We start from the raw sequence: 57,671 nt of genomic DNA, 5'->3' as shown, positions 1-57,671 counted from the left end.
CAGAATGTTTGGATGCGTCCCAATTGATCGAATTGCATCAAGCGGCGGTCGCACTGGGGATGCAAACCCTGATCGAGTTGTTCGAGCCGGAAAACCTGGGTGCCGTGCTGGCAACGGGCACCAAGTTGATTGGGATCAACAATCGGAACCTGCGGACGTTTGTCACCACGCTGCAGCACACGCTTGACCTGTGTCCCAAGATTCCGGCTGACCGTTTGATCGTCGGTGAAAGTGGCATTCGGACCCACGATGATTTGTTGCACCTTGCGACCGGTGGCGTGAAAGCCGTTTTGGTCGGTGAATCGCTGATGCGTCAGCCCGATGTAACCCTCGCGGTGAAGCAGTTGCTCGGACGCGATCGCCAACAGTCTGAAAGTACGCAAGTTTCGTCCGGTTCGGACGCGTCCTAAATGCGTTGGGTCACGCATCACAAGCCGCTTGCCGTTCTGGCTGTGATCGCCTTCCTGGGGTTAGTGGCTGTGACCGCCCTCCGCGTTGTCAGGCAATACCAACTTCCCGGTCCTTTTGATTCATCGCATCAAGGGATGTGTGACTTTCACAACGGGATCTATTTTCCGGCGCGAGCTTTGATCGCCGGGGTCAGCCCGTACGGACAAGGCTACGCCGACAGCTATCCCGTTGCTCGTCAAATCCCGTTCTTCTCGCCGGGGATATTGCTACTGCACACACCGCTGGCGATGTTGCCCCTTCATGTCGCCGAAGTCATTTACTTTGTCTTTAGCGTCGCTTTAGTGATCGTGATCGCCATGGTCTCGGCGGCCGCAGCCGGCAAAGGCGGCCGAGTCGAATGGGTGGCTTCGATCGCCGCATTGCTCGTCGCCTCACGTGGCGGTCACATCACATTGTTCGACGGCTATTTCACGTTTGAGTTGGTTCTCGCGACGCTACTGGCAATCCATTGGGCGGATGAAAAACCGGGCCGAGCGGCACTCGCCTTGGTGATCGTGTCCGCAAAGCCGACGTACATCATTCCACTCGGATTCTTGTTGCTCGCCCGAGGAAACTTGAAAGCACTGATATTAGGCGCCGCAACCAGTGTGGCGATCGCGCTGGCGCCGTTTATGTATCTGGCCTATCACGAAGGCGTGCGAGAAACCGGCCAGGTGGATTTGGGGGCCGGTGTGGCAAAGTTGCTCAATGACATCGCGACGACCCAGCAAGTGCACATGACGATGCCGGACGAGTCTCCGGTGCACTCTTGGACGCGGCTAGATTTGTTGGCGTCGGTGTGCAAGTGGACGCGGTCGGAACCGAGCCAGTGGACTCACTTGTTCGTGATGTTTGCGCTGTTGTTTTGGCCGATGGTTGCTTTCGTTATGCGGCGTCGCCAGCAGATCGACGATGGACTTGGCGGTGCGACGGGGGCGATGATTCTGTTGGCCGTGCTCACCAGTCTTTATCATCAGTCCTATGACGCGATGTTGTTGGTCGTTCCGATCACCGCCGCGATCGCCACGCCACCAGGATACTGGGCTGCGACCGGGATGCATTTGCGTTGGGGGATAGCAGCATTGATGTTGTTGCCACAATTCAATTTGCTATCCACGCAAAGCTTGCTCACAAAGCTAGATCTAGGACCAGCGGCCTACGCTTTCGCCACCGGCTTGAACGGTTTGGCGATTGCCTTCGCGTTATTACTTGTTTGCTACAGGGAACGTTCTTTCGCAAAATCGCTGCGCGGCAAGAGGTTTGGCGAACCAAAGTCGCCTTTCGCTCCGCGAAAGTAGCGTGTCTAGAATATGATTCGCAACTTTTGCGAAGCAAAAGGCGACTATGAATTTGGAGGCAAAAGTGAATCTTGGCGAGTTGTTCGACCCCAGGGCGTCACTTTCGATTAGCGAACATTATCGACCACACTGGTCGCAAGCAGGGGCAATTGTTTTCCTCACCTTTCGAGCGAAAGATTCAATTCCACGTGATGTTTTGCAACGATGGGAACGAGAAAAAAACGAATGGATCGTGCGTCACGCCCATGCTGATCCGCCGTGGCGGAATGCACTGCCCACATTGTCTCCCGACCTTCGAAATCGGTTCAAAAAGGAATTCAATCGATGTCGAGAAGATTTTCTCGATACTTGCCATGGAGCATGTGTGCTTCGCCGTCCGGTTCTTGCCAAAATCGTAGCGGACTCGTTGCTCTATTTTGACGGAGTCCGGTATCGCATGGGGGACTTTGTTGTGATGCCCAACCATGTTCACCTAATGGCAAGCTTTGCATCGGAAGATTCGATGGGTGCCCAGTGTGACTCCTGGTTGCACTTCACCGCGATGAAAATTAATTCGCATCTTGGTCAGAAAGGGAAGTTTTGGCAACAAGAGCCTTTTGATCATTTGGTCCGTAGTCCGGAGCAGTATCAATACTTGAGACGATACATCCGCGACAACGGGGCGAAAGCGAAGTTACAGAAAGACGAGTTCCTCTATCGGCGTTACGAGCCATAGTCGCCTTTCGCTCCTGTGCTGTGAACCTACCAAAGTCGCCTTTCGCTCCGCGAAAGTAGCGCCCGGCGCGCAACTTTTGTGGAGCAAAAGGCGACTCTAGGCGACTGCGAAGCAATAATCCGAAAGCCAGCCGTGGGGCCTTCAGGCCGCCCTTTGCGGGTGTGGTGGTCGTTAGATTTGAAACGATCCTTTCTATTGGCCTGTCTCTTTCGACCGTGTTAACTCTCGCAGCTTGCCTGTCGCGGAGGTCGGGCTACACTGCGAGCCACTTTGATCACGATTGACACCATGTTTTAGCGAAGGGATCCATGGCCGATCCAGTTCTTTCTTCAACCGAAAAGCACACGCCCACACTTGCGTCGAGTGTCGCCGCGGCGACCGAAGTTCGCAGCGAAAGATTTCGTCCGGCGAAAGCAATTCTTGCGCTACCCGCTTACAACGAAGAAGAAGCGTTACCGGAATTGCTCGAACGCGTCGGTGAAGCGTTTGCCGACAGTCACATCCCCTACGAAGTCGTTGTCGTCGATGATGGAAGCAGCGACAGCACGGCGCAGATCGTGTCGCAAATGTCGTTTCAAATGCCGATCCATTTGATCCAGCATTCGGAGAACCAGGGACTTGGGCCAACCATCCGTGACGCCTTGAAAGAGGCGGTCGATCGTGCCGGCGAGCGCGACATCATCGTGACCATGGATGCCGACAACACGCACCCACCCGGGCTGATCGATCGCATGGTGCAAATGATTCACGAAGGTTGCGATGTGGTCATTGCGTCACGTTTCGAGTCGGGTGGCATTGCGGTAGGCGTACCGATCGAACGACATTTTCTTTCCGTCGCGGCGCGGGTGTTGTTTACCTGTTTGTTTCCGACTCGCGGGGTCCGTGATTATACATCGGGATACCGGGCGTATCGCGCATCGGTCATTCGCCAGGGGTTCTCCGATCATGGCGACGACTTTGTCAGCGAACGGGGATTCTCTTGCATGGCCGACATCCTGCTGAAACTTCGCAAGCAAGGCGTGCTGTTCGGCGAAGCCCCGTTGCGGTTGCGGTATGACCACAAAGGGGGCGCCAGCAAGATGCAGGTCTTTAAAACGATCGGGCTCACCTTGAAGCTATTGATGCGTCACCGTTTGGGAGGCCGCTAAGGGTGGTCGACGAAGCCAATTCATCGCCGCCGAAACGACGTTGGCTGGTGATCGGTGCGGGCGTCATGGGCTTGAAAGTCGCCGACGAGTTGATCGCGAAGGGACAGGACGTGACGATTGCCGAAGCGGCGCCGACCGTCGGCGGATTGACCAGCGCGTGGAAGCTGGGCGATGTCACTTGGGATCGCTTTTATCACGTCACACTACTAAGCGATTCGGTGCTACGCGAAAAGCTACGCGACCTCGATCTTGAAGATGAGATCCGCTGGGTCGAGACGAAGACTGGCTTCTATGCCGGCGGCGAGCTGTTATCGATGAGCAACACGCTTGAGTTCCTGCGTTTCAAGCCACTCTCACTCTTTCAACGCTTGCGCCTTGGCGGGACCATCTTCTTGGCGTCCAAAATCCGTGACTTTCGATCGATGGAACGGCAATCCGTGGAAGCTTGGTTACGGCGATGGTCGGGACGAGGGGCGTTTGAAAAGGTCTGGCTGCCATTGCTGAAGGCAAAACTTGGCGATGCCTATCAAAAGACATCGGCCGCGTTCATTTGGGCGCACACCCAGCGGATGTACAAGGCACGTCGTAGCGGCGCAAAAAAAGAGATGTTTGGTTACGTTCCCGGTGGTTACGCTCGCATCCTCGAAACCTGGACCGAGCAACTGGCATCCAAAGGGATGCGTTTGTTGCTCGGTCATTCCGTTCGCGAAATTCGAAAGCTGGACAATGACACGGATGGATCGCGTCAGATTGAAGTCGACTTTCATGACGCATCATCGCAGATCTACGACTGCGTCATTTCGACGATCGCGTCTCCGTTGATCGCCAGACAATGCGTCGATTTGACGGAGCAAGAAAAGCAGCAACACCGATCGATCACCTACCTCGGCGTTGTCTGTGCTTCGCTACTGCTGAAAAAACCAATCAGTGAGTACTACGTCACGAACATCACCGATACCTGGGTGCCGCTAACGGGGATCATCGAGATGTCGACGATCGTTGATCCGGAACGCGAGCTGGGCGGCCATCATCTCGTTTATCTGCCAAAGTACATGACCGACGATCATCCGGATTTGGCAGAACCCGACGACGACTATCGCGAGCGGTGTTTGCAGACACTCGAGAAAATGTACGATCATTTTTCCCGTGACGATGTCCTGGAGTTCAAGGTCGCACGGGCAAAGTATGTCGCCGCGCTTTCGACCGTTGACTACAGCACTCGTCTGCCACCGGTCGTCACGAGTGTGCCAGGGTTATACGCGCTAAATTCGGCGCATATCTTGGAAGGCAACTTGAATGTGAATGAGACGTTGCACCTAGGAGCGACCAAGTTTCATGGCGAGGTCTGGCCGGACTTCGTGGCGACGAAGCATTAAATTCAGAGAAAATTCTGTCAGCCGGCGTTAGATTGTCGCCTTCGACCAGACTTACACTGGTTGAGATGACAAATCCAGAAACACGACCGAGTTTGATCGTTCGCTTGCCGGACCACTCTGACCAGGCTGCTTGGTGGTCATTTGTTGAACTGTATGAGCCGTTTTTGCGGCATTTTGCCCGTCGCCGCGGGGTTCCAGAATCACATTTGAACGACGCGATTCAGCAGATTTTGCTTGCCATCGCCAAGTCGGTCGAAAAATTTGTTGACGATGGTAAGGCGGCTTCCTTTCGTCGCTGGATGGCAACGGTGGCTCGGCATGAAGTCATGAAGTACATGACCAAGATTCGCCGGCATGTCGCCCCGACCGGTGGAAGCGAATCACTGCGCGGCTTGGAATCGGTTGCCGATGATTCTGAGTTATCCGACCAATACGAACATGAATTGATCGTTTGGGCGGCCACAAAAATTCGTGATGAGTTTTCTGAATCATCGTGGCAAGCGTTTTGGCAGACGGTGATTTGTCAGCGTCCGGTCGATGACGTTGCCCGCGAGTTGAAACTCAGCCGCGGCGCGATCTACATGGCTCGGGCAAGAATCTTGAAGCGAATCCGAGGCCAGGTCGAAGAGGTGATGCAATGAAATCGCCCGCTTCCGATCAACGTCGACATCCCTCCGAAGCAGAGCTACTGTCCTGCATGGATGGCAGCAGCGACGCACGTTCCCAGCGAGCCGTGATCGAACATCTCGATCATTGCGAAAGTTGCCAAAGGCGAATCGAATCGTTGTCCAGTCAGGACCAATCTTCGCTAAGGATCGTTTCGGCGCTTCAGGCGGAAACCCGCGCGGTGACTTCGTCAAAGTCGGATGCCGGAACGTTCAATCATGAAACGTCGCTGAATGATTTCGCAGTGAATTTTTTGCAGCCGTCTTGCCGCGGGGATGCACTCGGAGCCATCGGCGACTTTGATGTCCTGTCGGTGATCGGTGTCGGCGGAATGGGGGTGGTACTCAAAGGTTTTGACGCGGAATTGAATCGTCCCGTCGCGATCAAGGTCATGTCGCCGCACTTAGCGGCAATGGGTGTTGCCCGGCAGCGTTTTTTGCGTGAAGCCCAGGCGACCGCGGCGATCGTTCATCCAAACGTGATGCCGGTGTTGTCAGTTTCAGAATCAACGTCGTCGCTACCGTTTTTGGTGATGCCGTACGTCGTTTGTCATTCGCTACAGCAGCGAATTGACGCCGAGGGGGCGTTGCCAACGATCGATGTCTTGCGGATCGGAACACAAGTCGCCGCGGCGCTCGCCGCGGCACATGCCCAGGGACTGGTGCATCGCGATGTCAAACCGGCCAATATCTTGCTGGAACGCGGGGTCGATCGCGCGATGTTGACCGACTTTGGTTTGGCCCGAGCGGCCGACGATGTTTCGGTCACCCGATCAGGATTCATCGCCGGGACTCCCCAGTTCATGTCGCCCGAGCAAGCACGCGGCGAAGCGATCGATCAACGCAGCGATCTTTTCAGCCTCGGTTCGGTGATTTACACGATGGCCGTAGGGCAACCGCCATTCCGTTCGGAAACTAGCTACGGCGTGCTGCGAAAGATTATCGAGTCGGAACCGAAGTCACTTCGCGAAGCCAACCCCGACGTTCCCGAGTGGCTTGAAACGCTGACGTTCAAGTTGCTTTCCAAGGAATCAATGCAGCGATTCAGGTCAGCCGCCGAAGTCCAGTCGATGCTCGAGTCTTGCTTGGCTCACGTCCAACAACCGACCGTTGGCAAACTACCGGAGTCACTAAGGATGAAGAAACGAACCCGATCACGTTTGTTGTTTGTCTTCGGTAGCGCGTTACTGCTGTTTTGGGGAATCACGATGGGGGCATTCTTGCTGTACGCGATGGCTCACGAGGACCCTCAGCAAAACGCGGTAAAGGTGACACGCGAAGACGTTGGCTTGGAGGCGGAAATCTCCGATCCTCTCGGCGACTCGATCGATCAACTGGAAATCGAAGTCAACGCGTTCCGCCGTGAACTCGAACAAGAGGGGACGGATCAATGGTGGTTTTCGGAGACGCAGCCGGACAACCAATTGTGAACACGTTTCATCTTGTGAGCCGACGGCGCTAGCGGTGGGCCATGCTGACTAACAACGATTGACTCTTTCTCACCTTCTGTCAAAGGAGCCTTCTCGATGAGCTTTTCATTCTCGTTGACGCGCCCGATCCGCGCCGCCGTGGGACTCGCGGTGATCACTTGGGCAATGTCGATCGAAGCGGTGCATGCACAAAACCAAAGCAATCGCATCCCCGAAATCGTCATCATGCTTGGTCCCGATGCCAAGGAGAACCGCTTCATCAATGCCTGGGACATTCAGAAAGTTCTGGAGGTTATCTATGGTCCGACGTTAAATGGGACGAACATTCGTGTCGATACCAAAACCAAATTGCCAACCAGTATCGAGTCGGTCTTTGTCGCCACTTATCCGGCGCAGTGGGGCGATGAAAAAATCGCGAGTTTTAAAGAAGAGTGCCGCAATAAGGCTCTGCTGTTCGGAGTTGGGGTGGGGGACATCACAGCCGTCGAAAAGAATTCAACTACTGGAGACAACCCCTTTCATTCCAATGCGTCGGGGGACCCGTTTGCGGATGGACCGTCGGGACACATGTGGTTGCGCGTCGGGGTCGGGAACATGGGCGATTTGCAAAATGAAATGCAGCAGTGCATCGCGATCGCGAATGCCTTCGACCGAAGGCAACCACGGATCGACCTGTTTCATCTCGATCGCGTTCCCGGTTTTGATCCGTTCGGTGCTTCGCCCAATGCCGGAATCACGAAACCGCTTCGTCAAGCACCATCAGAGAATCAGACACAAGCGAATCGCCCCCTGAACAACAGGCGTCCGCCGGTCAATAAACGACCTGCCTCTAATGATCCGTTCATGGGACCGATGGGAAGCAGTGATCCATTCGGAGGGCCAAGTGGCAATGATGATCCGTTTGGCGGAAATCCATTTGGTCGTGACGCGCACGGTGGGAACGCCTCGGGAAATTTGTCTTCGGCACGGCAGGCTTCCATCGCCGAGAGGCAACTCGAAGCGGTCAAGAAAAAGCTGAGCGCCCTACGTACGCAGTTCAATTCTGTGTCGACCGATGAAGAACGCGACCAAGTTCGTCAGCGAGGGAAGGACGCGATCGGAGAATGTGTTCGATTGCTTCAGAAGCGACATCAAGCTCAGATCAATGCACTCAACGAACAGCTGCTGGAACTCAAAAAACGCGTCGAGGTCAGTAGCAACACAGAGCAGCAGCAAGCCGATTTACTGGAAAAACTGTTTCCAAAAGAAGACTGATGAGGGAGATCTGATTGAAGTCACTTCTCCAATCGATCAGGTGAAGATGATATAGCTCGCTTCTCGGGGCATTGGCGTCACTCTATAACAGTGTCGGGCGGCTGATGATGGCCGCGATCAGCGTTCCTTGAGCTTTTCCTATAGATGTCCGTTAAAAACCTTCGCGCCGAAGTGATCTCGATCGGCGATGAAATGACCAGCGGCGCCCGGCTGGACACCAACGCGCAGTGGCTCAGCCGCCGCCTCGGTGAACTGGGCATCGAAGTTGAATTTCACACCACCGTCGGCGACACGCTACAGCACAATATCGATGTGTTTCGCATCGCCGCCCGACGCGCAGATGTTGTCGTTGCCACGGGGGGACTCGGGCCGACACGTGATGATTTGACACGACAAGCGATCGCCGCGGCGGCCGAAGTGCCCTTGGAATTCCGAGCTTCGGCGCTTGAACACATCGAGAAGCTGTTTTCCAAACGCAATCGCGAGATGCCTGAACGGAACAAAATTCAGGCGATGTTCCCGGTCGGTAGCGAGCAGGTGTTCAACCCGCAGGGAACGGCCCCCGGGATCGATCTCGAGATCATCTCTCCAGACCATCGCTGCCGGGTATTTGCCCTACCCGGCGTTCCTGCGGAAATGGTGCGGATGTTTGATGACACCGTCGCGCCACGCTTGCTTTCGATGACCGGTGGTCAAGCCAACCACATTGAACACCACGTCATGAAGTTCTTTGGGATCGGCGAAAGCGATATGGAGCAGCGTTTGGGCGAAATGATCGCACGAGATCGGACGCCGCGTGTCGGAATCACCGTTAGCGCCGCAACGATCTCGCTGCGGATCACCGCGATCGATTCGTCGCGTCAAGCGTGCCTTGATCAAATCGAATCGACTCGCCATGAGATCCTTTCGCGGGTCGGTGAGTTGCACTTCGGTGACGGTGAAGAATTCGAACAATTTCATGCCGTCGATCGACAACTACGAGAACGCGGCGAAAGTTTGGTCACGGCGGAATTTGGTCGTGCGGCATTGTTGGGGGACTGGTTCGCATCCCTTGGCGAGACGCCGGGGTATCGAGGCGGGGTGAGCTTTGCCGACATCGATGCGTTGACTGAATTGTTGTTGGCCGGTCAGGATCAGCCCTTGGAGACTTTGCGAGAGCGTTTCAAGGCGTCGTGGTTGCTTGCCGTCGACGGATATCCATCGCTCGAGGGGACCAGTGATGCGCCCCTACCGGCGGCCGAAGTTGACTTGATTGTGATCGACCCATCGGGGAAGCGATCGGTGACGACCAGCCGGATCGGAGGGCATCCGTCGATCATCCAAGCTCGTATCGCCAAGGCCGCGCTTGCTTGGCTGAGGCATGTTCTGAACGAGCAAACCGACTCGGCGATATCATGAATGTTCTCTTCGAAGACAATCATTTATTGGTCGTCGACAAGCCGGCGGGCATGGCGACGATGGGCGCCGAGGATGATCAGGAGACGGTTCATCGTTGGGGATGCCAATACATCAAACGCAAGTACAACAAACCCGGCAACGTGTTCTTGGGAATCGTCAGTCGGCTCGACCGATTGACCACCGGTGTGTTGGTGCTCGCGCGAACCAGCAAAGCCGCCTCTCGGTTAACGATTCAGTTCGGTGGACCTGGGAAAAGTAAGAAGGTCACTGGCAAGGCCGAGAAGACGTATTTTGCCGTGCTGTCCGGAAAGCTTTCGCATGACACATCGTTTGGACATCAGGGTGCGTTACGTGACAGCGTTTACAAGGACGACGCGGCACATCGGATGCGTGTCGATCGCCATCAAAGGCAAGATGCCCAAGCGGCTGAACTGCGTTATGTGGTTTTAGCCGAATCGCAACAGCACACGCTGGTCGCCGTTCGGCTGGTGACCGGACGCAAGCATCAAATTCGATTGCAATTCGCCGACCGTGGACACCCCGTTGTCGGCGACAAAAAGTATGGAAGTGCTGAAAGCTTTGGAGGCGGGATTGCGCTTCACAGTTGGTGTTTGCAGATCGATCACCCGACGAAGGGAGATCGCTTAGAATTTACCGCTAGACCTCCGGCAAGCTGGGGCGAACACTTTCCTTGGTTGCCCCCACTGTCTACGATCGATGCAGCGGTCAGCGAAGGGCTTGCAGGTCAAAAGGAGTAGTCGGCAGTGCGAAGTGAATCGGTTCGGCACATGGCCCATGGCGATCGCCCACAGCCGACAAGACCGTCCGTTTTCAACATCTCAGCCACAGCCTCTCTGTTCCCAGTTTTTGACATCGCATCTTGAACGAATTGCCGCCGTCACCATCGTTTATCCCCGATAGGTTTGTGTCCGGCGGGCAAACTGGAGTGGATCGAGCCGGGTTGGAAGTCGCGATCGCATTGGGAATCGAACATGGTGGCTGGTGTCCCCGTGGCCGATTGAGCGAAGACGGATCCATTCCGAGCCGGTATCAGTTGGTCGAGATGGACTCGCCGGAATATCCGCCACGGACGGAGCAGAACATTATCGACAGTGATGCGACCTTGATTCTTTATGAGGGGCGTCTCGGTGGCGGGACGCTGCTCACTCGGCGGTTGGCCAAACGACATGACCGTCCGACGTTGTGCTTAAAACTCGAAACGGCAACGACCAAAGAGTTGCAGCAATGGTTGACGCAGACGCGTCCGCGGTCTCTCAATGTCGCGGGGCCTCGCGAGAGCAACTGTCCGGGGATCGAGAAACGGGCATTCGTTTTTCTTTTGCAAGCTTTTGTTTAAGACCCTCGCAGCGACGAACCAACGCTGAAAAGCCTTTGATCGCCGGTTCGTAGCGGGGGGCGTCGCATGAGGAGTCGCGAAAACGTGAGGGCTTGGGCAGTACGGCGCGATCGTGGTACGATTAGCGGCCCGGAGCGCGCCGCTTTCGCCGTCAAGCGACTACCGCTTCGTCAAAATCTGAACTTGGGATTAGCTGCGGTTCTTCAGCGATAGCCGGGCTGGTGCCCGTCGGCTGACGGGACGACCCCAACGTTCGGGTCTAGACGAAGCACCACCGAACTTGTGGCCCAATCACAGGCCCGCCGTTCCGGCAAGAAACCACCCATGGAAACGCTCTTGATCACCCCCAACGGTGAGCGTCGAATTCCAACGGCGAGCCGAGATTGCTCGCCTTCCCTCACACTGGCAACCAGTATCCATGTCTGTCGATTCCTATGCGATCTGCCCCTGTGGCAACGGAAAGAAAATCAAATTCTGCAAGTGCAAAGATTCTGTCAGCCAGATGGAAAAAGTGCTGCGAATGGTCGAAGGTGGCCAAGTGGTACCGGCGCTCGACCGATTGAAATCAATTTTGGAAGAGCATCCCGATGCGGCATGGGCGCTCGCGATCCGTGGTCGATTGCTGTTGGGATTGCAGGAGTTTGATTCGTTAGCCGAAAATGCGGAGCGATTCATTCGTCTGCAGCCATCGAACCCTCTGGCATTGACACAGCGAGCGGCTGTTTCGGTTGCCAAGGGCGAGATGCAAACGGCAACCGATTCGCTTTTGGAAGCTCTGAACGAGAGCGGCCAAAGCGTCGACGCATTTGTGATGGACGTCGCGCTGCTCGTCGCGATGGGCTTGGCTCAAAGTGGTTCGGTGCTGTCGGCACGACAGTTTGCGTTCTTGCCACTCGGAGCGAGCGGATTCGAAAGCGACGAAGCATCTGGCTTCATGGAATCGCTCGATCAATCGCAGGCGATCAATCTTCTGCTCAAGCATATCCCGGAATTGATTGATTGCCCCGACGGCGTCGAATGGCAAGAACGCTATGACGAAGCGATGTCATTGTTGAGCAGCAATAAGATTTTGTTGGCTCAAGACAAGTTCGAATCGTTGCGCCGTACCGCACCGGGACAAGCAGCGGTGTTGTCCGGATTGTTTTGCTGTGCGATCTGGCGTGGCGATATCGATCGTCAGTCCGACATCGCCCGTCAGCTATCGGAAGTCGAAGACCTCGATTTGCTGGAACGTCAACGCTACGGGGCGATCGCTGCCTTGTTGAAAGAACGCGACGTGCTGGCGGTTCAGGCGGCCAACATTCGCGTCGAATTCAAAGACGTCGAGCAGGCCGAAATGGCGTTGGCGGCCAGCAATCGATGTAAGCAGATGGAAGCCGCTCAACTATCGCGATTGCGTATCGACGAAGAATCGGTCCCGCCACGGAGCGCCTTCTTCATCGCCGATCGCGAAATTCCTGCCGATGATGCTGACGTCTCCGGTGCGGACCTACCGGCGACAGTCTCGATCGCTTGTGTTTACGGTCGTCAAACCGATCAAGAACCTCATGTGATCGCGTATGACGTTGCCGCGGATCGGATCGACGACATCAAGACTGTCTTGTCCGACGCCTTACCAGAAGGGCAATTGGAAGTCGGTGAGCAATTGCCCACTCCGTTGATGAGTAACCTTGACCCACGCCCGGTTCGACTCCGTGATCCACAGTCACTTGCGGAACTGACAACTCTCAATCGCGAATTCACTGTCGCGGCAATGCCGCAGCGTGCGTTGGCGGTGCAGATCAATCTGTTCGGAGGGCGTTCACTGAGCGACGTCGTCGACGATGAATCGATGGCACTGCAGCGAGCGATTTATGTTCGCATTCTCGAAGGTTATGAACGACTGCAAACCATCGAAGGCGGACTTGACCGTATTCGTGAAGTCGCCAAGGTCGACGCGTTACCACCGTTGAAAGTCACTGCCGAACAAGCCGGGCGGTTGTGTCCGGCGGATTATTTCCGAGTCGACACCTCGGAACTGGACACGATGGGGATCTACTACCTTGCCGCCGCGACGCGTCAAATCGGGGCGCGATTGGAATCGTATCGCTTTGCCACCGAGTTGGTCGAGAAAGTCGCACCGACTGCGTCGACCGACGACGAGAAACAAATGGCGTTGCAAGGTTACTTGATGGCGATTTCGTCGGCGCCGGAGCCCGCGATCGGGATCTCGACGGCCAATCAAGCCGTCGCATTCGCGAAGCTGCATCAGTTGAATTATTCGCCTGTCCTGATGATGCAGATGGAACTGTGTTTGATGACGGCCGACCAAGAAGGCTTCCGCAGCACCATCATGGAAATCGAGCAAAACTACGGCAACGATCCGGCGGTGATGGCTCGCGTGCAACAGATTCTTGTTCAGTTGGGCGTGATTCGGCCCGACGGCTCGATGCGCGGCGCACCCGGTGGCGCACCTGCTGGTCCGGTCGCACCGGGCAACGATTTCGTTCCCGCACCAGCACCGCAGCAAGCGGCTAACCCAGCTTCGGAAGGATTGTGGACGCCGGACTCACCCGGCGGCGGTGACTCCTCCGAAGGCGGTGGCGGGAAACTTTGGGTTCCCGGCATGGATTGAGCCTGACGCGATGCCTGCGAACACCGTCGTCGACGCCAATCGTGATCGACATTGGATGCAACGGGCGCTGCAACTAGCGGCGTCCGGTGAAGGCTACGCCGAACCGAATCCGATGGTCGGCTGTGTTTTGGTCAAGGACGGTCATCGTATCGGGGAAGGCTATCACAAGCGATTCGGCGGCCCCCATGCCGAAGTCGAAGCGTTACGAAGTCTGCCATCAATCGCCGATGCGGAATCCGCGACGGCTTACGTTACGTTGGAACCCTGTTGCCACTTTGGGAAAACGCCCCCGTGTAGCCAAGCGTTGATAGATGCCAAAGTCAGTCGCGTTGTGATCGCGATGCAGGATCCATTTCCGAAGGTCGACGGCGGCGGACTGAAAGCACTTCGTGACCACGGGATCGAAATTACCGTCGGTGTCTTGCGCGATGAAGCAGAACAGCTCAACGCGCCGTACCTAAAACGAGTGCAGAAGGGCTTGCCGTGGACGATCGCAAAGTGGGCCATGACGATCGATGGACGTGTCGCGACCGTCGACGGCGAAAGCCAATGGATCAGCGGCCCGCAATCGCGCGTCCATGTGCATCGCTTGCGTGCCCGTGTCGATGCAATTCTTGCCGGAATGGGAACGGTGCTCGCCGATGATCCCATGCTCAACGCAAGGTTGGTTGACGACGATGGCAAACCGCTTACGCCGCCACGGGTCGCGAATCGATTGATTTTCTCGCGCGGACGACTGCCACCACGAGACTCCAAACTCGTTTGCACCGCAAAGGAGATCCCCACATTTTTGTTTACCAGTCCATTCGTCGATCCCGATGAACGGGCGTGGCTGGAACAAGCGGGCTTGGTTTGCGATGCGGAAAACGACAGCATCGAAGGCGTCTTGCGAAAGTGTGCCGACGGCCTACACGGTCACCGACCGGCGACGAACGTGATGGTCGAAGGTGGCCCAAATTTGATGGCTAGCTTGATCGGGAGTCAGCCCGAGGACTGCTTGATTGACGAGATCCATGCGTACCTGGGCCCCAAAATCTTTGGCGGGGCAACCGCACCGGGGCCGATTCTTGGTAGCGGAATCGAATCGCTGGCCGTCGCCCCACAATTTAGACTGATCATGATCGACAAGTTCGATGACGATGCCAGGCTGATTTATCGACGTCAGTCGGAATAGCCTATTGCGTTTGGCTCCGCCTTACGAGTCAGATTTGGAATCAGATGCCATGGGCCGAAGCTTCACACGCATTCGAAGATGGGGCCCACCACGGCGGATGATGGGGCTGACGACGGGGTGGTAGCCTTCGGCGATGATCTTGAAACGCATGACCGAGAAGCCGCTCGTACGCGGCCACTGTAGATGTCCTGCCTTCATCTCACGCTTGAGATTCTCTCGCCATCGTATCGTCGCTCGGCCGTTATCATCGGTGGAAATCGAACCGGGAATCACGGTGAATGCTTCCACCGAACTGCCCGTCTTGGCGTCAATCACCGGGCCTTCGATCAACCACCGCGCGCGCGAAGCCGCTTCGATCGATTCAAGCGGCGGCAGCGGTGGTGCGGCGACAAGGTTAGCGGCCCAAACTAGGTTGGTCAGGCAAAGCGTCACCAGAAAGTTTCTGTGGGTTCGTTTCATTCGTATGTCGTCGGCATCGATGATCAGGACCCACCAGTCTAATCGCCTCCGATCGTAGCGGAAGCCGCCAAGGCTTTCGGCACTCCGCCGCCGGGTGTTCTGCCCGCTGACTGCCAAACAACCGTGGCCAACACCATTCGGCTGATGCTGCATGTCGATTAGCCGCGGGCCCCGGTTTAGCCTTGTTTTCATATCCAAGGCCCTTACCCCAACATCTGACGCGAGTCCATTCGATCAAACCTTCGCGGTGACAAACCTTTCACGGCTCGCCGAATCGGCGGGCTTCTATTGGAGAACGACCAGCAAGTCCCCGGCTTCGACCTGGGTACCGGCGGGAGTCTGGATCGACTTGATCGTCCCGGCCTTCGGTGCGTTGATGGTGGTTTCCATTTTCATCGCTTCGAGCACCATCAGCTTTTGCCCCTCTTTGACTTTATCGCCTTCGGCACCGGCCACCGTGATGACCATCCCCGGCATGCTGGCGGCGACTTGGTTGTCGTCGCTAGGGTCGGCTTTGACCGCTTTTTTGGTTTCTGGTTCGAGTGACTTGTCGGTCACGGTCACTTCACGCGGTTGGCCGTTGAGTTCAAAGAAAACCGTACGCGTCCCATCGGGATGTGGCTGTCCGACGGTCAGGAACTTCACGATCAGGCGTTTGCCTTTTTCGATATCGACCGCGATCTCTTCGCCGTGCTCTTGGCCATAGAAAAAGTTCGGGGTCGGTAGCTTTGACACGTCACCGTACTTGCGGTAGTGCTCGGCAAAATCTTTAAAGACTTTGGTGTAGAGCAACTGAGTCACGGCCAATTGATCCGACGCGGCTTCACCGAACTGTTCGGCGGCCGTCGCGCGGGCGGCATCGACGTCCGCATCCGGCATCGATTCACCGGGTCGGGTGGTCAACGGAGGTTGTTCGCCCATCACTTTCTTGATCACCGGTTCGGGGAAACCGCCCGGTGGCTGGCCCATACGTCCGCCGATCAAGTCGATGACGCTGGCCGGGTATGCCAATGCTTTTTCGCTTGTCAGCACATCGTCGGCAGACATCTCGTTGGCGACAAGGAACAGCGCCATGTCACCGACTGCCTTGCTGGTCGGCGTGACCTTGACGATGTCGCCAAACAATCGGTTGACCTCCGCATAGGCGCGGCAGACTTCGGCCCAGCGGTCTGATAGCCCTAGTGCACGCGCCTGTTGAAATAAGTTTGTGTACTGACCACCGGGCATCTCATGTTCATAGAGGTCACCGGTCGCTGGCAGCACGTAACTTTCGAACGGTAGGTAGAATTCGCGGGCGGCCTGCCAGTAGGTAGCGATCTTGGTCAACGCCTCGGTTTCCAAATCGCTCGCCCGAGGTGTATCACGGAGTGCTTCGACGATCGAATTCAAGTTGACTTGGCTGGTTCCGCCCGACATCGGTGCGAACGCGGCGTCGGCGATCTGCAGTCCTTCGTCGGCGGCGGTCAAGATCGTTGACGCTTGAATGCCGGCGGTGTCGTGTGTGTGAAGATGAATCGGAATGCCAATCTCTTCGCGTAAGGCGCGGACCAGCGTGGTCGCTGCTTTCGGTTTCAGCAAGCCCGCCATGTCTTTGATGGCCAGCAAGTGGGCGCCCATCTTTTCAAGCTGCTTGGCCAGGTCGACGTAATACTTCAGGTCGTACTTGGTGCGTTTGGGATTTTGCAGGTCACCGGTGTAGCAAATCGATGCTTCGCAGATCCCACCCTCTTCGATGACCGCTTCCATGGCAACTTTCATATTCTGTTGCCAATTGAGCGCATCGAAAACACGGAACACATCCATCCCGGCTTGGACCGCTTCGCGGACAAACAATCGTACGACGTTGTCGGGGTAGTTGGTGTAGCCGACCGCGTTGCTTGCCCGTAGCAGCATCTGGGTCAGGATGTTCGGCACCGCATCGCGAAGGTCGGACAGGCGTTGCCAAGGCGACTCCTTCAGAAATCGCATGCTGGTGTCGAACGTCGCACCGCCCCACATTTCCAGCGAGAATAATTGAGATGCCAATTGCGAGTATGCCGGGGCGATTTGCAGCATGTCATACGTTCGAACACGCGTCGCCAGTAGCGATTGGTGCGCGTCGCGCATGGTTGTATCAGTGAGCAGCAGACCTTGTTGTTTGTTGATCCATTCGACTAGGCCCTTCACACCCGATTCGCGGAAGATGTCCTTGGTCCCCTTGGGGGGCGCTTCCTTGCGATCGATTTCGGGAACCGGTGCGGGGTGTCGACGGGACGCTTGCGGCCGACCGACGACAAGCTCGTTTCCGTTGACGATCGTTTCGCCGAGGAACGTCAGTAAACGAGTTGCGCGGTCGCGACGACGCGGCAGCTCGAACAGTTCCGGCGTGGTGTCGATCAATCGCGTCGTCGACTCTCCGGCCAAGAACGTCGGGTGATTGATCAGCTTTAACAAAAACGGGATGTTCGTTTTCACACCCCGAATCCGAAACTCTTGCAAGCAGCGATCCATCCGTGAAGCGGCGTGTGCCAACGATGATGCTCGTGCGGTCACCTTCACCAGCATCGAGTCGTAAAACGGATTGACCACCGCGCCACTGAACGCGGTGCCGGCATCCAGGCGAATCCCCAGGCCGGCGGCTGATCGGTAGTGGCTGATACGGCCGTAGTCGGGGCGGAATTGGTTTTCCGGGTCCTCGGTCGTCACCCGACATTGCATCGCGAAGCCCGTCGTTCGGATGTCTTCTTGGGCGGGGATGCCAAGGATGTCATCGGAAAGCTGGTGGCCTTGGGCGATCAAAATTTGCGACCGAACGATGTCGATCCCGGTCACCTCTTCGGTCACCGTGTGTTCGACTTGAATCCGTGGATTGACTTCGATGAAGAAGAATTGGTTCGAATCGGTGTCGAGCAAGAACTCGACCGTACCGGCGTTCTCGTAGCATGACCCGTCGGTGCCGACGGCACGCCCGATTTGCAGTGCGGCGTCGCACAGTCCTTGGCGGACTTTGGGATCCAGGTTGGGTGCGGGCGCGAGTTCAACGACCTTTTGGTGACGGCGTTGGACACTGCAATCACGTTCGAAGAGGTGCAGCAGGTTGTTGCCGTCACCGATGATCTGCACTTCGATGTGGCGTGCGCGTTGGACGAAGCGTTCCAGAAAGACTTCGTCGCTGCCGAACGCGGTCGCCGATTCTCGCATCGCCGCTTCGAGTTGTCCGGGCAATTCGTCAGGGGTTTTCACCACACGCATCCCGCGTCCGCCGCCTCCGTGCGCGGCTTTGAGCATCACGGGGTAGCCCATCGATTCGGCCAATTGCAATGCTTCTTCGGCTGACTTGAGCGGTTTATTTTTTCCGCCAAGAACCGGCACCCCTGCTTTTTCGGCAAGTTCTCGGGCGGACATTTTGTCACCGAGCTGCTTGAGCGAATTGACGCTGGGGCCGACAAAGACGATCCCGGCTTTTTCGAGTGCTTCGGCGAACCCGGGACGTTCGGACAGAAATCCGTAGCCGGGGTGAACCGCGTCAACGCCATGTTTCTTACAGAGAGCAACGATCGCGTCGATGTTCAGGTACGACCGAATCGGTTCGCCGGGCTCTCCGATTTGATATGCCTCGTCAGCCTTGAAACGGTGCAACGCATACCGGTCTTCATGCGAGTAGATCGCGACGGTGCGGATGCCAAGCTCGGAAGCGCTACGGAAAACTCGGGTTGCGATCTCGCTTCGGTTGGCGACGAGCAGTTTCTTGAAAGGCCGAATCGTCATGGGCGACTGGTTCTGTTGGAAAGCAGGCTTGGGGAACAGACAAATCACGGCGGGAGGCTTTCCCCCCGGCGAGTCCGCAATGTAGCTGATGGGCTGCCGATCGACAGCACGTCATGCGGGTATTCGACTGGTTCATCGACGAATCGGACTCGTAAACTTGATCCGGACCGGACAATGTCGCCACCACAATGTCACCGCTGCGAAGTCACCCTCACGTGAGGACGGTGACATTGGCAACGGTGTGATCGTCGACCGATTCACCAACTGCTCTTAAGACGCTGCCTCAGAATTCGGTGTGACTATTCGGAATCGTCACTGTCGTCATTCGTTCGCTGTGCGTCTTCGGCCATCATCTGTTCATACTCGGCGAGCGCTTCCGCGTCGACGTTTTCCATGGTGTTCTGCGTTTGTTCTTCACCGCACCCCACCACGAACAGAAGCAACGGGCATAGAAAAGCAAAGATTGATCGCTTCATTTGAAAGACTCCTTCGGGTTGTCCTTTATTGGTTGAATTGTTCTTCAATGACTTCGCTCGAGGCCCGGGTTCCCATGGCCCCCCACAGCCCGTAGGGACTGGGACTGCCCGGTGACGCGGCGCCGGTTCCATTCCACCACACCATTTCGGCGCGTGAATCGCCGGCTTCGATCGAGTCCGAAATGAATACGACTGCCCCGTCGCCCATTAGCACATGAACGCCACCCTGGTGTCGACTTGATGGCGGAGACAAGGTGCGGCCACCAGGATTTCGCTGAGCCGCCAGCGGTTTGTTCGGTGGCAGGATCGTGTGCACACAAGTCATCTCGTTACGATGGTCCGCCCACCTGAAACCGCGACCATGTACCCGCCCCCAAACGTTCGGGACGACGGTCGGATCCCAAAATTTTGGACGCTCCGGGTCAAGGTAGCCTTGGTCGATCAAGAAGTTGGGATTCAGGCGGATCTCATTGATGTATTGTGTGGTTTCGTTGTCGCCGATTGTTCGCGCATCGCGATCCCCGAGATCTGTCGCGATCTCTGCCATCGCGACGGTATTGGAGAGCCCGTCGAGGACGTCACGAAACTTTGACCGTTTGTGCTGCACGAACATGCCGCGATCAGATGCGTTGGAATTCCGCGCATAGTTGTTCGTCGGACGCATTTCCGCGTCGATCAAATCGGCGGGGCCCTGAATCGACCACATGTAAGAATCGCCCATGCACATCGCGTAGTTGGTACGGCCAAGTGCAGGCAATCCGACGCCGGGATCGCTAGGGCAACGAAACGTGGGGATCTCTGAGACCCAGGGGATATACCGTGCTTGGGTCGGGACGGGGCCCATCGGTGGCCAAGGCGGATCGTACGTGATCGAGTTATCCGTCGCATCGTAGATGTTGGGATTGGATATCAAGTCCCACATCCCTTGCTGTTCGAGGAACGCCGTCATCCCGACGAGAGCGCTTAAACGCCACGAGTTGGAGTGCGAATGGTTGGTCCACCAGTTTTGATTGGGGCCATTGTTCGGGCTCGTGACCTGCGGAGAGCCCGCTCCGCTGCCGGTCGTCCCCGAACCTTGCATCGGTAGCTGTTTGTAGGCGCTGTGATAGTTGTGCATCGACAGCCCGATCTGACGAAAGTTGTTACTACAACTCATTCGCCGCGCCGCTTCGCGGGCCGCTTGAACGGCCGGCAAGAGAAGCCCGACCAAGATACCAATGATTGCGATGACGACCAAAAGCTCTACCAGCGTGAACCCTTTGCCGTGTCCGGTATATTTCCTGGACATACAAACCTCCCCAAAAATGCCATTATGAAAAGTGGTCCCGGTGCCCCCTTTTTAGCGGATTGTGGTGGCCAGGTCGCCAAAAAAGCTAGGCAACGGCGGATTGTCGCCCGTCTTGCTAGCTTGGGCTGATTGAGATGACTTGGAGAGAAGTGCTACGCGAGTGCTTCGTCAACCTTTGAAATTAGGATGAGCCGCATGGCGTTAGCCACGGTTTCGGCGCAATAACCGGGGTTAACGCCCGTCGGCTGATGACTCTAACACGTATTTTCAAGTGTTAACGAAGCATCAGGCGGCTGAGCTTTAGGCTAAATCGAAACAAAGCCCCGCCAGTTGCTACCAACCCAGGACATAGGCGAAGACAAGCGGTGCGACGATCGAGGCATCGCTTTGGATCATGAACTTGGGTGTCTCGCGAGAGAGCTTTTCCCAGGTAATTTTTTCGTTGGGGACCGCACCGCTGTAACCGCCATAGCTTGGCTGGGCGTCGCTGATTTGGCAAAAGTACGACCACAGTGGAATGTCCAACCGCAGGTCTTGCCGCATCATCGGAACGACGCAAATGGGAAAGTCACCGGCGATCCCACCACCGATTTGAAAGAACCCAATCGGATGATTTGCGGACGTTTCTTGGTACCACATCGAGAGGCGTTGCAGTTGTTCGGTACCGGGGTGCATGGCCGCATGACTTGGCAAACTGCCGTCGATCACTCGCGCGGTAAAGATATTACCCATCGTGCTGTCTTCGACGCCGGGGACATAGACCGGGATGCCCGCGTCTTTTGCCGCAGCCAGCCAGCTGTTCTCACGAGGGACTTGGAAGTGCTCGGGGAGTTGCGGGTCGTCGAGAAGTTCAAACATGAACTCCGCCGGTGTTCTTGGCTTGCCCTCTTCGGCGGCGTTTTTCCAAAGGTTCAGCAGTCGCGACTCGATGTGCCGCATCACCGTTTCGGGAATGCAGGTGTCGGTCACTCGGTTGAACCCTTCGTCAAGCAATTTGACTTCATCGTCGGCCGACAGCGCCCGCCAATCTTCGATCACGCGGTATTCGTCGTGGGCGACCAGGTTGAAGATATCTTCTTCGAGATTGGCCGCCGTGCAGGTCACCGCGTGGACTTTGCCTTGGCGAATCATTTCGGCAAGCGACAAACCGAGTTCGCCGGTACTCATTGCCCCGGCGAGCGTGACCATCATGCGGCCGTTTTGGTTGTCGATGAATTCTCGGTAAGCCTTGGCCGCGGCCAGTGTTTCGCGCGCGTTAAAGTGACGGAAATGTTGTTCCAAAAAATCGCTTACGTTCAACGGTCACTCCGTCAGGTAGTTAAGAAAGGTGCAGGATGATCGGGGTCACGATGCCAGGCTGGCTTTCAGTTTCGCGATCAAGTCATACTTTTCACGGTCCGACGAATGCTCAAGCGCTTGCGTCAAACCGATCATGAATTCGGCGTAGTCGTTGTGCCAATCGTGAGCGACGTGGTCAAGGTCCAATCGAGGACCCGCGACGCCTTTGGAGAGCGGCCGAGTGCCCGGGTGAAGTTCAAAGGTCTCGTCAAACGTCGGCATGTAGATTCGTTCGATGTCCAAGCCTCGTTCGCCCAGCAGATCGCGAAGGCCCTGCCGGGCGTCGTCTTCACCGTGGTTGAGAAACAGTCCGCCGGTGATCGGGCAACGCGACAAAATCCAAGCGAGTAACTCCTGCTGGTCGGCGTGGGCCGAGTAGTTACCGAGACTGCGGATGTCGGCCCGGACCTTGTACGTGTTGCCATGAATCCGAACTTCTTTGGCGCCACTGGAAATGATGTGTCCCAGGGTTCCCGGCGATTGATACCCGACGAATAAAACCGTGCATTCGGGGCGATGGATGTTGTATCGCAGGTGATGTTTGATTCGTCCGGCATTGCACATCCCGCTTGCCGAAATGATGATCGCACCACTTTTGATCGCGTTGATCGCCTTACTCTCGTCGAGTGATTGAACCAGGTGGAATCGGTCGTGACGAAACAGTTTTTTCTCGTCAACTTCGACGTCTTCCAGTTCGCCGGCATACTTGATGAACACTTCGGTTGCCCGTCGAGCCAGGGGCGAATCCAAGTAAACGTTCGCCTGGGGGATCTCGCCTTCGGCCAGCAAGTAGCCGATGTCATGAAGCAGTTCTTGACTGCGTTCGACCGCAAACGAAGGGATCACGACGTTCCCGCCACGGCTCAGCCCCTTGACCAGTTCGTCACGAATTGCCGCTCGGCGTTTTTCGAGTGTGTAGTCATCACGGTCGCGATTGCCGTACGTCGATTCACAGACGATGTAGTCGTAGCCGACCGGTGCGTCGGGGCCGGGGTGAAATACTTTTTCTTCGGGGCCGATATCACCGGAGAAAAGCAACGATAGCGGTTCCGCATTGCCTTCATCGATCTTCAGTTCCACCGACGCGGATCCGAGCAGATGTCCCGCGTTCCAAAACCTTGCTTGAATGTTTTCTTGTGGTGAAAACCATTCTTCATAGGAATGATGTGCGAACAGCTTTAGGGTGGCTTCGGCGTCTTCGTTGGTGTAGATCGGTTTGACCGGCGGCATCCCCCGTCGACGCCGCTTATTGTTATGCCGTTTGGCGCCGGATTCTTGGATATGGGCCGAGTCGGGCAGCATGAAGTTCAACAAGTCACGCGTCGGTTCGGTGGCATAGATCACTCCCCGAAAACCTTGCTTGACTAGTTTTGGCAACAGACCCGAGTGATCGATGTGGGCGTGCGTGAGCAATAAGAAATCAATCGATTTGGGGTCGAACGGGAACGAAGCATAGTTCAGCTCCTGAGTCGTTTTGCTACCTTGAAACAAGCCGCAGTCGACTAAAAAACGGTGCTTGCCGGTGTCGATCAACGAGCATGAACCGGTCACCGTTCCCGCCGCACCACAAAATGTCAATTTCGTCATCAAGCTCAGTTCCAACGAGAGAAGCAGGTCCAACGAGAGAGATCAGTCTCTAAAAGATATCGCGTCCGCGTTGCCTAACATACCACTGCCAAACCATCCGCGTGGCGATGCTGCGAAGGGGCCGCCATCGTTCGGCACGTTCGACTAAAGCATCGGAGTCGGCGTAGTCGTTTTGATCGATTTCACAAAGGCCTTTGACTAGTGCCAGGTCACCGACCGGCAATACATCGGGTCGCAATAACCCCATCATTAGAAAGACATCGGCCGACCACTGCCCCAGTCCCTTTCGGGCAATGATTCGTCGGCGGACCTCGTCGTCGGGTAGACGGGAGAGTGTATTGATTCGAAACGATCCGTCCAAACAATCGTGTGCCAAACGGACCGCATAGTGTGCTTTCTGGCGGCTGAATCCCAACGACCGCAATCCGGATTCGTCAAGATTGGCGACACCTTCAGCCGTAACGTCACCGGCGGTGATGTCCTTCAAGCGTTCAAAAGTTGACTTCGCAGACTCGACGGAAACCTGTTGTTCTAAAATGATGTGAACCAGAGTTGCAAATGTCGCCGGTCGGCGCAGCAGCGGTGGCGGGCCGAACTGTTGCAAAACTGATCGCAGCTTCGCGTCCCGATTGGCCAACTCTGCCGCCCCTTCGGCGATCGCTTGTTTGGTCAATCGCTGCGGTCGGTGTTTGTCTTGTGGCTGCATTAGCCCATGTTCCGTTACGACCATTGATTGGGGTGTGCATCGCCGAAGGGCATTAGATCCTGTGATTGCGTCACAACCTGAATGGTGCTTCGTCAACCTCTGAGCTAAGGATTAGCCGAATGACGCTGGCCACGGTTTCGGTGCAATAGCGGCGACTAAAGCACAGTAACCGGGAGCATAATAACCGGAAGCACAGTAACCGGGGCTAAGCAGGTCAACACGAGTCTTTGGGTTTAAACATCTGGATAGCACCTCCCGCTTGCGGGAGGGTCGGACGAGCAAACGGCCGGGGAGGGTGCCCTCTCCGGGCCTGAAGGCCCGGCTCTCCCACTGGGAGAGTGGAACGACTTAAGCCGAATCATTCGTGTTCAACTGCTTAACACCCATCGGCTGATAAATTAACCCCGAACATTGGGGTTAGGCCGAGCACGAGTGCTTATCAGCAAATCAGCCGGTCCAAACATTTCGATCGAAACGGACCGTGAGATCCAGGATGCCGTTGCCGAAACAACGGGGCACTAAAGGAGCGAATCGAGTTCTTTGGTCAGTTGCTTGAAGCGGTCGAGTGTGGTTTTCACCGGTTCGGGCTTTTCCATGTCGACGCCCGCGTCACGCAACAGGTCCAACGGATCTTTGCTGCATCCGCCGGAGAGGAACTTTAGGTAGTCGTCTAGTTCGCCCTGACCGCCTTCGAGGACACGGCGCGACAACGCGACCGCGGCGCTCAGGCCGGTCGCGTACTTGTAGACGTAAAACGCACGATAGAAGTGTGGAATTCGAAAGCACTCCAGTTCCAGTTCTTTGTCGACGACAAACTCGGGACCGAAGTACGCATCGAGCAATTCGCGATAGACCGCACGCATCGAAGCGACTGTCAGCGGATCGCCATTTTCGGCCATCTCGTGTGTCCGCTTTTCGAACTCGGCGAACATCGTCTGGCGGACGACTGTCGCACGAATGCCATCGAGTTCGTTGTTGATCAAGAATGCTCGTTCGGCGTCGCTATCTGCATTCTTAAGTAGATGTTCGGTCAGCAACTGCTCATTGAACGTACTGGCAACTTCGGCGACGAAGATCGTGTAATTGTAGTACTGGAACGGTTGGTTCGATGCCGAGTAATAACTGTGCATCGAGTGTCCCGCTTCGTGGGTCAGCGTGTACACATCATTGAGTACGTCGGTTTTGAAATTCATCAAGATGTAGGGGGCGCCGTCGAACGACCCACAGCTAAACGCGCCGCTTTGTTTTCCGCGGTTGGGATAACGATCGGCCCAGCGACCGCGTAAGCCTTTTTCCAACGCGTTGGTGTAATCGCTGCCCAGTGGCGACAAGGATTCGATCACGACGTCGACCGCTTGGTCCCACGTGTGTTCCTTTTTCATGTCGCTAAGGATCGGCACATAGGTATCGAAGTGATGGATATCAGGTAAATCCATCTTGCGACGCCGAACGTCAAAGTATTCGTGGACGCTGGGCAGCGATTCACGGACCGCGGAAATCAAGTTGTCGTAGACACTGACCGGGACGTTGTCGGGGAACAACGCCGCGTGTAGCGCCGAGTCGTGGTTGCGGGCCCGTGCATAATACACGTCGCTATGGATGCTTCCGGCCAGGGTCGCGGCGAGCGTGTTCTCGTGTTCGGAAATTTCTTGATAGTACTGTTGGAACGCGGCGCGTCGGACTTTGCGGGTCGGCTTGTGAAGCAGTTGAATGAATGTCGCGTGCGAAAGTTCGTGCTCGTTCCCGTCTTCGTCTTCGACCGTTCCGAATCGCAAATCCACATCGTTGAGTTGACGGAATGCGTTTCCCGCCGCCGACGCCATCTCGCCTTGCATCGCCAGCAAACGTTCTTCGCGATCGGTCAGGGTGTGGGGACGGCGGCGTAGCAGGCGTTCAAGATCGAGGCGGTAGGGCTGGAGTGCGGGGTCGGCAACGAGTTCATCCATTTTCTTTGGATCAATGCCCAGCAATTCGGGTGACCAATAGCTCGCGACCTGGCTGGCGCGGACGGCCAAATTTTGGAACCGCGACTTCATCGCTTGATAGTCGCTGTTGCCTTGATCCTCGGTCGTTTTTAGGAACGCATAGATCGCAACCCGTTCGCTATCACGCGAAAATTGACTGTCAAAGTCCATTGCTTCGCGCAGCGTTTCGGGCGATTCGCCCAAGCGGCCTTTGTAGGTTTCGTAGGTTGCGATTTTTTCGTCGAGAGCCTTGAATGCGGCTTCCCATTGCTCGTCGTTTTCGAACAGGGTCGACAGGTCCCAGCAATCTTCTGGCGACACATCCGATCGTGAAGGCAGCTTGTTGGCCGAAGGCGAAGCGGTGGACATAGCGTTTACGTTGTTGGGAAAGTGACGAGAAAATTAGCGAAAGGATTCATCCGGACTGGGGAAACTGCCGTCTTCGACCGACGTGCGAAACGATTCCGCAGCCTGGCGGATCGTTTCGCCGACCGAAGCATACGTGCGGACGAATTTAGGAGTGTACCCGGCGGTCATCCCGATCATGTCATGAGTCACGAGGACTTGCCCGGTCGTCGCCCGGCCGGCTCCGATTCCAATGGTGGGCACCGAAATCGCATCATTGATTGCGGCCGCCACCGATTCGGGAACACATTCGATCAAGACCGTGAACGCTCCTGCATCTTCGGCAGCTTTGGCGTCGACGATCAGCTTTTCTTGTTCGCGTTGGACGCGGTAACCGCCCTCAACATGGACATTTTGTGGACGCAGGCCGACGTGTGCCATGACCGGGATCCCCGCCGATACCATCGCTTCGATCCGCGGCGCCTGTTCGGCACCGCCCTCAAGTTTGACCGCGTGGCACTTGGTTTCCTTCAAGACCCGGGCCCCGGCGGCGATGCTGCGAGCAATTTCCAACTGCCCCTCGGGGAACGGTAGGTCGACCACGACCATCGCTCGCTCTGCTGCCCGCCCGACCATTTCCGAGTGATAAATCATTTGGTCCATCGTCGCCGGAAGTGTGGTGTCGTGCCCACCGACAACCATCGCCAAGGTGTCGCCGACGAGTAGGATATCGATGCCGGCTTCATCCAGGAATTTTGCCGTCGGAAAGTCGTACGCGGTCAGCATCGAGATTTTTTCACCCCGCTCACGACGCTTCTGCAGCGTACGGGTGGTGATTCGCTTCGGCGTCTCGCTTTGATTCATGATGTGGTTTCCTGGCATCTCAACGGAATTCGGCACCGCAAAAACTCGCCTCATGCCCTCGTCGGTTGACCTGTTTTCTGGTCATTCAGCCTAGCGAATTGGCGCGAGGGCGCAAATCGCACGCCCACCGGTCGCCGTGGGGCTACCCCAGAGGTTGGGGCGTGGGAGTATGCGAACGGCCTCGGAGCGTTCACAATAGGACGCGCAGTAGTCGCCCGTCGCCCCGGGATAAGTTTTTTTGACGCCTTGCGTTGGCGACAACCTCCCCGGTCATTTTGCCGACTCAAGCTGCAACCGGAGATGGCTGGTCGAAATGGTCAGTCGCGGCTCATTCCCCAGGAAACGCCATTCATCGAGGAATTTCAATGATCACAATCTTATCGAAGCTGACAACGTTCCTCTTCGGCATCGCTTCCGTTTGTTGCGCATCCCGTGCGGATGCATTGACGTACCGTCTTCGGGGCCACCGCCGATCAGTCGCATGTGCCGGTGTCGTACTGGCGCTCCTTGGTTCGAACGCCAACGCGGATCCCCCCGCCTTCGGTGCCGCGAGTGCTGGCCCGGCAAATGAAATCACCAAGTTCAACGGGACACTGAAAGGATTCCAACGCGGGATGGTGCTGGTCGACAAAGACGGCGGTGACCAAGCTACGGTCGCCTTGCCGGACAACTTGGCATCGTTTCAGTTCATCGCCAAGGCCAAGCCGGCGTTCTTAAAACGCGGCATGCTGGTCCGCTTTTACGGAACCTTTGGCCCCAACGGTGTTCCCGTGGCCCCGATCACCAAAGTGACTTTGTTCCAACCGGTCGACCAACGAGCCGTCACCGGTCACGCCCGCGAACAGTTTAAGCCCGGGGTCTATTCCGAGGGAAAAGATCGCGGCAAGCAGCAAGCGATGGTAACGGGGAAGTACCTGATCGTCGGCCAACTGATGAATCTTGCCCCCAACGGTATGATGGCAGTGCAAACGGGGAAAGTTCCCGTGCAAGTTCAAGTCAACCCAGAGACGGAATTCGAAATTCGCTACAACAATTTGAATCTGGCTCAAGAAGGAGACGCCGTGAGCGTCTCAGGTTTCTACCAGCCCCCCAACGAAAACCAAGTCAAGGCGGAACGGATCACGATCACGACCGATCGCGTCTACGGCGAACCACAACCGAATGATAAGTCTGTCCGGGGACGCGGAAAACGTAGCCAGGATCAGGCGGATGATGACAAGCCGGGGCAGGAGGGTGCCGATAAAAAAGAATCCGCCCAGACGGAAGTGAAAGACGAAGATTCGATCGAAAAGGATGGCGACGAAGCGGAATGAAAACGTTGATCCGCGGTGGGCGTGTCATTGACCCGGCACATCACACCGACGAAGTAAAGGACTTGTGGATCGAGGACGATCGCGTCATCGATGGATCCGAGTGCAGCGAACCTGACGCGGGTGTCGTTGTCGACGCATCGGAGATGGTCGTCATGGCCGGCGGTGTCGACATCCACACACATATCGGCGGAGGCAAGCTGTCGATCGCACGGATGCTGATGCAAGACAGTATCGATCAAACGGCGGCCGAACTTGGACGCCAAGCGATGGAGTGTGATTACCTGCCAACGGCGGCCGTCACCGGGCAACGTTACCTGGAAATGGGATACACCGTTGCGTTCGAGCCGGCGATGATTCCGTGCAATGCTCGGGCAGCACATTCCGAGATGGCTGATATTCCCGGACTGGCTACCGGCGGGTTTTGTTTACTCGGCAACGACGAAGTCTTGCTACGACTGATCGCGACCGGCACGGACCAAGCACAAATCAACAATTACGTCGCCTGGATGGTCCGTGCGACCCAAAGCATTGCGATTAAGGTCGTCAACGCAGGCGGGATTTCGGCGTTTAAGTTTGGCGAACGTAATCTGAACGTCGACGAGAAACACCCTCATTACGGGATCACACCGGGTGACGTGATCCGCGTGTTGGCGCGGGCGGCGAAGGAAATCGGCCTCACGCATCCAATGCATATCCACTGTAGCAACCTTGGTGTTCCCGGAAACATCGCGTCGACGTTGGCGACGATCCGTGCTGCCGACGGATATCCGATTCATTTGACGCATGCCCAATTTCACAGCTACGGTCAAGCCGAGCAGGGGATGTCGTCGGCCGCCGGGATGTTGGTCGACGCGCTGTATAAAAATCCCAACGTCACCATCGATGTCGGCCAGATCATGTTTGGACAAACGGTGACGATCAGTGCCGACGCACCCCACCAGTTTGACAATCGTCACCACGCGTCACCCAAGAAATCGGTGATCGCCGATATCGAATGTGAAGCCGGTTGTGGCGTTGTGCCCTTTCGCTATCGCAAGCGGCAATTCGTCCATGCCTTGCAATGGGCGATCGGACTGGAACTGTTTTTGATGGTCGATGATCCCAGTCGCGTGTTCTTGACAACCGATCATCCCAACGGGGCTCCCTTCACGGCGTATCCGCATCTGATTCGTTTGCTGTGCGATCGCACATTTCGTGAAACCGCCTTGTCGGAGATCGATGCCGATGCGGCTGCGTCGAGTTCGTTGGCGGGACTCGATCGTCAATACAGCTTTAATGACATTGCCACGATGACCCGCTCCGCACCGGCACGCATCATGGGCCTACGCGACCGCGGTCATTTGGCACCCGGTGCGATTGCCGATGTGGTGATTTATCAAAACAATCCGGATGTCGAAGCGATGTTTCGTTCGCCACAACATGTGTTTGTGCGAGGTAAACATCTAATCGACCGGCAGCGACAAACCGACCGCATGGACTTGGAACTCGCAAAGACGCTACCCAAAGAAACGTTGATCGCCGATGTCGAATTCGACTCACGGCAAGTCGACCAGTTTCGTTCACTCTACAACGAGTCATCGACCTTTGATTTTCTGCGATTGCAAATTAGCGATGACGAACTTCAATCGGTGATCGGCTCCGTACCGGTCCGGCAACAAACGCGGGGTCGGTCTTTATGAGTGAATCCAATCAGCCTGCGTCACTATCGATCAACGGTGTCGAAATCGAAGATACCTTTGCGGAAGCCTTCGACATGAAGGCGACGCGTCTGATCGTGACGGCGATCGATCATCAATGGGCCCGGCAAGCGGTCTCGGCGATGAGTGGGTTCGGGACTAGCGTGATCGATTGCAAAATCGAGATCGATATTGAGCGTGAGCTTTCCGGCGAAGAAACTCCGGACGGACGGCCCGGCTATGCAGTCCTTGCGTTTGCAATGTCGGGCGGCGATTTGGAAAAGCAGATCATCAAACGCTCCGGACAATGTGTGCTGACCTGTCCGACGACGGCCCTTTTTTCAGGACTGGAAGCGGAACGTGATTCGACAAACAAACGAATGGCACTCGGAAAGACCTTGCGTTTCTTTGGGGACGGTCACCAGATTAGCAAATGGATCGACGGTCAACGCTATTGGCGAATCCCGGTGATGGACGGCGAATTTCTTTGTCAACACGATGTACCACGTATTGATGGGATCGGTGGCGGAAACTTTTTGCTGGTCGCCAGTTCGCTACCCGTGGCCCTCAATGCCGCCAAGGTCGCCGTCGATGCGATCGCCGAATCGCCCGGTGTTATCGCGCCGTTTCCCGGCGGCGTGGTCCGGAGCGGATCCAAGGTCGGTTCAAAATATAAATCGATGATCGCTTCGACCAACGACGCCTACTGCCCGACGCTGCGTGGTGTCGTCGACTCAAAGTTGTCGTCTCGGCAAAATGCGGTGCTAGAAGTCGTCCTCGATGGAGTTGGTTTCGAATCGATCGCGGGCGCGATTGCGACCGGCGTCAAAGCTGCCTGTCAAGCTTTCGGCGGGCAAGGGTTGCTTGCGGTGACCGCCGGAAACTATGGAGGCAAGCTCGGACGCCATCACTTCAAACTGCACGAGATATTGCGATGACGCGTTGGACACTGACGGTCAAGGATCATCGATTCCAACGCATCGATGCTTCGATGATTCGTAGACGTTGGCTTGCCGAGCACGGCAAACACGAGATCGAGCAGGCTCGACTGATCGCCGATGGACTTGCGGTCCCGTTGGGCGACCTGTTTCAGATTTCGGTCGCCGAGTCAGCACAAGACGAGGTCGTCATCGAAGGCACCGATGCCGCATTCGACCGACTTGGCGCCGGGCATGATCGAGGTCTCTTTCGTGCGGTCGGCGATGTCGGCGACGCCGCCGGATGCGGTTTGCAAGGCGGGCGGCTTTTGATCAGTGGCAGCGCCGGTGACAACGTCGGGGCGCCGTGGGGAAGCCGTAAAAGCGGGCAAACACGGGGCGAGATCGAGGTCATCGGTGACGTCGGCGACTATGCGGGCCACCGCATGCGACGAGGTACGCTGACGATCGGTGGGGCCGCCGGGGCATTCCTGGCCGCTTCGATGGTGGCGGGAACCATCGTGGTGGGCGGAGCGATCGGCCGCCAAGCGTGTGCCGGAATGCGACGAGGAAGCTTGTTGTTGGCGTCGCCACAGAACGAAGCGGCCTTCAGCGGTAGCCGTCGATTTTCAGAAGTCTTTGAGTTTTCGGCCGGTTTCTTGCCGCTCTTTTCGAGCTCGTTGACGCGTGAACTGCTCGGTCGCCTTGCGGATCAGACGATCGGCAGGGTACGAGCCGATCGACAACTCGCCGGATTAGGCGAAGTGCTGTTCCCGCGATCAGCTTAAATCAGAGCGTCGGGGCGCTTTGATTGACAACCATGCGTCTCGGTTTTGGTCGGCGGGTTGTTTTCGGGCGTGCGGCCAGAGGATCGTTTGGGTTAAACTAAGCTTTCAGTTTTCCTTCCTAAGATCCTTTTCCCGTCCGGGAGTCCCACCGAAATGACTCGTCTGAATCGTCGCCAGTTTACTTCTGCCTCGGCTGCTACGCTCGCCGGTATTTCGTTTGGTGTTCATTCAAGTCTTGCCGCTAAAGCGTCTGACAATCCGAACGAAAAACTTGGCGTCGTTGTCGCCGGTTTAAATAGCCGTGGACGTTCGCACGTGGCTGGTTTCGGAGCCGATTCGCGGTGTGAGATTCGCGCGATTGTTGACATCGATACCAAGGTCGCCGAGCGTGCCGCCGAAGACATCAAGAAAAAGTACGGCAAGGCTCCGAAGATTTTCAGTGATTTTCGCGAAATGCTGCAATCGGATGACTTGCAGATCGTGACCGCCGCGACGCCCAACCACTGGCATGCATTGATGGGCGTTTGGGCGATGCAAGCCGGCAAAGACGTCTACATCGAAAAGCCAATCAGCCATAACGTGATGGAAGGCCGCTCGCTGGTCGAAGCGGCCAAACGGCACCAACGCATGTTCCAAACCGGAACCCAATGCCGAAGTAGCAAAGGCGTGATCGATCTGGTTGACTTTATTCAAGGCGGCGGGATCGGCGAAGTCAAACTCGCCCGCGGGTTGTGTTACAAGCGTCGGAAGTCCATCGGCGCGCTCGGCGATTATCCGGTTCCCGAGAACGTTGACTTCAATCTTTGGAGCGGCCCGGCAACGTACACCGATCCGAAGGTGACCCGCCAACGATTCCATTATGACTGGCACTGGCAACGACACTACGGCAACGGTGACTCCGGAAATCAAGGTCCACACCAAACCGACGTGGCTCGCTGGGGATTGGGACTGGAGCGGCATCCGGAATCGGTTCTGACCTACGCCGGACGGTTGGGCTACAAAGCCGAACGAAAGGATCCCGATTACGTCGACGCGGGAGATACGGCCAACACGCAGGTGTCAATTTACAACTATGGCGACAAGACGATCGTGTTTGAAACTCGTGGTTTGAGCGTCGACAACAGTGCGGACGAAGAGATCAACAAGTTGTTCGGTAGCAATCGCGGTAATCGAATCGGCGTGATCTTCTATGGCAGCGAAGGCTACGCGATTCAAGGACCGCGATACGAAAACGGTGCCGTCTTCGACAAAGACATGAAGCTCGTTCGTGAGTTCAAGCACAGCACCGAAAAGGACGGTGACTTGAACAGCGTTCACATGAGCAACTTCGTCGACTCGGTCGTCTCACGTGATGCCTCGTCGTTACACGCCGATGCGATGTGTGGTCACTTGTCCGCTTCGATCGCACACCTCGGAAACATCGCGTACTACGTCGGCCAAGACGACCACGCGACGCCCGACGAGATCAAGCAAGCGGTCGAGGCGTTCGATTCCAATGACAACGATGCGGAAACACTCGACCGCACCTTGCGCCATCTTCGCGACAACGGCGTGAAACCAGAATCAGAACCATTGTCGCTGGGGCCCGTATTGAACTTTGATCCCAAAGCCGAACGGTTTTCTGATAACGATGCGGCAAATGCGATGCTCACGCGTCAGTACCGCGACGGTTTCGAAGTTCCCAAACCCTCGGACGTCTAAGCCCCGATGGGGCGACGTGAACGGTTCAACGAACTAGCTCGTTTATGCGACGGTTGTCGCACAGGCAACCGCACGAACGTTAGAATGTTTGTCTAGGATCCGCTTGTTTGAGGTCGCCTGTCTGAGGTCTAAAGTCTGGCGTTGTTTTAGACGCCGATCGTTGTACTTCGGGCAGGCGAGCAAGCACGTTCTTTGAACCACTCTACGTCCGTCGGGAAAGCCAGCGGTGACTCTTTCTATTCGTGCATCGGTTGGCCGCCGAGGTGTCAATCAGTTTGCCGATACGGTCGTAATTCAGAACGCAATGAACCTCGTTCCCTTGGACGACGGAGGTTCACCGGTGCCGCTCAAGTCGGACGGGATCTGCGGCCGAAAAACAGTCGACGCGATCGAGCGATTCCAAATTCATCACTTCGGCTGGCACGCCGCAGATGGGTTGGTCGAGCCAGCAAAGTGGACTTTCAAACGACTGGTTCTGTATTCTTTCCCTAACCTGGAATTACCCCCCCAGCCGACGCGCCGAGCCGAACCACGGTCGACCAAGTTCATCATCATGCGAGAAAATTCGCGTGAGTCATTTGGTGCCAGCAATCACGATTACTATTTCGAAATCCGCTCGGTACCGCACAACTTTGCCAGCGTCTACTACCTTGAACGTCGCCCGATCGCGAAACCACGTCCGATTCCGACGAAGTTCAACGGGCACTTTTCAATCTTTCATACCAAGAAGCCGGTTACGACCAAAGAGTTTCAGTGCCAAGCGGTCTTTTTCTCCCGCGAACAAGTTGACCGACAAGTCGACAGTCACCTGTCGTTGTTCCTCGACAGCGGAGTAGTACAGGTCCCCATGCAGTCGCATCTAATTGGCCCAAACGGGATGGTTCGCTTCAGCCAAGGAGGCGCGAGCACATTTCAGTCGGGCACCTTTGCGTTTGTCTCTCTCGCCGATCAAGTGTTTTAACGATCTTCGATTGAGAATCGAAGAGACAAAAGGGGCGTCGGCTCGGAGCTTAGCCGTACGTCCCGATCAACTCTGATTCGGCAAGGATATGGCCATCCATGGCCGCATCCAGCGTGTCACGATCCGCACCTGCTTTGAGGTCAAGCTTTTTACTTAACGCATAAAGCTTGAATCGATAGTGGTGCGTCTCGCGTTCGGGAGGCGACATCGGCCCTCGGTAACCCAGCTTTGGGCCCGATGGCCATGAATGGCGTCCTTGTAATACATGAACCGGAGATCCTGGGCTTGATTCCGACGGCAAATGTTCTGGTAACTCAGTCACTTCCGGTGGAATTTTATAGACCAGCCAACGAACGCTCACTTCCCGCGATGATGCATCGGGGTCTTCGCAAACGATCGCCAGTTCTTGGGTTCCTTCGGGCAAGCCTCTCCAACGCAGGGGAGGCGAAACGTTCTCGCCGTTGCCCGTGTACTTTTCCGGCATCGTTGCCCCGTTAAAAAACGCAGGGCTTGAAATGGTCAGGCACATGGTACTCACCTTTTTGCTAGTTCACAGCGAACACGAAGCTGGCTACCAGCATAGAGCTCCAGCCGGTTCTCCATACGTGGCAATCGCCAACAACCGCTTCGCAAAAACAAGTCCACGACGACTGATTATAGCCGACAGCGAACCGTCATCGATTGATAAAGGCTTCGGTTCTCACCAAGAAGCCATCCGAAAACCGTTGGTCCGACCGCATGAATGTCACCCCTGATTTCGCAAACCTCGGCGAACCGCGGGCTCACAGCTAATGCCATGTTTGCAGTAGCTCTTGTGGACTAGCCGCGTGCTTTTAGCTACGGTTGATTTGTACTTGCCGGGGTTATGCCCATTGGCGGATCTGTCACATTCGTCTGCGAAATTGAACGCATCAATTTTCGGATAGATTCCAAAGATTCGAGCTTGTGATAGCAAAGTTACACCCGTGCGACTTGGCAACCTTGCCACCGCGCAACACAACGACGGTGTTGCACGCACGGTGCCAAACGTGTTGTTTAGCAGTCCTAAAGCGAGGAGAATCGGGGCGTACGCGGGGCAGTTTCCGGCTAGCCTTCCCCCAGTGCCGATAGAAACTCAATTGCGACGGTGATTTCAGGGGAAACGTGAATGATGTCGCCGGCTGTTCGGTGATTCACTCGGAAGCAAATTTGTCATGGCATTCCGTAAGCCAAAAACTTCGGGGGCTGAAGTGTGCTAGCGACGCACGGCCGAATGGCACAGACGTGCGGTTTCCGAACTGAATCAATGAACCTTCAATGAGTTGCCAGACGCAGGTGGATGTTCGGTAACGATTTGAAATGATGCTACGTAGGTTTGCCGATCGCATCATAAAAGTCATTTAGCATCCGGGTGGCATTTTCGATCTGTTCTGCTGTTGGTCGAAGCTTTAAGCGGGCGATTAGCATTTCGATCGTCTTCGTCAGATTTGTTTCCTGCCGGAGGTCACAGTGAATGATCCGATCGGCGGATCGATCAGCGAATTGCTTCAGACCGTTCGCCATCATTAACTGTTGTCGACGAATGGAACCGTCATCAGAGTCTTGGTTGGGCATTAAAGGATCTGCGATCACGATCAACTCAGGGTTCCACGCTTCGTCGATCTCCTTGGCTAGAATCGCGAGTAACGGATGGGTCGCACCGATCATCGAAATGTTTTGCTTCGCCGACCGACCTCGCTTTGCTGCCCAAAACCGAAGGGAGCCGATGCGATGGTGACCGTTTGTTTTTTCGATCCACCAGGGCTGCGAGTAAAGATGGTCAAAAAGTTGATCGAGCGCCGGTGCGGCAATCGCCGATTCGTGCTCCCAGGGGCGAGAGCCGAGCTTGGCGTTACCCATCGAAACTCCGAGGTGGTGCAAGATCGCGGCAACTGTATTCCGCGTTCGCGAGTCAGACCCAACGACGGGGACGACCGGATGGAGACGTTGTGGCTCCAATAAGTCGGCGGCGCTGACGAACTGTGTCGCTTCGACTTCCTTCATGCGGATGTTGCTAAAACCAGCGGCCTGTCCTATCAGCCAGTGTTCGGGGACATACAAGCCACCTTCAAATGGTGAATGCAGTTCACCGAGTCGATGATCCACGTGGTGATGTTCGCCCCAATGGTCGCGTTCAAGCAGATGCCGATAAATCATTTCCATCACACGTCGTCCGCGCAGCCCATACGCATGTGTGCGATGAACGTTATGTGGACGGTAGACGTGAGGGCAAACTCGAACCGGGAAGGCTTCGTGGTAGTGTAGGTGTTGTCCGCCTAAGTAGATCCATTCCCAGTCCCCGGGGACGTGATCTGCGAATGGCCGAAGTGATTCACTAAAGTCGAGGCAAAATTCGGCATCATCTTCGAGGATCAAGATCGAGTCCACTCGATCATTTAAAGCCGATTCAATCACTCGCAAATGCGATTGGAAGCAGCCCCAAGCTGATAGGCCGACTTGCCACCAATTGGGAATCGTCAGGTTGGTTCCGTCGAGTGCTTCGAATGGGACCGGGGCTTCAAAGGGCCAGTCGTCCGGGAGTCGGTCATAGAAACGGGCGAGTCGTTCAGGCTCACGGCGAAGGTTGATCACCACGACGCGTTCAAATGCGAGCCCGGAAAACGATTTCATGATTTGATGTAACGTTGCTCGTCGGTATTGATTTCAGCGGGATTTGAATCAGCTGGTAAGCAAGTATCGGCCGATGGACATGAGTGATTCGTCCAGATGAGTTGCGTCGGGCAATCATCAACTGACGGGCATTAGCGCAGTTGTTGCGACACAACCGGGCCATCGCCATTTGCCTAATTCTTGAATTCGGGGATTAACGAAGCTAGCTCGTTTGTTCTACCGAATCACCGAAAGGCTTGGCGGCTCCCGCCGCCGCCCCCCCCAACCTTCATTGGGGCTCAGGTGATCCAGGCGAAGTTCACGCCTCTTCGATGCAAGTATGGCATCATAATCACCTTGTCAGACTTCGCGAGAGCATCGATGGGATCGCCCTGTCTCCATTGAACGCAGGTCGTTGAATCGAAACAGAGTTCTTATGCGTTTCGTTCGATGTCAGCGGAGTCGTGCCCCATTTGTTCGCGTCGAAATTCACCGGGGGTTTGACCCGTTTCTCGTTTGAAAACGGCGCTTAAGCTTTCTTTGTGCCGGTAGCCTGCCAGCGGAGCGATTTGCTCGAGGGTCATGTTGGTCTCATAGAGCAAGCGTCGCACCCTGGCGACCTGGATGTTGGTGATTTCTTGATGTGGCGTACGCGATAACTCGGATTGAAAGCGACGCTCCAATTGACGTCTGGAGAGCGTGGTGAATTCGGCGACATCGTGAACGTCGATCCCGTCACAAGCGTGTTCACGAATAAAGCGACAGACGCGCGCGATTTCACGATCCTCCACCGCGATGACTTGGGTGGACAATCGCTGGACCACTTCTTTAGGAGCGACGAACTCTGTTTTATGAGGTGCCGTGTGCCCGTTCATCATCGCATCAAGAATCTCGGCTGCCCGATAACCGATTTGTTCCGAAGCCGGACGGATGCTCGAAAGCGGTGGATCGCTCAGCGGACAAATCGCGTCATCGTCATCAACGCCGATCACACCGATATCGTCGGGAACGGCAATACCAAGGTCGCGGCAGGCGTTCAGAACCTGCTGGCCGCGGATGTCATTGCAGACAAACAAGCCCGTCGGAGGGGCGAGCGATCGAAGCCAGCGGGAGATCCGTTTCATTTCCGCCGCATCGGTTTGCTCTAAAATGGTTGTCGGGGCGCCCGGAATATTCGCAGTCTGGTAAGCATCCAGAGGTAGGCCGGCCGCATGTGCGAGTTGCCGCAATCGATCGAGCCGTGCGAGGGAGTAATGTGCGTGTTGGAACCCACAAAATGCAAAGCGGCGGAAACCTCGTTCTCTCAAATGCTCAAACGCAAGCTCGGCGACCTTCGCGTCGTCGGTCTCGACTTGTGGGATCCCTTCAAAGCGGTGGCTACAGCGGACATCGACGCAAGGAACATTTAGTTTCCGTAGTGAGTCGACGTTGCGAGGGCTGATCCGTCCGATGACCCCGCTGATGGCGGTTTCCTTCATCCAGTCGGGCAGCGAAACGTCAATGGTCATTTCTTGGTGCAGTAGCGACCAATGGCTTCGCGTCCGGGCAAACCGGGCAATTCCCCGCAATACGCCTCTCCCGTAGGACCGAGAGGTTTCGATCAAAAGTGCAACCTTTCGGCGGGTTTTGACTTTTCGGGGCATGGGGGAAGCGGTGGGGTGGGACGACGAGGACTTGCGTGGTGTCGCAAATCGTTATCCCAGTGTCGCAGATTATCCTCGACAGTAAACGCGTCTGGACGATAATCGCTTTATAATCTTTATCGTCGCTTCAGCTTCGAAGATGTCGCAGTTCATTCTACGCGGAAGTCTATGTTTGATTACCAACGCCTACTAGATCGTGGTTCGTTGCTTCTCACGCTCGCTTGGCTTTCGATCGGCACCATGGCTCCGCTGCTGGTCGCCGATGATGAGACGGCTGAGACAAGCAACGTTGATTTTCGGGCCACACCCGAACAGCTTGAGTTCTTCGAAAAGGAGGTGCGGCCGCTATTGATTAAGCACTGCTATGAGTGTCACAGCGTTGATGCCGATCGCCTTGAAGCCGGACTAACGCTCGATAGCCGTGCGGCGATGATTCACGGAGGTGACTCGGGGGCGGCAGTGATCCCTGGCGATGCTGACCAGAGTCTACTGATCGAAGCGGTTCGATTTGAATCCTACGAGATGCCGCCCAAAGGGCAACTTCCCGATCACGAAATCGAAGTGCTGACGCGTTGGGTCAACCTCGGTGCCCCATGGCCCGACGAAGCAGGTCCGACAGCCAAGGTGCAGCGCGAGGCATTTGATCTTGAAGAACGTCGATCGGACTTCTGGGTCTGGCAACCGATCGAAGTAACCGATCCTCCCATGGTTAACGATTCGGATTGGCCGATCACCGATGCCGATCACTACATCCTATCTAAGCTCGAAGCGGCTGGACTGAAGCCGGCCGCCGACGCCGATCGATCCGCGCTGCTGCGGCGACTCGCATTTGATTTGACCGGGTTGCCTCCCACACCCGATCAAGTCAAAGCGTTTCTCGCCGACCAATCGCCAGGTGCTTATGAACGAGTGGTTGATCAGATGCTGGCATCGGATCACTTTGGCGAACGCTGGGCACGCCACTGGATGGATTCGGTTCGCTATGCCGAATCTCGTGGTCACGAATTTGACAACGACATCCCGAACGCATTTCAGTACCGGGACTATTTGATCCGGGCATTCAACGCGGACGTTCCCTACGACCAGCTGGTGCGAGAACATCTTGCCGGTGACCTATTGCCCGACCCACGTTTGCATCCGGAAACCGGCGCAAACGAATCGGTTTTAGGAACCGGGTTTTGGTACCTCGGTGAATGGGTGCATTCTCCGGTCGATGTTCGCAAAGACGAAGCGGATCGTTTTGACAATATGATCGATGTTATGTCCAAGACATTTCTTGGCGTAACTGTCGCGTGCGCTCGGTGTCATGATCACAAGTTTGATGCGATCTCGACGGCTGACTACTACTCGCTTTCCGGGTTTTTGCAGAGTAGCGATTACCGTCAAGTCCGATTCGAATCGATGGAGCAGAACGGCGAGGTGGCAGAGCGTTTGGCCAAAGTCGATGAACGCTACCGCCGTCAGTTGATGGATGTCTTGGCCGAGCACGATCTTCGTCCCCCGTCGACTGCCGATGTGTTCGAGCATCCGGCGATTCTGGTGGACTATGCCGACATTCAACGATGGGAATTTCTGCAAGACGGCTATCTGTATGGCGATCAGCCGCGACGAGCGGGCACTCCGTCGATCAAGCAAATGGAAGGGAAAGCCAAGGGAACATCGGTCGCAGAGCCCGAAATTGAAGTCTCGATCTTTTCCGCAGCCGTCAACGATTCCATTTGGTCGGGATTGGAATCGGTTTCCGAGGGAGGCGTGAAGAATATGAGCGCCGTCGCAAAGCTCCCCAAGAGCGGGAGAACGCTTCGGACGCCGACGTTTGAACTAGAACACGGCAAGGTCCATTGCCGAGTCGATGGAGCCGGTTGGGTGGTCGCCTGTGTTGATTCACATCGGCTGGTTGCCGGTCCACTTCATGGTGAAACGATCCGGCCGATCAAACCCGGACAGCGTTGGGTCAAGCTGGATCTGGATCGCTACGTCGGACATCGACTGCACTTGGAATTTGTGCCGGAGCAAGACGCGTCGTTGTCTGTTCGGTTGGTCACCCAGGGACTAGATAAAGCCGGAATCGACGAACTGGATCGAAAGTTATCCGAATATGACGCACCAATGAAAGCGTTCGCCGATGCCGCCGAAGCGATCTTGAATCAGCGTGTCAAATTTGAATCGCGAGTGTTCTCCGATTTTGAATCGGGAACCTATGAGGGATGGACGGTCGAAGGTGACGCGTTTGGCACGACTCCTCAGACTCTGGAGACGATCGCCAAGTACCAAGGCCGAATCAATGGCAAGGGCGTCTACTTTGTGAACTCGCATGACATTCGACCGGGAGGTGACATCCGTCGTGGCGACGAATTGACTGGGACGCTGACTTCCGAAGATTTTACGATCGATTTCGACGAGATCGAATTCTTAATCGGGGGTGGAGCTTATCCCGGCGAAACGTGCGTCAATCTTTTGATCGACGGAAAAGTGGTTTTGTCGGCAACCGGTGACAATCGCAACCAGATGTCACTGCGGCGTTGGGACGTGCGTGCTTTTCGCGGCAACAGCGCAAGGCTTCAAGTGGTTGACCGTCACACCGGTGGCTGGGGAAACGTGGGGCTTGATCAAATCGTCTTCAAGACAGCCATTGAGCAGGCCGAAGGCGACCCGGTAGCGCGTCAAATCATCAAAGAATGGGATCTGGCACGTCGTCAGCTCGCCAAACAAATTGTTCGTCGTTCACGGGTAGCTCCCGCGATGCTCGACGGGACCGGCGAAGACGATCGTATTTTAATTCGTGGAAACGCATCCAAACCCGGTGATCTGGAACCGCGTCATTTCTTGACGGCGTTGTCGGGTGATGAGCCGATGAAGATCAAAGTCGGTAGCGGGCGATTGGAACTAGCCCAAGCGATCAATGATCCCACCAATCCACTCACGTCTCGCGTGATCGTTAACCGTGTCTGGCATCAATTGATGGGGCGTGGAATTGTCTCGACAGTCGATGATTTTGGCGTCTTAGGTCAGCGTCCAACACATCCGGCGTTGCTCGATCACCTGGCAACCAAGTTCGCCGATGACGGGCAAAGTCTCAAGTCTATTATCAAGTCGATCGTGTTGTCGCGGACCTATCGCATGTCAAGTTTAGCTGACCCGCAAGCCGTTGCTGCAGATCCGAATAACTTGCTTTGGCATCATCGACCGCCGCAGCGACTTGAAGGGGAGGCGATTCGTGATTCGCTTCTGGCGATCTCCGGACAATTGAATGTTCGGATGTACGGGCCTCCGGTACCGATTCATTTGACGTCGTTCATGGACGGTCGTGGTCGTCCCGGAAAAAGTGGCCCCATGGATGGAGACGGGCGTCGATCGATTTATACCGCGGTGCGGAGGAACTTCCTGTCACCCTTTATGTTGGCCTTCGATACGCCTGTCCCGTTTAGTTCGATGGGACGTAGGAATGTTTCCAACGTGCCGGCTCAGGCGCTGATCATGATGAACAACCCGCTGGTCGTTTCTTTGGCCGCCAAGTGGGGTGATCGAGCGCTCAACGAGGTCCCAGAAATCGGAACCGAAGCAGCCGGCGAACGAATCGAATGGATGTACTTGTCCGCGTTCGGGCGCCAGCCCACTCAGCAGGAAACGCAGACCGCACTGGCTTATCTCATGTCTCAGGCGAACGAGCACGGCTGCGCGGCCGAGAATCCCGAGCTGTGGGCGAAGCTTGCCCATGTGATCGTAAACACGAAGGAGTTTATTTTTCTCCGATGATCCCTCGACACTTCTATCCTTGCCAGCGACATGCGGGGCCTCCGCTTTCACGTCGGCAAATGTTGACTCAATGTGCAGGCGGGTTTGGTGCCGTCGCGCTGGCGGCGTTGCAAACCGATCCGGCGTTTGCCGAACTGACACCGGACGCTGCGCTGGGGACCGGCGATCAACTTGCCGGTCATGGCCCCCATCACCAAGTCCGTGCCAAGAACGTCATCTTCTTGTACATGGACGGCGGGCCATCCCAGGTCGATACCTTTGATCCCAAGCCGATGCTGGACAAATTCAACGGCAAAGATCCGGGGGATCTATTCGATGTCGAGCCGACGCAGTTCAACAACAACGGCACGGTATTGGCCAGTCCTTGGAAATTCAAGCAATACGGTCAATCCGGTATTCCCGTTAGCGACTTATTTCCACACGTCGCAGAATGTGTCGATGAATTAGCCGTCATTCGTTCGATGACATCAGGTTTTCCAGAGCATACATTCGCAAACTATTTCTTGCATACGGGCAGCGGCCTGCAAGGCCGTCCCAGCATGGGAGCTTGGGTGAATTATGGTCTCGGAAGTGAATGCCAGGAGCTCCCGGGATTTGTTGTGCTCAACGGTGGTTTAATTCCTCCGGGTGGCCTGGATTGTTTCGGTAGCGGTTTTCTTCCGGCAAGTTATCAAGGTTCGGTCTTCAAGCCGTCGGGAACAGGTGTCGCGAACATTCAACGGACCGAATCTTCTGTCGCCGAACAGCGTTCCAAGTTGGATTTGATCAGTCAGCTCGATGGCTTGGCGACAAAGCAGTTCGGCAAGCATGACAGCCTTGAATCGGCGATTCGCAACTACGAGCTTGCTTATCAGATGCAGATGGCCGTCCCCGACGTGATGTCACTGGCCGACGAGCCGGCTTATCTGAAAAAGATGTATGGCATGGAAGCGAAATATGAGCCGACAAAGATTTACGCGGCACAGTGTTTGATCGCGCGGCGAATGATCGAAAGAGGAGTCCGCTTTGTCGAATTGACGTGCCCGCAGGTGGGTGGCGACCGTTGGGATCAGCATTCCAATCTGAAGGCGGGGCACGAGAACAATGCCCGTGCCGTCGACCAACCGATCGCGGCGCTGTTGAAGGATCTTCGTCAACGTGGTCTGCTCGACGAAACGCTAGTCGTTTGGGCCGGCGAGTTCGGGCGAACGCCGTTTGCCCAAGGCAAAAACGGTCGCGATCACAATCAATTTGGGTTTAGCGTCTGGCTTGCCGGGGGCGGGACAAAGGCCGGGACCATTTTTGGTGCGACCGACGATTGGGGTTACAAAGCGGTTGAGAACCGAGTTGAGATGCACGACTTTCACGCGACAATGTTGCACTTGATGGGAGTCGACCATACAAGATCAACCTTTCGGTTCAGTGGGCGTGACATGCGGCTAACCGACGTTCACGGCCACGTAATCGAAGAAGTCATAGGGTAAACATCGTGTGATTCATCAACGATCGCAGCAAATACTGTCGCACGCGTCGGGTCCGACGCACCGGGAAGCGAGGATGATCCAGGTGATCGCGAACCACATCGTCAGGATTCCGTTTTCGGAATCCTGACGAACGGTCATCCTTCATGGTCGACGCATCACCAGTCCGCCTTAAGAACAACCCGATAGCGCGCTTTGCCTTCGGCCAGATGCCGCAATGCTTCGTTCACGTCACTCATCGGGAACGTTTCGATCATCGGTTTAATCTCGTGACGCGCACAAAATTCCAACATCTCTTTGGCCCGGACGATACTTCCGGTCGGTGAACCTCCGAGTGATTTTTCTCCGGCGATCATCGGGAAGACCGTTGCTTCGATTTTGTCGACCGCTCCGACGAGGTGCAGCTTTCCTCCGGGCCTGAGCGTATTGATGTAAGCATCGAAATTGAGTGAAGCGTTGACCGTGTCGAGCACCATGTCAAAGCGTCCGGCAACTGATTGCAGCGCGTCTTCATCCCGTGAGTTGAGAAAATGATGCGCGCCCATCTTGCGAGCTTCTTCTTCTTTGTCAGGTGAGGTACTGAATGCAGTGACCTCGCATCCCCAGGCGTTCGCGAACTGTAGTGCCATATGTCCAAGTCCACCGATGCCGATCACCGCGACGCGTGCGGTCGGCAGGATTTGGTTTTCCACAAAGGGGTTGAACACCGTCAGGCCGCCACAGAACAACGGTCCGCAATCGACGGGATCGACGCCTTCAGGGATCGGAATCGCCCAATCCGACTGGGCTCTCAAACGATCGGCGAAGCCGCCGTGACGTCCAACGATCGTCCCAACGGAGTCAGGGCAACGATTCTGGTAGCCACTGTGACACTGTTCGCAGCGTAGACAAGACGATGCGGTCCACCCGACGCCGACGCGTTGGTCCACTTCAAGTCCTTCGACGTTCTCGCCGACGTTCACGATACGCCCGACCACTTCGTGTCCACCGACGAAGGGATATTCGGTCATGCCCCAGTCGTTCTGCTTCATACTCAAATCACTGTGGCAAACCCCGCAGAATTCGACCGCGATCTCAACCTCGTCCAAGCCAATTGGCCCAGGGTCATATTCAAATTTCTCTAGTCGACTTTCAGGGTCACTCGCGGCATAAGCGTTGAACATCGTTATGGTCAGATTTGGAGGAACGATAAGAATTTGTTAACCATTGATGGTAGCGAAATCGCCGAAGCCATCGTGCGTCAGATGCGGTGCGTGTTAGGGAGGCGACTTGGAGGTACCTCGCAGTGAACTGCAACCACGTTTGGGATGGTCGATCCGTCGTGTGCATTGTTGACGGAAGAATCGTACTCGTTTGTCTAGTGTGCATCGCGATTTGCGATCGCAACGCGGCTACGGTCAAGCCGCAACCTGCGGGGCATTCGCCCATGAACAGATGTGTCACACCCGAGTTTTTTGGTGGCGCATAGCGCTGGCCGACTTGTTCAGAAGGCGACTGAGTAAGTATGCAACCGATGGGGCAAGGCGATGATCTGACCATCAACAAGCCGACGCTACGTCCTACACCCCCCATCGTTGAATTATCTAAATGCACCGAGGGCCTCGATCGCTGGCGTTGGTGAACTTCGTCTTAAGTGGACGCCGCGAATCCGTCGAGGTTGTCAAAAGAGGACGATACCACAGGGGTGTTCATGGCTGGGTTAGTGATCCGTCACCGTTCGAAATAAAGATCAGCCGCATGTGCTTGGCCACGGTTTTGTCGGCTGATATGCCGAATCTAAACATTGAGCTGAGACGAACACTCGGCGTCAATTGAGTTTTCTTGCGGGTGGTGGCCTGGAAACGGCTCGCTATTGATGTCAATCGCTCTCTGTATCACGCCGATTAATGCTTGCAAGCATTAGTTTTCAACCTTAATCACGGTATCGCTTTAACCGCCGCACTCGAACCATTTTTCGAATGAGTCAACACTACCGCATTCAGTTTCCGCCTGACAATTCAGAGCAACTTCAACAAGATGAAGTCTTCTTCACTTTGGTCGAAGACAACCACGCGACACGTCTTCGATTTCACGACTACGCTGAGATCTATCGACGCCCCGGTCTCTATGAGCAACTTTTTTACGAACGGTTGCGCTGTAATTCTCCCGAGAAAGTCGCCGAATTACTGCAGGGAGCGCTCGATACTGTACGCGAGCCAATCAGTGAACTGCGCGTGATCGACCTCGGTGCCGGCAACGGCATGATGGGAGAAGTCTTAAAGAGGAACGGTGTCGCAAGATTAGTCGGTGTTGACTTGATCCCGGAGGCACGCGATGCCGCTTACCGTGACCGATCGACGGTTTACGATGATTACTATGTCGAAGATTTGACTGAATTAGCCTCGCAGACCGAAACAGAGCTCCGCGAGTGGCGATTCGATTGCCTGACTTGCGTCGCCGCATTGGGGTTCGGTGATATTCCACCGCGAGCTTTCTTTAACGCGATGAAGCTCGTTCGCACCGATGGCTGGTTAGCCTTCAATATCAAGGTTAGCTTTCTCGATCACGCCGAACAAACCGGGTTCTCGAAGTTGGTGCGTGAGTTGATTTTTTCGAAATACCTCGATATCTATCATCTCGAACTCTACCGTCATCGCCTATCAATGGAGGGGACGCAGTTGTTTTACTATGGTCTGGTGGGACGTATGACTGATTCGATTCCAGATGATTTTCTAGAACAACATGGGATCGACTAAGGCTAAAAATGCGGGTTCACTGATCGGCGGTGACAGTGGCAGCACGCAGAATCAGCGATGTACAGCTTCCCCCACGACCGTCAAGCGAGCGTGGTGATGAATCGGTAAGCCGGTGACTACGGATTTGGCACGTGGGTTGCCACATCTACCGGCCGTGAGGCCACACGATGTTCATTTTCGTTTCCGAACGTGCCAGGCCCTGGACTGTTTTCTCTTCTCATCCCGCAGGATTGATCGATGAGTGACCAATGTGTTGTCGCACAGTACAACGACCCATCCCATTTCTTGACCGCAATCGAAGTTTTAGAGAAAGCCGGTTTTACGACCGACGAGGTCTCAGTCGTTCGTAAACGTTCGGATGTCCGGGAGGCCATTTCCGCAAACGTCAAAGACTCGACGTCCGATTCTCCACCGACAGGCGCGACAACCGCTGGTGCGACCGTCGCCGGAAGCACGATCGGAGCAGCGCTCGGAACCGCAACGATGATTGGACCTATGTTGGTCGTTGGACCGATCGCGGGAATGGTCGCCGGAGCAGCTGGAGGTGGGATGGCGAGTGCCGTTGAAAGCTGGGGAATGCAACACGGAGTCGCTTCACGCTACGAACGTGCCGTTCAAGAAGGCGATGACCTAATTATCGTCTCGGGGGACTCGGTGTTAATCAATCAAGCTCAGCGGTTACTGCACACAGTTTCCTATAAATCGCTCGAACGTTACGAAAGCGAGTGACTGGCACTGCTTAATCTGAATGTCCTGAGGGGCTTAAAGCGAGACTGGTGCCTTGTACGTTAGCCCGTCGCTGACGCCAATGGTCAATTCAAATTCTATTTTTTAAGTAGCCACTGCTGGATTGAGTCAAACACTTGTTCACGCTCTTTCTCCAATAGCAACGAGTGACGTAGCCCGTCAAAAGTGTGGCTATCGCACAGGGTCCCTGCCGCATCGCAGAACGCGTCGGTTGTTTCGACGTCGCATAGGTCGTCGTCCCCGCCACGCAATACCAATAGCGGTATCGAAAGTTCATTTGCGTTTTCAACCATTTGATGGCCACTGCTCATGAGTTCTCCACCGATTCCAATCGAAAGTTGTTCGTGCATCAGTGGGTCACGGCCAAGCTTGACCAAAACATCTTCGTCCTGAGTAAGGTCACTCGGGTCGATATCAGCTGACATTCGTACGCGTGGAATGACCTTCGAAGTCAGCCATGCCGCAAATGATTGTGCTTTCGTCGGTGGGTTGTCGGGGAGGATCATCGGGTTCGTCACGATCGCTCGAGCAACGTTGCATCGATCTTGATCGAGTACATATCGGAGTACCAAGTGGCCTCCCATGCTGTGTCCGAGAATCGACACCTGGACTCCTGAGTCGTCACGATTGTGTTGTTCGCTGACGTAGTTGCAGACGGCTTCTATGTCGTCGACAAGCGTATCCAGTGACGGCGCGTGTCCCCGGACACCGGGGCTCTTCCCGTGACCGTGAAGATCAAACGCGTATACCCCGATGCCGCGTTCACACATGACCGAGCCAAATTCGTCGTAGCACCCACTATGCTCGCCAAGCCCGTGAACGACGATTAAAACGTACTTGCATTGATCGTCCGCCCAAGTTCGGCAGTGCAGGCCGCGCTCATCGGCGGTCGTGATCGTAAATTGACGTCGCGGTTCGCATTTGTCGGATTGCAAGTCAATCATGTGGCCGTTCCGATATTGAAGTTGACGAATCCAATCGCGCAGGTCTTTTCGTCACAAAGTAGAAAGTAGTCAAGCATTATCGCCGATCCCCGAGTGGCGAGGCACGAACGCATTCGGCTTACGGTTTCAGTCCAGTTGTGCGACGTACGCTTCGCTGTCGAATTTTTTCTCGATCCCATCTTTGGATAGATAACGAACTTTTCCAAAGATAGGACGTTCACCGAATGCACGATCATGCAGCCCAAACACCCAGCCCACATTGGCGAAGGAGTTCGCGTCTCGACCATCGAGAAAATACTTGTTGTTTAAGCTCAGCAAAGTGCGATAGGCATACTCGGGCGTATTCGTCCATTCAAGGAATCGCTTGCCCCAATACATTCGCAGTTGATTGTGCAAGTAACCGTGCTCGCGGACCTCAGTCATCGCCGCATTCCAGATCTCGTCGTCTGTCTGTGAATGTTCCAGTTCGTCGGCGGTATAGATCGTTGGGCGTTCGTCATCACGATGATCCTGAAGTGTCTCGATCGCCCAATCGGGCAGGCAGCTAAACTGGTCGTAATCCGCGCGTGCGTAGTGGGTGAAGTTATGGGCTAGCTCGCGGCGAACGATCAGTTCTTCCAGATAGCTATCGATATCAGAAGTGCGTCGCTGTCGTGCATCACGAACCGCGATCGCGACATCGACGGGCGAGATCATCCCGAAGTGCAGGTAGGGACTGAGTGTCGAGACGTGCGCGGCAAGCGGATCAGAACGTTCACGTTCATAGCCGGTCAAGCGATCTTCGATGAAGTGTTTCAAACGCTTCCGGGCCGCCGAGGTGCCGCCTACGATCCAATCGAGCGAATCAACTGATCGATCAATCTTCATTTGTTTAAGTAAACGATCGATGTCGTCGAGTGACTCGCCATGCGGTCCGCATTGGCATTCCCTGTCGACGGGGGTTGTCCTGAGCTGATGAAGAAACTCGTCGGACAGTTCTTCGATCTTGGACCGAATCGTCCTGGCGGCGTATTCCCGTTTGGTGGATGCCGTCTCGACCGGGACAATCAGATCGCATTCGACTTGAGTCAGTCGAACCGCGATTTCTTTGGCGACTGATTCACGCCATTGGCGGTGGTGGCGAAGGTAACCGCGGTCGGTGACCACCTCAATCGCTTCCTTTGCGAGGTCGATCGCGACCTGGTCGGGCGAACCCAATCGCAACACGAAGCAGGCGTTACGCCGTTGGATTGCCTCCGCGGTTTCTGCCAATCCTTCGAGCATGAACTGGAAGTGTCGCAGCGATCCCTCGGGGTAGTCTTCGGTTAATCCGAAGCCGACGCAGAGGGGGGCACCATGTTCGTTGGCACGTCCGATCGCAAATTCGAGTGCCTCGTTGCGTTCGGCCCGTTGGCTGTGCTGCATCCAATACAGCACGTACGCATTGGTGTCGTCCGGCGATCGGTCGTTGAGGACCTTGATTCGCCGTTCATCAATCAGTTTCGTCGCCATCTTGTTGCTCTTGTGTTGACAATTGTTTGTCAAAGCTGGGGAGCAACAATGATGCCAGAGTCTGTATCGTCGCCCAGAAAGCGACGAAGAGTCTTTGGTGCCCGATCAACGATGCGATCAAGCGGTCACAGGTTTGCGCTTCGCGTGCGGCTTACGCCTGGACTTCGATCGCGTTTTCTGTGTGGTACCACGATTCTGCCCCGAGCCAGTGTTTCTTGAACCGTGATGTCTTGAACCAGTGTTTCTCGCCGATTTTTTCTTATTCGACGTTGATGACGATTTCGGGGATTTCGGCATGTGTTCTTCGTTTTCCACACGCAGATTCGATCCGATCAGTTTCTTGATCGCCCGCAGTTCTTCGATTTCTGCTTCAGTGCAAAACGAGATCGCGATGCCCGTTTTCCCGGCGCGGCCGGTTCGCCCGATGCGGTGCACGTAGCTTTCTGGTTCGACCGGCATGTCGTAATTGATGACGTGAGTGACGCCTTGGACGTCGATCCCGCGTGCAGCGACGTCGGTCGCTACCAACGCGCTCACCCGTTTGTCTCGGAATGCTTGAAGTGCACGCTGACGGGACTGTTGAGATTTATTGCCGTGAATGGCCGCGCCTGTGATCCCTTGTCGATCGAGTTTTTGAACCAAACGATTGGCGCCACGCTTAGTTCGAGTGAACACGATCGCACGTTCGACATCGTCGGTACTCAGAATCGACTGCAGTTCGGCGAACTTATCGCCCTTTTGCATGAAACGAATTGTCTGATCGACTCCGTCTGCGGTCATCGACTTCGAAGGCACAGTGACCGCGACAGGGTTGAACAAAAACGTTGCCGCGAGTTCACGAATCTTTGGAGCCAACGTCGCCGAAAAGAACATGGACTGCCGCTCTCGGGGCAACTTGGTCACGATTCGTTTCAGCGCCGGGAGGAAACCCATGTCGAGCATCCGGTCGGCTTCATCGAGAACGAAAATTTGCACGTCGCTTAAGTCGACATGCCCTTGGTCCATCAGATCAATGAGGCGTCCGGGTGTTGCTACCAGGACATCGGTCCCCTTGCCGAGTGATCGCGTTTGTGAACCTTGTTTGATTCCACCATAAACCAACGTTTGGCGAAACTTCATGTGCTTGCCGTAGCGATCGAAGCTTTCGCCGATCTGGATTGCCAGTTCACGTGTCGGGGCGAGCACTAACGCGGTTGGGCGATTGGGTTTGGCTCGCGGTTTTTCGAAGCCGAGGTAATCCAAGATTGGAATCGCGAAGGCAGCCGTCTTTCCGGTTCCGGTGCTCGCGCACCCCAAGATGTCAACGCCATCGATTGCCGGAGGGATCGCTTGTGCTTGGATCGGAGTGGGGTGTTTGTAATTCAGTTCCGAAAGGGCCCGTTGAAGGGGACGGAACAAATCCATCGATTCAAAATTTTGCATACAAGTTGTCTGATAATTGTCACGCATCTGGTCTTCGGTGATGCATGAATGGATCGTTGCGTTTAAAGAAGTTGCAACGAAAAAGGTGAAGGCAAAGGGGATTGGTTAGTGTTGCCCTTTGCGTTGTTCTGTTCGGCGTTTGGGTGTGGGCGTTGGCCCGGCGCCGTCTGGACTACAGGTCCATGTGGATTGTTGATGCCCGAGTGCTTCGTCAATCTTTAAAACGAGGATTAGCCGCATGGCGTTAGCCACGGTTTCGGTGCAATAGCCGGGGCTAACGCCCGTCGGCTGATGAACCGAACTCGAACATTTGGTCTAGATGATGCGCTAGTTTTGCAGGGCTCAGTCTTTAAAGAGCTGCCTTGCTAACTCTGTCCAAAAAATTGATGTGTGTTTTCCTGCACCCTATCGCTTGCCAGAGGGCTGACGCTTCGGCGACCGGGAGGGCCCGTCGCTGGGCCGGCTCCCAAACCATCTTCGGGGTGGTCGGATTGTTTCAAGGCAATTTCAGCCAAGATTTGATTCGCCCGCCACTCTTCACATCACAAAACGCTTCACCCCATATCCCTACGGAAGTGTTCTGAGCGTTGCTAGCTTCAGAATTCCTTTGCAGGCCTTCGTCGCGCGTCTATGGTGCGGTGTGGCGATCACGCGGCGTGATGATTTGCGGGTTCAGACGAACCGTTTGCAGAAAGCCGTTCCTGAGGGCGACTGATTCGACAGTCTCGTTTGACCTTCCTATCGGTCCGGTGAGACAGAAAACGATCCTTCTCGCTGTCAAGCCTACACCCTGGCTTAGCAAAATCCAACGGCAAACCGGTGGTTCCTCCGCTTTGGTGTCGAATTGCCCCCTGTCAGGGAAGGCGGTTTGTTTCAATCGCTAAAACGTGTGTCTTTGCTAGAAACTCAGTATTCGTCGAGCCACGTCAGCCCACGATGGGAAGCGGCGAGGGATGCACCTTATCCGAAGCTCTCACTCCCCCCCGAATTGTAAGTCAGTGTTTCCCTCGTTCTTGGATACCATGGTGCATTGCGAGCGATAACTGGTATCATTCTTTGCGTCGCGTTTTACTTCAAACGCAAGTTTCGCTGCCGGAAAAACGTGTGGACCTCGCGTCCAGCTCACTGAATTCGCCCCACATTGACGTTTGGCAGTCCCACCCCCACCCCCGCGCCGAGTCCTGGTTTTGACGTTCAGGGCAGGACATCTTCGGCGATGAATCGAGGACAGATCCTATGCAACGTTGCCTGATGGTTTTCGTCGCGCTTTCCATGATGACGATGATGACCAAAGCACAAGACAATGAACAACCTGCCGACGCTTCTGTCGGAGATGCTCCTGCCGACAAGGTCGGTTATTTCCTGGGGCTGTCGATGGGGCAGCAAATGGTTCAACAAGGGCTCCGCGCCGAAGACTTCACCGCCGAGTCTTTCACGGTCGGGGTCAGCGATGCGTTGGCAAGTCGCGACATGAAACTGACACGCGAAGAACTTGTGGCTGTCCAAACGACACTGCAAAAATTGCTCAACACACGTCACCAAGAGATGGCGGCCGAGATTAAGAAGCAAGCCTTGGAAAACAAGGCAAAGGGTGTTGCTTGGTTGAAAGAGAACGCGCAAAAGGAAGGCGTCAAGCAACTCGAAGGCGGGCTTCAGTACAAAGTCATCAAAGAAGGCGATGGTGGTACGCCAACCCAGTCCGACACCGTGCGTGTTCATTACACCGGAAAGCTAATCAATGGCGAAGTGTTCGATAGCAGCGTGCAGCGTGGCGAGCCGGCCGAGTTCACGGTCGGCGGCGTGATCAAGGGCTGGACGATGGCGCTTCAGAAGATGAAGGTCGGTAGCAAGTGGATGCTTTACATCCCTTCCGATCTGGCTTACGGCGAGCGTGGAAGTGCCGGTGCGATCGGCCCCAACGAAGTGTTGGTTTTTGAAGTCGAATTGCTAGACATTCTGTAAGCGATTTCGATTCTCGATGCGGCGGCTAACCGCCGTGATGGCAGCTCGAACAGGCGGTGCCGCAACCGCCTTGGGTTCCACAGCCGCCCCCGCCCTCGGTGCCACATCCGGGGCCACAGCCCTCGCTGAGTAACTCGGCAAGGTGTTTCGTCTTGACGACGCTTTCGTATTCCTCGGTGACTTCTTGCGCGATCGAGTCGGCGACGTCATCGACGTCGCCCAGGAATTGCATCACGATCGTGCCGCCGTCAAAGAGTTGGTCGACATCCAGCAGCGTACAATGACTGCCCGATTCAGAGAGTCGTTTGCGACAGGCTTCGACCGCCTTGCTACGGTATTTCTCTAAACGCCGCACCAGCATTTCGTCGGATTCCGTCGTCGGGCGGACCACACGACAGACCACCGGTCCCATTCGCCGCTGAGTCTCAGCGGGACAGGGCGCACTGACGTGACCGATCTCGATTCCTCGCTGCGTTCTGACCACCACACGCTGGCCACGTCGCAGCGGTAGCAGTGCCGACGCGATGCGGATTTCAGCGAGGGCGCCGATTCGTATGAAGAAAAATTGCACGGGTTGCCGGTGGTGGGAAAGCAGGACGATGGTCGCGTTAAAAGTCTAGCAGTTTCGGGGCTCCATTGCTCACGTGATCCTCCGCCGTGACGCCTCTAGCGAGGGCGGTGCCACGAACTGAGACTTCATTGACGTTCAGGCAACCGGCCGGCACGGCAGGTCAAACAACGCCGCATCAAATGTCTCTGTTTCTAGGGGGATTTTTCGCCTGCGGTGATGTGGCGACAATCGCGAGGAGGTTATTTTTAGGCCATCGAATGCCTGTTTCGGCCTTGCTCCGCCTTGTCGAGTTGGCTTCCGCAGATGAACATGTTGGTTGCCTGGTAAACTATCGTCCTCCCGCCGATGACCCTCCGTCGGGCAGAACGAACTTCCGAATTGATACGAGCACGCTCCGAGCAAGCAATCATGGCGACTGACCTAAGCCCCTCCACCGAAACCGCGCCCGTTCGATCTTCGAATCGTTTCGATGATTGGGCCGACCGAGTTTTAAGCGGCGGTGAGCTTACCCGCGACGAAGCTCGTCAAATATTGGAATCCGATGACGACGAGATCCTTCGGTTGGTCGACGCTGCGTCACGAATTCGTAAGAAGCACTTTGGCAAAACCGTTCAGCTTTACTTTTTGATGAACGCCAAAAGCGGCTTGTGCCCGGAAGATTGTCATTACTGCAGTCAGTCAAAAATCTCTGACGCCGAGATTCCAAAGTACAACATTCTGAAGCGTGACAAGTTGATGGACGCGGCTCGGATCGCGGCCGAGCAAGGTGCGAAGACCTACTGCCTTGTGATCTCCGCCCGAGGTCCGAACGAGCGAGAGATGAAAGCGGTCGAAGAGATCGTTCCTGTCATCAAAGAGCAATATGGGTTGGATATCTGCGCTTGCCTGGGGCTCCTTTCGCGTGAACAAGCCGATCGGCTGAAAGCATGTGGCGTTGATCGGGTCAACCACAACCTCAATACCGGCGAAGAGTACTACGGTAAGATCTGCACGACACACACCTACGCCGATCGCGTTGAAACGTTGCGTCACGTCAAGAACGCCGGAATGGAGATGTGTAGCGGTGGCATCATCGGAATGGGCGAAACGATTGACGATGTGATCTCGATGGCGTTTGACCTGAAGGACCTGGGGGTTCAGTCGATCCCCTTGAATTTCCTCAACGCGATCGATGGCACCCCACTTCAAGGTAACGACGACTTGTCGCCTCAAGATTGCTTACGTGCTTTGGCAATGTTCCGCTTTGTAAACCCCGATCGTGAATTGCGTATCGCAGGCGGTCGTGAATTGCATCTGCGATCTTTGCAGTCACTCGGTCTTTATATCGCTAACAGCGTCTTTGTCGGTGACTATCTCACCACCAAGGGTCAAGCTCCCGAAGAAGACTATCAATTGATTCGAGACCTTGGTTTCGACGTCACGACCAAGGTCGGTGAATGATCACCGGCGTTGTCTCGGCTTGATCGTTTCAATCGAAATGCTTTAGCAAGCTTGTATTGATGCATGCGAAAGTGTCCAGTTGATCAGGCGTAAAAGACACGGTCCTGATTTGACTTAAGAGCAAGGTTAGGGAATAGCGTCGCCCCTAATCACACAACCTGAACCGTTCCTTCAAAGAAACATTGAATTGATCTGTTACCGGTCCCGATAATCAACTATCGGACACTTAGTCAGCCCCAAAACGGATTGTTTTTGGCCGCACGAAAGTGCTTATTTCACGTCCATTCAATGGCGTGGAAAAGGAGCGGTGACGCGATGAGGTATGCCTACCTAGTTGCATTTGCCACATTGTTGGCAATGCCTTTTGAGTCGACTCTGGCAGAGGAGCCGACTCCCGGTCACGGTCTCGAAACACCTCGCTCACCTGACTGCCGACACCTCTCTAAAAACACATCGCCTTGTCGCCAATGCCAGCCCTTACCGGCTGGCGTTTTTTGTGAAGGGGGGCCAGTTCGCTTCAAAATGGTCCATGGCCGGCTCGAAGTCGATCCGATGCGCTATCGTAAGGGATCCGAAGAACACCATTGTGCACGCCTGGAAGAAAACATTTCGGTCTCCGCGTCGTCCGGGATACCGGCCGTTTATTACAGCTATCGCGACAGTTATCAAAGCGTTCGTTTAACGGCGGAATACAAAGGCGTGATTCGAATCGAATCGATGATCACCGCGACGGGCGAACAAGGTGAATTGATTCAACCGGTTGACGGACCAATCTTGTTTCGAACCCGTCGCATCACCGATGTTGCTTCGAATCTAAATGAAGCCTGTACCGGCCCAACACTTCTGCACATCGTCGGCCAAGACGAGGATGGGTTTAGCGTTCACCTTGAGTCGATCCTGGCTCGTATTCTGCGGGGACGCAGTGTTTCAGAGTTGACGCGGCGAACGGAAAACTATTTGCGTCAGAACACCCACCTCTTGTCGACGGTGTCGCGCGATCAAGTCAACGACTTGGTCGATCAAATGAAGTCGACGAAGAGTGCACATCGACGTGCTGCCGTCCGAGAGCTTGCCAGCTATGGCAGTTGCGTTGTGCCGTTGTTGCGCTCATCACTGACGCGGAACGATTTAGACGCCGAGCAACGCGCGCGGATCCAATCGTTGCTTGCTAGTCGAACTCGGGTCGATGAGGACACGCCCAGTTCGTTGGCGCAGTTACTAGCCGTTGACCGAGAGCATTGGCAGATCCTCGCAAAGCGGATGGATCAATCGCAATGGCTTGTAGCCAACGATCACGTGATGCGTTGTGGGCTTGAGTCGCTTTCGCCTTGATCGTTTGTCGGTCGATCGTTTGTCGGGTTGAACCAAAGAAGGCGTGCCAATTCGGCGGGCACTGAGATTGCGATCTCTCACGGGCATCGATCCTTCGCTTCACTCCCGCGCGAGAGAGTGAAGCGGGGACCGGAGTATCGCATTCGGCGGTTACTGATCGGCTGCCGGTGGTTCGGATTCCGAGTCGGGCTCGTTCGAGCCTTCGGCAGCCGCCGCATCGCTGGTCGCCGCTTGATCCGGCTCAGCATCAGCCCCAGTGTTGCCATCGGATGGTGAAGCGGAGGCGACAGCTTCTTCCTCGGCGTCCTCTTCCGGTGGGATTCGAACGGCGGCGATCAATGAGTCATCACCATCGACGCTCATGATGCGGACGCCTTGGGTGTTACGTCCGATCACGCCCACGTCTTTGGCGGCGATTCGTTGGATCTTTCCTTTGCCAGTCATCAGGAAGATTTCGTCTTGGTCGTCGACGCGGGCGATCGCGATCACTTTCCCATTGCGTTCACTGGTCTTGATATCACGAAGGCCTTT

General features: G+C 55.5%; 44 protein-coding genes (2 of these 44 cut by a window edge). 26 read left to right on the top strand and 18 right to left on the bottom strand.

What is annotated here, in order from left to right; all coding sequences use genetic code 11:
- The 13 genes from trpC to ribD all read left to right on the top strand — a co-directional run.
- Positions 1 to 410, top strand: the final stretch of a protein-coding gene (trpC, locus tag FYC48_RS02550; RefSeq protein ID WP_149495112.1) for an indole-3-glycerol phosphate synthase TrpC. The gene continues 421 nt to the left of window position 1, outside the view; 410 of the gene's 831 nt are visible here — the last part of the coding sequence; its start codon lies off the left edge, out of view; the stop codon is at positions 408 to 410.
- Positions 411 to 1,748, top strand: a complete 1,338-nt coding sequence (locus tag FYC48_RS02545; RefSeq protein WP_149495111.1) for a glycosyltransferase 87 family protein — start codon at positions 411 to 413, stop codon at positions 1,746 to 1,748. It abuts the gene before it with no gap.
- A 364-nt stretch (positions 1,749 to 2,112) separates the two neighbouring features.
- Positions 2,113 to 2,463 carry a transposase gene (locus tag FYC48_RS28250; RefSeq protein ID WP_235034034.1) on the top strand — a complete coding sequence of 117 codons (351 nt, stop codon included), beginning with the start codon at positions 2,113 to 2,115 and terminating at the stop codon, positions 2,461 to 2,463.
- 308 nt (positions 2,464 to 2,771) lie between these two features.
- A complete protein-coding gene (locus tag FYC48_RS02535) occupies positions 2,772 to 3,611 on the top strand; it encodes a glycosyltransferase (RefSeq protein ID WP_149495109.1) in 840 nt (279 codons plus the stop codon).
- Positions 3,612 to 3,613: 2 nt separating this feature from the next.
- Positions 3,614 to 4,987, top strand: coding sequence for an NAD(P)/FAD-dependent oxidoreductase (locus FYC48_RS02530; protein WP_230780239.1), 1,374 nt, complete (start codon positions 3,614 to 3,616; stop codon positions 4,985 to 4,987).
- A 65-nt stretch (positions 4,988 to 5,052) separates the two neighbouring features.
- A complete protein-coding gene (locus tag FYC48_RS02525) occupies positions 5,053 to 5,628 on the top strand; it encodes a sigma-70 family RNA polymerase sigma factor (protein WP_149495108.1) in 576 nt (191 codons plus the stop codon).
- The gene (locus FYC48_RS02520) at positions 5,625 to 7,082 is read left to right on the top strand and encodes a serine/threonine-protein kinase (protein WP_149495107.1); all 1,458 of its coding nucleotides are present in this window, start codon (positions 5,625 to 5,627) and stop codon (positions 7,080 to 7,082) included. The genes FYC48_RS02525 and FYC48_RS02520 overlap by 4 nt, the downstream gene beginning before the upstream one ends.
- A 96-nt stretch (positions 7,083 to 7,178) precedes the next feature.
- Positions 7,179 to 8,336: a hypothetical protein gene (locus tag FYC48_RS02515; RefSeq protein ID WP_149495106.1), complete on the top strand. Its 1,158-nt coding sequence runs from the start codon at positions 7,179 to 7,181 to the stop codon at positions 8,334 to 8,336.
- A 144-nt stretch (positions 8,337 to 8,480) separates the two neighbouring features.
- Positions 8,481 to 9,734 carry a molybdopterin-binding protein gene (locus FYC48_RS02510; protein WP_149495105.1) on the top strand — a complete coding sequence of 418 codons (1,254 nt, stop codon included), beginning with the start codon at positions 8,481 to 8,483 and terminating at the stop codon, positions 9,732 to 9,734.
- On the top strand, positions 9,731 to 10,492 hold the full coding sequence (locus FYC48_RS02505; RefSeq protein WP_149495104.1) for an RluA family pseudouridine synthase: 762 nt from the start codon (positions 9,731 to 9,733) through the stop codon (positions 10,490 to 10,492). Before FYC48_RS02510 ends, FYC48_RS02505 begins: the two co-directional genes overlap by 4 nt.
- A 122-nt stretch (positions 10,493 to 10,614) precedes the next feature.
- Entirely contained in the window at positions 10,615 to 11,091 is a 477-nt protein-coding gene (locus FYC48_RS02500; protein ID WP_235034033.1) for a putative molybdenum carrier protein, read from the top strand.
- A gap of 418 nt (positions 11,092 to 11,509) precedes the next feature.
- On the top strand, positions 11,510 to 13,705 hold the full coding sequence (locus tag FYC48_RS02495) for a tetratricopeptide repeat protein (RefSeq protein ID WP_149495102.1): 2,196 nt from the start codon (positions 11,510 to 11,512) through the stop codon (positions 13,703 to 13,705).
- A 10-nt stretch (positions 13,706 to 13,715) separates the two neighbouring features.
- Complete coding sequence (gene ribD / locus FYC48_RS02490) at positions 13,716 to 14,879, top strand: bifunctional diaminohydroxyphosphoribosylaminopyrimidine deaminase/5-amino-6-(5-phosphoribosylamino)uracil reductase RibD (protein ID WP_149495101.1); 1,164 nt, start codon at positions 13,716 to 13,718, stop codon at positions 14,877 to 14,879.
- A 21-nt stretch (positions 14,880 to 14,900) separates the two neighbouring features.
- Here the strand turns inward: ribD and FYC48_RS02485 are convergent, their stop codons facing one another.
- The 9 genes from FYC48_RS02485 to panB all read right to left on the bottom strand — a co-directional run bounded on the left by FYC48_RS02485 (position 14,901) and on the right by panB (position 27,653).
- Complete coding sequence (locus tag FYC48_RS02485) at positions 14,901 to 15,338, bottom strand: hypothetical protein (RefSeq protein WP_149495100.1); 438 nt, start codon at positions 15,336 to 15,338, stop codon at positions 14,901 to 14,903.
- A gap of 285 nt (positions 15,339 to 15,623) precedes the next feature.
- The gene (locus tag FYC48_RS02480) at positions 15,624 to 19,085 is read right to left on the bottom strand and encodes a pyruvate carboxylase (protein WP_149495099.1); all 3,462 of its coding nucleotides are present in this window, start codon (positions 19,083 to 19,085) and stop codon (positions 15,624 to 15,626) included.
- 299 nt (positions 19,086 to 19,384) lie between these two features.
- Complete coding sequence (locus FYC48_RS28090) at positions 19,385 to 19,561, bottom strand: hypothetical protein (protein ID WP_200836518.1); 177 nt, start codon at positions 19,559 to 19,561, stop codon at positions 19,385 to 19,387.
- A 25-nt stretch (positions 19,562 to 19,586) separates the two neighbouring features.
- The gene (locus FYC48_RS02475) at positions 19,587 to 20,849 is read right to left on the bottom strand and encodes a DUF1559 domain-containing protein (RefSeq protein ID WP_149495098.1); all 1,263 of its coding nucleotides are present in this window, start codon (positions 20,847 to 20,849) and stop codon (positions 19,587 to 19,589) included.
- A gap of 333 nt (positions 20,850 to 21,182) precedes the next feature.
- A complete protein-coding gene (locus FYC48_RS02470) occupies positions 21,183 to 22,148 on the bottom strand; it encodes a deoxyhypusine synthase family protein (protein ID WP_149495097.1) in 966 nt (321 codons plus the stop codon).
- A gap of 45 nt (positions 22,149 to 22,193) precedes the next feature.
- Positions 22,194 to 23,774 (bottom strand): MBL fold metallo-hydrolase, encoded by a 1,581-nt coding sequence (locus FYC48_RS02465; RefSeq protein ID WP_149495096.1) that lies wholly within the window; start codon positions 23,772 to 23,774, stop codon positions 22,194 to 22,196.
- 49 nt (positions 23,775 to 23,823) lie between these two features.
- Positions 23,824 to 24,480, bottom strand: coding sequence for a DNA-3-methyladenine glycosylase family protein (locus tag FYC48_RS02460; RefSeq protein ID WP_149495095.1), 657 nt, complete (start codon positions 24,478 to 24,480; stop codon positions 23,824 to 23,826).
- A gap of 518 nt (positions 24,481 to 24,998) precedes the next feature.
- Positions 24,999 to 26,813: an oligoendopeptidase F gene (gene pepF / locus FYC48_RS02455; protein WP_149495094.1), complete on the bottom strand. Its 1,815-nt coding sequence runs from the start codon at positions 26,811 to 26,813 to the stop codon at positions 24,999 to 25,001.
- Between the two features lie 33 nt (positions 26,814 to 26,846).
- A complete protein-coding gene (gene panB / locus FYC48_RS02450) occupies positions 26,847 to 27,653 on the bottom strand; it encodes a 3-methyl-2-oxobutanoate hydroxymethyltransferase (protein ID WP_149495093.1) in 807 nt (268 codons plus the stop codon).
- Between the two features lie 365 nt (positions 27,654 to 28,018).
- On the opposite strand from panB, the gene FYC48_RS02445 reads away from it, so the two are divergent.
- The 6 genes from FYC48_RS02445 (at position 28,019) to FYC48_RS02420 (ending at position 35,009) form a co-directional block, all read left to right on the top strand.
- Complete coding sequence (locus FYC48_RS02445; RefSeq protein WP_149495092.1) at positions 28,019 to 28,966, top strand: hypothetical protein; 948 nt, start codon at positions 28,019 to 28,021, stop codon at positions 28,964 to 28,966.
- On the top strand, positions 28,963 to 30,645 hold the full coding sequence (locus tag FYC48_RS02440; protein WP_149495091.1) for a formylmethanofuran dehydrogenase subunit A: 1,683 nt from the start codon (positions 28,963 to 28,965) through the stop codon (positions 30,643 to 30,645). The genes FYC48_RS02445 and FYC48_RS02440 overlap by 4 nt, the downstream gene beginning before the upstream one ends.
- Positions 30,642 to 31,580 carry a formylmethanofuran--tetrahydromethanopterin N-formyltransferase gene (gene fhcD, locus FYC48_RS02435; protein WP_149495090.1) on the top strand — a complete coding sequence of 313 codons (939 nt, stop codon included), beginning with the start codon at positions 30,642 to 30,644 and terminating at the stop codon, positions 31,578 to 31,580. The genes FYC48_RS02440 and fhcD overlap by 4 nt, the downstream gene beginning before the upstream one ends.
- Positions 31,577 to 32,347, top strand: a complete 771-nt coding sequence (locus FYC48_RS02430; protein WP_149495089.1) for a GltB/FmdC/FwdC-like GXGXG domain-containing protein — start codon at positions 31,577 to 31,579, stop codon at positions 32,345 to 32,347. The genes fhcD and FYC48_RS02430 overlap by 4 nt, the downstream gene beginning before the upstream one ends.
- 153 nt (positions 32,348 to 32,500) lie before the next feature.
- Positions 32,501 to 34,048: a Gfo/Idh/MocA family protein gene (locus FYC48_RS02425; protein ID WP_149495088.1), complete on the top strand. Its 1,548-nt coding sequence runs from the start codon at positions 32,501 to 32,503 to the stop codon at positions 34,046 to 34,048.
- A 304-nt stretch (positions 34,049 to 34,352) separates the two neighbouring features.
- Positions 34,353 to 35,009, top strand: coding sequence for a hypothetical protein (locus FYC48_RS02420; RefSeq protein ID WP_160149285.1), 657 nt, complete (start codon positions 34,353 to 34,355; stop codon positions 35,007 to 35,009).
- Positions 35,010 to 35,058: 49 nt separating this feature from the next.
- On the opposite strand, the gene FYC48_RS02415 is transcribed toward FYC48_RS02420, so the two are convergent.
- From FYC48_RS02415 to FYC48_RS02405, 3 genes are all read right to left on the bottom strand, one after another.
- Positions 35,059 to 35,493, bottom strand: coding sequence for a YbhB/YbcL family Raf kinase inhibitor-like protein (locus tag FYC48_RS02415; RefSeq protein WP_160149284.1), 435 nt, complete (start codon positions 35,491 to 35,493; stop codon positions 35,059 to 35,061).
- Between the two features lie 860 nt (positions 35,494 to 36,353).
- Complete coding sequence (locus FYC48_RS02410; protein WP_149495085.1) at positions 36,354 to 37,658, bottom strand: glycosyltransferase family 25 protein; 1,305 nt, start codon at positions 37,656 to 37,658, stop codon at positions 36,354 to 36,356.
- Between the two features lie 413 nt (positions 37,659 to 38,071).
- Entirely contained in the window at positions 38,072 to 39,280 is a 1,209-nt protein-coding gene (locus tag FYC48_RS02405) for an AraC family transcriptional regulator (protein ID WP_149495084.1), read from the bottom strand.
- Between the two features lie 168 nt (positions 39,281 to 39,448).
- Here FYC48_RS02405 and FYC48_RS28245 point away from each other — a divergent pair, with 168 nt between their 5' ends.
- Together FYC48_RS28245 and FYC48_RS02390 are read left to right on the top strand one after the other, a co-directional pair.
- Entirely contained in the window at positions 39,449 to 43,036 is a 3,588-nt protein-coding gene (locus FYC48_RS28245) for a PSD1 and planctomycete cytochrome C domain-containing protein (RefSeq protein WP_235034032.1), read from the top strand.
- A gap of 59 nt (positions 43,037 to 43,095) precedes the next feature.
- Positions 43,096 to 44,499: a DUF1501 domain-containing protein gene (locus FYC48_RS02390; protein ID WP_149495083.1), complete on the top strand. Its 1,404-nt coding sequence runs from the start codon at positions 43,096 to 43,098 to the stop codon at positions 44,497 to 44,499.
- 155 nt (positions 44,500 to 44,654) lie between these two features.
- Here FYC48_RS02390 and ahr read toward each other — a convergent pair whose 3' ends face one another.
- On the bottom strand, positions 44,655 to 45,659 hold the full coding sequence (gene ahr / locus FYC48_RS02385; RefSeq protein ID WP_149495082.1) for an NADPH-dependent aldehyde reductase Ahr: 1,005 nt from the start codon (positions 45,657 to 45,659) through the stop codon (positions 44,655 to 44,657).
- A gap of 795 nt (positions 45,660 to 46,454) precedes the next feature.
- Between ahr and FYC48_RS02380 the strand changes: the two genes are divergently transcribed.
- Positions 46,455 to 47,231 carry a class I SAM-dependent DNA methyltransferase gene (locus tag FYC48_RS02380; RefSeq protein ID WP_149495081.1) on the top strand — a complete coding sequence of 259 codons (777 nt, stop codon included), beginning with the start codon at positions 46,455 to 46,457 and terminating at the stop codon, positions 47,229 to 47,231.
- Between the two features lie 237 nt (positions 47,232 to 47,468).
- A complete protein-coding gene (locus FYC48_RS02375; protein WP_149495080.1) occupies positions 47,469 to 47,960 on the top strand; it encodes a DUF1269 domain-containing protein in 492 nt (163 codons plus the stop codon).
- 95 nt (positions 47,961 to 48,055) lie between these two features.
- On the opposite strand, the gene FYC48_RS02370 is transcribed toward FYC48_RS02375, so the two are convergent.
- The 3 genes from FYC48_RS02370 to FYC48_RS02360 all read right to left on the bottom strand — a co-directional run bounded on the left by FYC48_RS02370 (position 48,056) and on the right by FYC48_RS02360 (position 51,862).
- Positions 48,056 to 48,922 (bottom strand): alpha/beta hydrolase, encoded by an 867-nt coding sequence (locus FYC48_RS02370; RefSeq protein WP_149495079.1) that lies wholly within the window; start codon positions 48,920 to 48,922, stop codon positions 48,056 to 48,058.
- 126 nt (positions 48,923 to 49,048) lie between these two features.
- Complete coding sequence (locus FYC48_RS02365; RefSeq protein WP_149495078.1) at positions 49,049 to 50,413, bottom strand: deoxyribodipyrimidine photo-lyase; 1,365 nt, start codon at positions 50,411 to 50,413, stop codon at positions 49,049 to 49,051.
- 117 nt (positions 50,414 to 50,530) lie between these two features.
- Entirely contained in the window at positions 50,531 to 51,862 is a 1,332-nt protein-coding gene (locus FYC48_RS02360; RefSeq protein WP_235034031.1) for a DEAD/DEAH box helicase, read from the bottom strand.
- A 1,209-nt stretch (positions 51,863 to 53,071) separates the two neighbouring features.
- Here FYC48_RS02360 and FYC48_RS02355 point away from each other — a divergent pair.
- The gene (locus tag FYC48_RS02355) at positions 53,072 to 53,797 is read left to right on the top strand and encodes an FKBP-type peptidyl-prolyl cis-trans isomerase (RefSeq protein ID WP_390622099.1); all 726 of its coding nucleotides are present in this window, start codon (positions 53,072 to 53,074) and stop codon (positions 53,795 to 53,797) included.
- Between the two features lie 25 nt (positions 53,798 to 53,822).
- Here FYC48_RS02355 and FYC48_RS02350 read toward each other — a convergent pair whose 3' ends face one another.
- Positions 53,823 to 54,368, bottom strand: coding sequence for a hypothetical protein (locus tag FYC48_RS02350; protein ID WP_149495077.1), 546 nt, complete (start codon positions 54,366 to 54,368; stop codon positions 53,823 to 53,825).
- A gap of 408 nt (positions 54,369 to 54,776) precedes the next feature.
- Here FYC48_RS02350 and bioB point away from each other — a divergent pair, with 408 nt between their 5' ends.
- Positions 54,777 to 55,808 carry a biotin synthase BioB gene (bioB, locus tag FYC48_RS02345; RefSeq protein ID WP_149495076.1) on the top strand — a complete coding sequence of 344 codons (1,032 nt, stop codon included), beginning with the start codon at positions 54,777 to 54,779 and terminating at the stop codon, positions 55,806 to 55,808.
- 552 nt (positions 55,809 to 56,360) lie between these two features.
- A complete protein-coding gene (locus FYC48_RS02340) occupies positions 56,361 to 57,140 on the top strand; it encodes a hypothetical protein (protein WP_149495075.1) in 780 nt (259 codons plus the stop codon).
- Positions 57,141 to 57,290: 150 nt separating this feature from the next.
- Here the strand turns inward: FYC48_RS02340 and gyrA are convergent, their stop codons facing one another.
- A protein-coding gene (gene gyrA / locus FYC48_RS02335) for a DNA gyrase subunit A (RefSeq protein WP_390622110.1) crosses the window boundary here: on the bottom strand, positions 57,291 to 57,671 show its final stretch. 2,340 nt of this gene lie beyond the right edge of the window; the window shows 381 of its 2,721 coding nt (coding positions 2,341-2,721); the start codon falls outside the window, past its right edge — the gene reads right to left on this strand; it ends in the stop codon at positions 57,291 to 57,293.

It is taken from the genome of Roseiconus lacunae, from assembly GCF_008312935.1.
Lineage (GTDB): Bacteria > Planctomycetota > Planctomycetia > Pirellulales > Pirellulaceae > Stieleria > Stieleria lacunae.
Note: the sequence above shows the minus strand (reverse complement) of the source record. Positions and strands in the feature narration are given on the sequence as shown.

Excerpts from the sequence above, each read along its gene's own strand:
- FYC48_RS02545 (WP_149495111.1), top strand. The coding sequence starts at position 411 with ATGCGTTGGGTCACGCATCACAAGCCGCTTGCCGTTCTGGCTGTGATC.
- FYC48_RS02535 (WP_149495109.1), top strand. The coding sequence starts at position 2,772 with ATGGCCGATCCAGTTCTTTCTTCAACCGAAAAGCACACGCCCACACTT.
- FYC48_RS02525 (WP_149495108.1), top strand. The coding sequence starts at position 5,053 with ATGACAAATCCAGAAACACGACCGAGTTTGATCGTTCGCTTGCCGGAC.
- FYC48_RS02520 (WP_149495107.1), top strand. The coding sequence starts at position 5,625 with ATGAAATCGCCCGCTTCCGATCAACGTCGACATCCCTCCGAAGCAGAG.
- FYC48_RS02515 (WP_149495106.1), top strand. The coding sequence starts at position 7,179 with ATGAGCTTTTCATTCTCGTTGACGCGCCCGATCCGCGCCGCCGTGGGA.
- FYC48_RS02510 (WP_149495105.1), top strand. The coding sequence starts at position 8,481 with ATGTCCGTTAAAAACCTTCGCGCCGAAGTGATCTCGATCGGCGATGAA.
- FYC48_RS02505 (WP_149495104.1), top strand. The coding sequence starts at position 9,731 with ATGAATGTTCTCTTCGAAGACAATCATTTATTGGTCGTCGACAAGCCG.
- FYC48_RS02495 (WP_149495102.1), top strand. The coding sequence starts at position 11,510 with ATGTCTGTCGATTCCTATGCGATCTGCCCCTGTGGCAACGGAAAGAAA.
- ribD (WP_149495101.1), top strand. The coding sequence starts at position 13,716 with ATGCCTGCGAACACCGTCGTCGACGCCAATCGTGATCGACATTGGATG.
- FYC48_RS02485 (WP_149495100.1), bottom strand. The coding sequence starts at position 15,338 with ATGAAACGAACCCACAGAAACTTTCTGGTGACGCTTTGCCTGACCAAC.
- FYC48_RS02480 (WP_149495099.1), bottom strand. The coding sequence starts at position 19,085 with ATGACGATTCGGCCTTTCAAGAAACTGCTCGTCGCCAACCGAAGCGAG.
- FYC48_RS28090 (WP_200836518.1), bottom strand. The coding sequence starts at position 19,561 with ATGAAGCGATCAATCTTTGCTTTTCTATGCCCGTTGCTTCTGTTCGTG.
- FYC48_RS02475 (WP_149495098.1), bottom strand. The coding sequence starts at position 20,849 with ATGTCCAGGAAATATACCGGACACGGCAAAGGGTTCACGCTGGTAGAG.
- FYC48_RS02465 (WP_149495096.1), bottom strand. The coding sequence starts at position 23,774 with ATGACGAAATTGACATTTTGTGGTGCGGCGGGAACGGTGACCGGTTCA.
- FYC48_RS02460 (WP_149495095.1), bottom strand. The coding sequence starts at position 24,480 with ATGCAGCCACAAGACAAACACCGACCGCAGCGATTGACCAAACAAGCG.
- pepF (WP_149495094.1), bottom strand. The coding sequence starts at position 26,813 with ATGTCCACCGCTTCGCCTTCGGCCAACAAGCTGCCTTCACGATCGGAT.
- panB (WP_149495093.1), bottom strand. The coding sequence starts at position 27,653 with ATGAATCAAAGCGAGACGCCGAAGCGAATCACCACCCGTACGCTGCAG.
- FYC48_RS02445 (WP_149495092.1), top strand. The coding sequence starts at position 28,019 with ATGATCACAATCTTATCGAAGCTGACAACGTTCCTCTTCGGCATCGCT.
- FYC48_RS02440 (WP_149495091.1), top strand. The coding sequence starts at position 28,963 with ATGAAAACGTTGATCCGCGGTGGGCGTGTCATTGACCCGGCACATCAC.
- fhcD (WP_149495090.1), top strand. The coding sequence starts at position 30,642 with ATGAGTGAATCCAATCAGCCTGCGTCACTATCGATCAACGGTGTCGAA.
- FYC48_RS02430 (WP_149495089.1), top strand. The coding sequence starts at position 31,577 with ATGACGCGTTGGACACTGACGGTCAAGGATCATCGATTCCAACGCATC.
- FYC48_RS02425 (WP_149495088.1), top strand. The coding sequence starts at position 32,501 with ATGACTCGTCTGAATCGTCGCCAGTTTACTTCTGCCTCGGCTGCTACG.
- FYC48_RS02420 (WP_160149285.1), top strand. The coding sequence starts at position 34,353 with ATGAACCTCGTTCCCTTGGACGACGGAGGTTCACCGGTGCCGCTCAAG.
- FYC48_RS02415 (WP_160149284.1), bottom strand. The coding sequence starts at position 35,493 with ATGCCGGAAAAGTACACGGGCAACGGCGAGAACGTTTCGCCTCCCCTG.
- FYC48_RS02410 (WP_149495085.1), bottom strand. The coding sequence starts at position 37,658 with ATGAAATCGTTTTCCGGGCTCGCATTTGAACGCGTCGTGGTGATCAAC.
- FYC48_RS02405 (WP_149495084.1), bottom strand. The coding sequence starts at position 39,280 with ATGCCCCGAAAAGTCAAAACCCGCCGAAAGGTTGCACTTTTGATCGAA.
- FYC48_RS28245 (WP_235034032.1), top strand. The coding sequence starts at position 39,449 with ATGTTTGATTACCAACGCCTACTAGATCGTGGTTCGTTGCTTCTCACG.
- FYC48_RS02390 (WP_149495083.1), top strand. The coding sequence starts at position 43,096 with ATGTTGACTCAATGTGCAGGCGGGTTTGGTGCCGTCGCGCTGGCGGCG.
- ahr (WP_149495082.1), bottom strand. The coding sequence starts at position 45,659 with ATGTTCAACGCTTATGCCGCGAGTGACCCTGAAAGTCGACTAGAGAAA.
- FYC48_RS02380 (WP_149495081.1), top strand. The coding sequence starts at position 46,455 with ATGAGTCAACACTACCGCATTCAGTTTCCGCCTGACAATTCAGAGCAA.
- FYC48_RS02375 (WP_149495080.1), top strand. The coding sequence starts at position 47,469 with ATGAGTGACCAATGTGTTGTCGCACAGTACAACGACCCATCCCATTTC.
- FYC48_RS02370 (WP_149495079.1), bottom strand. The coding sequence starts at position 48,922 with ATGATTGACTTGCAATCCGACAAATGCGAACCGCGACGTCAATTTACG.
- FYC48_RS02365 (WP_149495078.1), bottom strand. The coding sequence starts at position 50,413 with ATGGCGACGAAACTGATTGATGAACGGCGAATCAAGGTCCTCAACGAC.
- FYC48_RS02360 (WP_235034031.1), bottom strand. The coding sequence starts at position 51,862 with ATGCGTGACAATTATCAGACAACTTGTATGCAAAATTTTGAATCGATG.
- FYC48_RS02355 (WP_390622099.1), top strand. The coding sequence starts at position 53,072 with ATGCAACGTTGCCTGATGGTTTTCGTCGCGCTTTCCATGATGACGATG.
- bioB (WP_149495076.1), top strand. The coding sequence starts at position 54,777 with ATGGCGACTGACCTAAGCCCCTCCACCGAAACCGCGCCCGTTCGATCT.
- FYC48_RS02340 (WP_149495075.1), top strand. The coding sequence starts at position 56,361 with ATGCGCTATCGTAAGGGATCCGAAGAACACCATTGTGCACGCCTGGAA.